Genomic DNA, 57,671 nt, shown 5'->3' on the forward strand with positions numbered 1-57,671 from the left:
TCAGTGATCCGGATGTCCTGGTCCTGGATGAGGCGACGTCTTCGGTGGATCCTGCGACCGAGGAGCGTATCCGACGTGCCATGACGCGACTGGTCGATGGACGCACCGCCCTTCACATCGCCCACCGGCTGTCGAGCGCGGAGGACGCCGACCACGTCCTCGTCTTTCACTCAGGGCGCATCGTCGAGCAAGGGCCGCATCACTCGCTGATCCAGCAGGGCGGTATCTACCGGGGACTGCACGACTCGTGGGTCAAGAACACCGCGTAGTAGCGCCTTTGATCGAGAAGTACCTCAACCCACTCGCCCATACGAAGGTCTTCAGCATGCCCATTTCTACCGAGCGGCCAAGTGTTGCCGTGATCATCCCCGTGCGCAACGGAGCGGCATTCATCGATGCGGCACTCGCGTCCCTGGCCGCGCAGACCGCACCGCCGACCGAGGTCATCGTCGTGGACGACGCCTCCGAAGACGACACCAATGCCCGGGTTCGCCAGTGGCAACAGGTGCTGCCGCTTCGCCTGATCACGTTCGCGGAACGGTCCGGGACGTGGCGGGCGCGGGACACCGCCATCTCCGAGGCGACATCGGAGTTGATCGTCCAGCTCGATGCGGACGACATCCTGTTGCCGCAGCATGTAGCTGTCATGACCGAGGCGTACGGACGGGCCCCGGGCCTGATCGCCCCCAACCGAATGCTCCTCTCGAGTTCCTCCGGCGGCGTCCCGGAACCCATCACCGAACGGCTTCCCGGCCCCGACGAGCAGCTTGCCCAGATGCTGATCCTGAGTTTTCTCGGTGTGGGAACGCTCTTCAGCAAGGAGCTGTACGAGGCTGTGGGCGGCTACCGTCCCTGCAGCTGCGCCGAGGATTGGGATCTGTGGATCAGGATGTCCGCAGCGGGCGCCCTCATCTCCAGGCCGGAACAGGCCACCTATATCTACCGGATGCACCCGTCGAACATCTCGAGCAATGTGCGTCGCAGGGAGACGGATCCCGAGATAATCCAGCGTTTCCTGGACACCTGTGACGACCCGGCCTACCGACAGGTTGCCCAGCTCTCCCTGCTGGTGCGCGGCGGCACGAAGCACCTGACAGGCTTCGCAAGGAAAGCAGCCCCGGCCGGCGACTCCTTCTGGGACCCCGACCTGGGCACTGTGCTTGTCAGCGAGGAACGCGGGAGCACGCCGCGGCTCCTGCGGATCACTTCCTCTGAGGGGCAGGCGCCCTTCTTCACCGCGGAGCTGGACAGTCACGGGTACCTGACGCATTGCCAGATCAGTGATGCCTCACAGCTGCTGACCACCTGGCCCGATTTCGGTGAGCACTTCCAACGAGGCCGTTCGCAGGGCGCCCGGTGAAGCTGTGGCACGTCAACACGACGGCTCGTGGCGGCGGCGTGGCCGAGATCCTCGACGCGCTGTGCGGGTATACACAGCCGGTGTCGCCGCTGGCGCACTGCCGCTTCGTGACCAGCCAGAGCGCCGAGGTGTTCGCTGCGACGAAGCGGATCCATCACCGCCTGCACGGAGTGGACCGAGGGGATCTGCCCGACGAGCGTGAGCATGCTGTCTTCCTCGCGTTCGCCGAGGAGAATGCGTCCCGGCTGCTGCAGCGCCTCACAGCGCGGGACGTCGTACTGCTGCACGATCCGCAGACGCTCCCTCTGGCGCCGATCCTTGCGGAGGCAGGGGTGCCTGTGGCATGGCGCTGCCATATCGGCACGTCCGCCATCAACGCCGTCGCCGACGAAACCTGGCAGTACCTCAGCCAGTTCTGGCCCCGGGGCATCACGCTGATCTTCAGTCACCAGTCGCTCGTGCCTGCCCAGGCAGCAGGGCATCGCGTCGAGATCGTCCCACCTTCCATAGACCCGACAGCAGCGAAGAACAGGCCGATGAGCACCGCCGAGATCAGCGATGTTCTGGCATCGGCGGGGCTGATCGGGCCCCGATCAGCCCCGGAGCAGCACCGCCACGAGCTCATTTCCGAGGGTCGGTTGGACTCTGACCCGGTGATTCTTCAGGTGTCGCGCTGGGATCCGCTGAAGGACATGGAAGGGGTGCTACGGGCCTTCGCCGACTCCGCGTTGCACCGCTCCGCCCAACTGGTCCTGTGCGGGCCGTCCCCGCAGAGTGTCGCCGACGATCCCGAGGCCAAGTCGGTGCTTGAGGGTGTCATCGGGCGGTGGAGAAGCCTCCCCACCGCGATCAGACGCCGGGCCCATCTGATGTGCACCGCGCTGGACGACTCCGAGGGCAACGCGCGCATCGTCAACGCCCTGCAGCGCTGGGCGACCGTGGTCACCCAGCGCTCCGTACAGGAAGGCTTCGGACTCACCGTGACGGAGGCGATGCTCAAGGCCCGTCCCGTCGTGGCGACGCGTGTCGGCGGCATCCCGAGCCAGATCACACACAACGAGACGGGTCTCCTGCTCAACGGGTCAGCGGGAGACGGCCAGTTCTCCAAGGCGGTGGCCTGCCTGCTCACCGACAAGGTCAGGGCGTCCACGCTCGGCAGAGCGGCTGCTGCCCATGCGACCCAGCACTTCACCACCACGCGCGAAGCATCCGACCACTGGCGGATCTTCGCCCCTTCCGTCCACGGAAACGAGGAGCGCATTGACTGACGCCGGCACCACCCGCCCAGCCCCCAGCGGGCCCGTCCTGGTTCTCGGAGCAAGCTCCGGATTCGGATTCGCGCTCGCCGAGCGCCTGCACAGGAGCGATACGCCGGTCATCGGCGCTGCTCGTTCGCCGGTCCCGACCGGCACCACCTTTGACTACCGGCAGGTTGACGTCACCGACGACGACCAGATGACGCAGCTCGTGGACAGCGTCGTCCAGGACTACGGCATCCCGTACGGAATGGTGTACTGCCCTTCGAGCACCGCCGCCGTCGGCCGTTCCTGGGAACTCGAAACGGAAGCCCTGTCCGCGCTGTTCGACGTCACCTTCCTCGGGTTCGTCCGTGCCGTGAACCGCTGTCTCCCGCTCATGGCCCAGAACGGCGACGGCAGCATCGTGCTGGTCGGCTCCCGAGCCGCACGGGTGCCCGTGGAGACCCTCGCCGGCTACGCCTCGGCCAAGGCCGCTGCGGAACAGTACGCGCGTTGTCTGGCCCACGAGGCCGAACCTCTGGGCGTACGTGCCAACGTCATCGGCATCTCGGCGGACACCCCGCTCGCTCGCAGGCATCTCGACCTGCGAGCGGCCACGCTCGGCCGCACCGAGGCGTTCCCCGGTCTCCCGGCGGTGGAGGACAACCTCGCACTCGCTGAATTCCTGCTCACCCCACAGGCCCGGTTCGTGACGGGACAGACGATCGAAGCCCGCCAGCCGCTGTGGACCTGACCGCCCTGCAAGGAGCTTTCCATGACGCCTTCCCCCTCCCTTCTCAGCCCCCTGCGCCCGCTCGAGGAACCGACGCTGACGGGCTCCCCCACCGGATCCAGCTGGCGCGTCTCCGCGGCTCTGCCCGTCTCGTACAGCGTCCGCACGTGCCAAGACCTGCTCGATCCCGACAATGACGACCTTGAGCGCGAGGCATTCGGCGGGCCTTCACGCCGACGCTTGATCATCGTGGAACAGAAGGTCTTCGACCTGTACGGAACACGGCTCCTGGCCTATCTGAACCACCGGGGCCTTCCCGGGCACGTGGTGTCCCTGGCAGCTGATGAGTCGGTCAAGAACCAACATCTGGCCAACCGGGTCGTCGACGCCATCGATGGCTTCGGAATCGACCGCAAGCGCGAGCCGATCGTGGTGATCGGCGGCGGTGTCCTGCTCGACGTCGTGGGCTGGGTGGCCAGCTCCTACCGACGCGGTACCCCCTACATCCGCATTCCGACCACCCTGATCGGACTGGTGGACGCGGGTGTAGGCATCAAGACCGCCGTCAACCACAACGGGCACAAGAACATCATCGGCTCGTACCACCCGCCTGTCAGCGCACTGCTCGACTCGCGCTTCCTCGTCACCCTGCCCTCTCGGCACGTCAGCAACGGCATGGCGGAGATAGCGAAGATGGGGTTGATGTGCGATGTGGCCTTGTGGAAGCTCATCGCCGCACAGCCCGACGAACTCATCCGCACGGGTCTCGGGTCCACGGATCTCTCGATGAGGCCCGGCGGTCAGGAGATCCTCAGCCGCGCCATTCACAGCATGCTGGCCGAACTTCAGCCGAACCTCTGGGAGAAGGACCTGCACCGTCTGGTGGACTTCGGTCACACCTTCTCTCCCGTCCTAGAGATGGCGGTGCTGCCGGAACTCCTGCATGGTGAGGCCGTCGCTCTCGACATGGTGATCTGCAGCGCGCTGTCCAACCGGCGTGGCCTGCTCGCCGACGGCCCCCTCGAAGAAATCATGGCCACTCTGTCCAGGCTGGGCCTGCCCGTGGACCATCCGGCAACCACCCCGGAACTCCTCGACCGCGGTCTGGCCCAGGCCACGGCGCACCGTGGTGGGATGCAGCGCATTCCGGTACCGGTGGAGCCCGGTTCCGCGGAGTTCCTCGAAGGCGTGACGAGCGACGAACTCGTCGACGCGCTGGACCGGGTCCGGCGGATCGCGAGGGACCTCTGATGTACATCGTCGACGGCATCAACGGCACCTGGGCCACGGTGACAGGGGTCCATGGCGCGGCCGGCAAGAGTGGTTGGCGCCAGCTCGTACCAGGACGTCCCCTGCGAGGCCCGTGGGAGGGAGTGGAGCTCGCTCGCCTGGCGCCCGGTGGAGTCAGCGGACTGCACCGGCACACGAGAACGAACGAGATCTATCTGGTGATCGGCGGCGAGGGTGAGCTGTCGCTCGACGGCCGCACCTACCCCATGCCCGTTGGCCACATGGCACTGACGACCTTGTCGAGCACCCACGGCATCCGCAATACCGGCTCGGGCGACTTCCACTGGCTCGTGATCGAGGTGCCGGCGGCGGCCGCTCTCCACCTGGTGACCAATCCGAAGGAAACAGCAGACGTGACTTCTCCAGCCGCTCGTATGCACCCCGTCGACCTCGCGGCCCTCCGCCACATCGACCTGAGCCCCTTCGGCGCGGCTCCGCTCCTCGACGCTCACTACGAGCAGCTGGACGAGGATGCCGTGGTGGACCTGCAGGCAGAGGACTGCGAGATATTCGGCTACCTCGTCAGCGGAGCGGCCACCATCTCCGACGCCGACGGCAGCCACGCGCTCACGGCTGGCGTCGGCGTCACCCTGACGCTGGGTGAGAAGGCCGAGCTCCGGGCGTCCGGCGAAGCCACTTTCTTCTGGGCCCGCTCCAAGGTCGAGGGTGCGGACCAGTGATCATCACTCCGGTACCCCATTCGTTCCCCGAGCCGGCCGGAACGCACTGGGCCTCCCTGGCACGCCGAGGGATGCTCTGGTCGGAGGTCCAGGTCATGGACGTCACGACGGCCGCCCCGGGAGAACCAGGTCCCTTCCTCGACCCGGACTGCCTGGAACTCGTCTACTGCAGCCAGGGAACCGCAACGTTTCGCGCCGGAGGCGCCTGCGAAGTCACCCTGCTCGCAGGGCAGCTGATGCTTGTCGCTCCTGGAGAAGAGCCCGCCCGCGCAACAGCCGGTGAAATCGGCACTGAACTGGTCCGCATTCGGCTTCTGCCGGACGCCGTCCGCGCGCGGATTCCCGCACGATGGCCAGGACTTGACCGGCCGTCATCTGCGGCTTCCCCCGGGCCCGACGAGGTCGTCGCGTGAACATCGACGAGATCAACTCCCTCAAGGGCGACGGAATCCCGTCGGCGCGCAACGTCGACCATGTCGCCTTCACGGTGCCGGACCTGGAGAGTGCCTGCAGGTTCTTCGTCTCTCATCTGGGCGCCTGCCTGCTGTATGTCGAGGGACCGATCCGCCGGGGAAAGTGGATGCGGGAGCACTTGAACGTGCATGCCGCCGCAAGCTGCCGGGTGGCTCTGCTCAGGATGGGGCCCACCTTCAATCTCGAACTCTTCGAGTACCAAAGCCCCGACCAGAACACCGGCATGCCCCGCAACAGCGACATCGGCGGGCACCATCTGGCGCTGCACGTCGAGGACATCGACGCGGCTTTCGCCCACCTCCGGACGGTGGACGGGGTCACCTGCCAAGGCGCCCCGGATCTCATCGAGGAGGGACCGATCGCGGGAAGCCGGTGGCTGTACTTCACCACCCCTTGGGGGCTGCAGATGGAGCTGTGCAGCCCCGCGTCCCGCATGCCGTACGAGGACGACGTCGCGGCGCGCCGCTACGGCCCCCATCGCGGATCCTGGTCCGACGGCGACCTGGACACGCCTTGCCGGGAGACGGCCGGATGAGCCGCCCGGATGCCGGCGGTCAGCTCGAACTCGGCGTCGCCCTGCCCACCAACCGGAAACGACTCACCGGCCGGGAACTGCGGGACATCGTAGGGAAGTTGGAGGACGCCGGCTGTACCGCGCTGTGGGTGAACGACCACCTGGCAGCGTTCCCCGTAGGGGCGGAGACCTACCCCTACTCCCCGACTGGCGAGATCACCTGGGATCCGAAGCTGCCGCAGTACGAAGCGCTCACCACCTGTGGCTACCTCGCCTGTGTCAACGACCGCATGAAGATCGGCACATCAGTACTCGTGCTGCCTCAGCGACACCCTGTTGAAGTGTCCAAGGCAGCCGCCTCACTCGCCGACCTCAGCGAGGGAAGGTTTCGCCTCGGCGTGGGTGCGGGCTGGTCCCGCAAGGAGATGGCATTGCTCGGCTGGGACCCGGCCACGCGCGGCCGGCGTATGGACGAAGAGCTGGACATCATCCGTGCGAGCTGGGGTCAAGGACGCCGGGCGGCCCGGTGGGAGCACTACGACATTCCTGACGACGTCATTCACGAGCCCCAGCCCTTGCCCGGGACCGCGCCTCCCATCCTGGTGGGCGGGATGTCCGAAGCGGCAACCCGGCGAGTCCTGAACCACGGCGACGGCTGGCTGGCGGTCGCCCCCGGCAACGACCCCACCGCCGTCGCGCGGGCAGGAGCGAAGCTTGCCAGGCTTCGCAGCAGTTGCCCGCGCCCCTTGCGAGGCGTACTCAAGATCGCGCTCAGCCGCCCCGGCGGCCAGAACGTGGCGCACATCGTCGAGCAGGCGGCCGACGACGGCTGGGACGAGATCTCCTTCGAATTCGACGAGTGGGAGCTCGACGAAACCTGCTCCCTTCTGTCCACGTGCCGCTCCCGAGGAAGGACCGCGCCATGACCTACCCCGAGCCGTCATCGGAACACACCCCCGGATGCCTGGTCATCGGGGCAACGGGAGCTATCGGAGGAGCCGTTGCCCAACACCTTCGCAACGCAGGCACTCGCGTGACGGCGACCGGCCGTACGGTGCCGAACGTCGCTGCTGACGATCCCGCCGCATACCGCGGTGTCGAACTCGACGTACGCGACCCGGAGGCCATCGCACGCACGGTGGACGAGGCAGCCGCCTGGATGGGCGGGTTGGACGCGTTGGTGTACTGCCCGGGCGTCGCTCACGTCGGCCCCCTCGAAGATCTCGCACCCGGCCAGTGGGACGAGATCTTCGAAGTCAACGTACGCGGCTTCGGCCTGGCCGTCGCCGCGGCACTCCCACACTGGCGGGCCGGCAAGGGCGGCGTCGCAGTGGCGATCTCCAGTCAGGCCGGGCAGCGAGGACAGTCCCTGATCAGTGCATACTCGGCCTCCAAGGCGGCACTCGACGGCATGGTCCGGGCCCTGGCAGTCGAACTGGCGCCGACGGTACGGGTGAACGCGGTGGCACCGGGGATCGTCGCCAGCGACATGATCGCGGACGACTTCCGCCGGCAGGCGGACCGCGAGTCCTGCTCCGAGGACGAGATCGAGGCACGCACGCTCCGGCGCATTCCGGTGGGCCGGTTCCAGACGCGCGAATCAATCGCTGCTGTGGTCGCCATGCTGGTGACCGGAGAGGCGGCCGCAGACATCACCGGACAGACCCTGGTCGTCGACGGGGGCATGACCGCGTGATCGAGACACTGAGCAGCACCACCGCGTACACCAACCCCTGGATGACGGTGCTGGAAGACCGCGTCGTGCACGCATCAGGGCACGAAGGCATCTACGGCTACGTCGACAAGCCGGACTTCGCCCTGATCATCCCGCGTACCGACACCGGCTTCTGGCTGATCGAGGAGTTCCGGTACCCCGTGCGGGCACGCCGATGGGCCTTCCCTCAAGGATCCTGGCCCTCCGGAACCTCCGGTGACAAAGCTGACCTCGCACGGGCCGAACTGGTCGAGGAAACCGGCCTGCACGCCGAACACCTCTGCTGGCTGGGGCGCTTGGACACAGCCCACGGGATGACCAGTCAAGGCATGCACGTGTTCGTCGCCGAGGGGTTGCGCAGTGGAACACCGCGGCGTGAGGTCACCGAGACGGACATGATCCACGAGCACGTCACCGATGAGCAGCTCGCCGAGATGATCAACCAGGGACGTTTCGTCGACAGCGGCAGTCTGGCCGCGTACCTCCTGTACCTGCACTGGCGGGGGAACCGCCACACCACCTCGGAAGGACCCCGACATGACTGACGCCCAAGAATGGCCCACTCGCGATCTGCATCGAGCCGCGGTCACCGGTGGAGCCGGCTTCGTCGGCCAGAACCTGATCCGTACGCTCCTCGCCGACGGGCTGAGTGTGCGCAGTGTCGACAACCGTCCCGCACCGCCGATACCCGGTGTCGAGGCGATCACGGCCGACCTGCAGGATCCGGCCGCGGCCCGTGACGCCCTGGCGGATGTGGACGTCGTCTTCCACCTGGCGGGCAATCCCAGCGGAACCGTCTCCGTGCAGGACCCCCTGTTCGACTTCGCGTCCAACGCCACCGTGGGCATCAACGTCCTGGAAGCCGTCCGCCACCACGTCGGCACACGGCTGCTCTACCTGTCGTCGGCCATGGTCTATGGCCGGCCCGAGACCTCGCCCTGCGAGGAGAGCGACCGCTGCCGGCCCTTCTATCCGTACGGCGCCAGCAAGCTGTCCGTCGAGCACTGGCTCAACTCGTACGTGGCCACGTACAACATCGATGCCAGCTCGGCCCGCGCCTTCGTCGTCTACGGACCGGGTGAGGACCCGCGCCGCGCCGGAGCGGAGGTCGGCCAGTTCCTGAGGTGGCAGCTCAACGGCATGCGGATTCAGGTCGTCGGTGATCCGGAGACCAAGGTCCGCGACTTCGTTCACGTCGATGACCTCTCCCGCGGCCTGCTGGTCGCCGCCCGCGCGGGGCGACCGGGGCTCGTCTACAACGTCGGCTCGGGTACCCGGCACTCGTTGCGCGAACTGATAGCGCTGATCGAGGCAGCCACCGGGACCACCGCAGACGTCACCGTGGACCGCACCGACCTGACGGACAGCTACGCACTCGTCGCCGACATCACCCGGCTGCGGGAGCTGGGCTATGAAGCGCAAGTGCCCCTGGCGGACGGGATCAAGCAGCTGGCCGACGAACTCGGCCCGGCACCTGCTCCGCCGCAGCTGGCCACGGTCCTGACCGCCGAGGGGCGCTGACGTGGACGCCGCGGCTGCCGCCGACTGGTGGCGAAACGCCGTGATCTATCAGGTGTATCTCCGCAGTTTCCACGACTCCGACGGCGACGGCGTCGGAGACCTGCGGGGCGTGCGAAGCCGGCTGGACTACCTGGTCGACCTCGGCATCGACGCGCTGTGGATCACGCCGTTCTACACATCGCCGATGGCCGATGCGGGATACGACGTCGCCGACTACCGCGACGTGGACCCTTCGTACGGGACCCTGGCGGACTTCCGGGATTTGCTCGCCGATGCCCATCGACGAGGGCTCCGTGTGATCGTCGACGTGGTACCCAACCACACCTCCTCCCAGCATCCCTGGTTCGTCGAAGCACTGGCCGACAAGCCCGGCGGCGGGGCCCGCGGCCGATTTCACTTCTGTGAGGGCAAGGGCGAGCACGGGGAACTGCCCCCGAACAATTGGCCCTCGATCTTCGGTGGGCCGGCCTGGACCCGGGTCACCGAGGAGGACGGGCGGCCCGGCCAGTGGTACCTCCACCTGTTCACACCGCAGCAGCCCGACTTGAACTGGGAGAATCCCCAGGTACGTACAGAGTTCGAGGACATCCTGCGGTTCTGGCTCGACCTGGGTGTGGACGGCTTCCGTATCGATGTCGCGAACGGATTGGCCAAGGCTCCCGGGTACCCGGACCGCATCGAGGGACGCCTTCCCGAGGACCGGTCCCTCTACCTGGACCGTGACGACGTCCATGACATCCACCGCGCGTGGCGGCACGTACTCGACACCTACGGCGACGACCGCATCGCCGTCGCCGAGGCCTGGGTCCCCATAAACCGTCTCGCCCTGTACCTACGGCCGGACGAACTGCACCAAGCATTCAACTTTCCTTATATCAAGGCGGGTTGGTCGGAACGCGACGTACGCCGGGTCATCGAGGAGTCACTCGGAGGACTCGGCGCCTCGGCGAGCTGGGTGCTGTCCAACCATGACGAGGTGCGCCCCGTGACCCGGTTCGGCGGGGGCGCTCACGGCCTGCGCCGCGCGCGGGCCGCGGCCCTGCTCATGCTCGCGCTGCCGGGCTCCGCCTACATCTACCAGGGCGACGAACTCGGGCTTCCGGAGGTCGTGGACCTTCCGGAGGAGGCGCTACGGGATCCGAAGTGGGAGCGCTCGGGGCACACCGACCGAGGGCGCGATGGCTGCCGAGTCCCCCTGCCCTGGTCAGGGACCACCGCTCCGTACGGATTCGGACCCGATGATTCTGCTGCCACCTGGCTCCCGCAACCGGACGAGTGGGCGTCGCTGGGGGCACAGCTCCAGGCCGCAGATCACGCATCGCCCCTGAACCTGTATCGCAGGGCACTGGAGCTGCGGCGCGTCCTGAACCGTCACGGAGACGGGTTCGAATGGCGGGACAGCAGGGACACACCACCAGGGCTGCTGAGCTTCCGCCGTGGCGGAGGGTTTGTGTGCACCGTCAACTTCGGCCCCCATGACATCACGACGGAGCGTCCGGGCGAGCTGCTCCTGGCCAGCGCGCCGCTCCAACTCGAAGGCGGCCTCTGCGTCATGCCGGCAGACACGGCGGCGTGGTGGCGGACGGACAGCGAGAGTTGGGGGACGGAACAGTGATCAGGAAAGCGGTCATCCCGGTAGCCGGCATCGGCAGCAGAATGCTGCCGCCTACCCGCGCCCTGCCCAACGATGCTCAGCTGCTTCGAAGCCCGGCCGACCTGCATGGCTCACCACCCGACCTACGGAAAAGTCCGCGACCTGGCCCTGCGCCTGTGCACGTCGGAGAACTGAGAAAGGCATCATGACCAGCATCACTGTGATCGGCACCGGATATCTCGGAGCCACACACGCCGCCTGCATGGCCGAACTTGGATACGATGTCCTTGGAATCGATCGGGATGCGCAGAAAATCAGTGAACTCTCCCAGGGCTGCGCCCCGTTCTACGAACCGGGCTTGAACGAACTGATTGCCAAGCACACGGCGAGTGGGCGACTGCGCTTCAGTACCTCCTTCGCAGAAGCAGCCGATTTCGCCGACGTCCACTTTCTCTGCGTCGGCACACCCCAACTTCCGGGAAGCGACGCCGCGGACCTGCGTCATGTCGACAGCGTCATCGACGAACTGGTTCCACTGATCGACGGACAGGCGCTGCTGATCGGAAAATCGACCGTGCCGGTCGGGACGTGTGCGCGACTGGGGGCCCGGATAGCTCAGCTGACTGCCGCCTCGGACGCTCGAGTCGAACTCGCCTGGAACCCGGAGTTCCTCCGGGAGGGCAGTGCGGTCAAGGACACCCTGACTCCCGACCGCCTCGTCGTCGGGGTGGGCAGCATCGCTGCCGAGGACACGCTCCGGGACCTGTACCGCCCCCTGATCAATTCCGGGATCCCTTTCCTGTCCATGGACTTCGCGACGGCAGAGCTGGTCAAAGTAGCGGCGAACTCCTTCCTGGCGACCAAGATCTCGTTCATCAACGCCATGGCCGAAGTCTGTGAAGCGGCGGGAGCCGATGTCACCCAGCTGTCCCAGGCACTCTCGCACGACCCGCGGATCGGGGGCCGATTCCTGTCTCCGGGCCTCGGATTCGGCGGGGGGTGCCTGCCCAAGGACATCCGCGGATTCGTCGCACGTGCAACCGAGTTGGGCGTAGGTCACTCGGTCACCTTCCTCAAGGAGGTGGATGCGATCAACCTGCGCCGTCGGACCCGCACGGTTGAACTCGCCCGAGAACTGTGCGGCGGGACATTCGAGGGCAAGCGCATCGCGGTCTGGGGGGCCGCCTTCAAGCCGGACTCGGACGACATCCGGGACTCACCGGCACTGGCCGTGGCCGACGCGATATCCGACCTGGGAGGTCACATAACGGTGTGCGACCCTCAGGCCACCGACAACGCCCGTCGGCGGCACCCCAGCTTTTCGTTCACCGAAGACCCCCTCGTGGCGGCCAAAGACGCACACGTCATCCTTCACCTCACCGAATGGGCGATGTTCCAGGACGTCGATCCAGATCTGGCAGCTCAATATGCCCGTCGTCTGTGTATTCTCGACGCCCGCAACACTCTCGATGCCGCACGCTGGCGACTGGCCGGCTGGCAATGTGCGTCCCTGGGGCGGCAGGCCCCGAAGCCCGCACCGGCATTGACCTGAGCTGTCCAACAGCTTGGGCGCGGGTTTCGCACCGGATCACTCGCAGCATCCATGGACCTTCTTGCGACGGAGCCGGCGGACAGGGCGACAACTGGTCCGGTGCCGGCGAGGGCGCGGAGTCGACCGGGTGGAGAACCCGCCGTCGAGCGCAGCGGACAACCACCACCACGGCGAGTCGGAGGCGGGGATCCATGTGGTCGGCGGCCACCCCGTGGGCCGCGAGACGAGTAGGTTCGGGGTCACGCCGTATTGCAGGGCTCAGGCGGCTGTCGGCGGCCTGAGAACGAGGGTAGGGGGAAGCGTGGCCAGGATCGCAGCACTGTCGTATTACCCCATCAAGGGGTGCGCCGGCACCTCGGCCGACGTCGCCATGCTGACGCCCGCGGGACTTGCCTACGACCGGAGTTTCATGGTCACCGGTGCGGATGGCGTCTTCCGCAGTCAACGCCGCCATCCGCAACTCGCGCTGATCCGCCCGGAGGTCGGCGCCGGCGGTGCGCGTCTCACCTTGCGCGCACCCGGCCTGGGCCGGCTGGCCATCGACGTCGACACCTCCGGCGCGCGCCGGGACGTGGAACTGTTCGGGGCCCCGTACAAGGGCATCGATCAGGGCGACGAGGCCGCCGGATGGCTGTCGGAATTCCTCGGCTCGCCGGCCCGGCTGATGCGTGTGCCGCCGGAGCACAACCGGGTAACCGACGGCCGGACGCCCGGCACCTCCGGATACGCCGACAGTTGCGCCGTACACATCCTTTCCCGGTCCACTCTGGAGCTGCTCAACGAACGGATGGCCGAACGAGGAGGCGCGCCGCTGTCCATGGACCGATTTCGCCCGAACATCGTCATCGAAGGCTGGGACGAGCCGCACGTCGAGGATCGGGCACGCCACATCATCATGGGCGAGGCGGAGTTGGGCTACGCCAAACTGGCCATCCGCTGCGCCGTCACCATGGTCGATCAGAGCGTTGGCGCCAAGGCGGGCCCCGAGCCGCTCCGCACTCTCGCCGGCTACCGGAGGGCGGCCGAGGGCGGAGTCGCCTTCGGTACGAAGTTCGCCGTGCTCCGGCCGGGAAAACTGTCCGTGGGCGACCAGGTGATCGTCGGTTCCTGGGGCGAGCCGGAGCTGTAGGCCCTACGCCGGGCCGGAGCGTGTCGCAGGCCGGGAACGGCGGTCCTCCCGCCGGGTGCTCCTCGCCGATGGTTCCAGCACGGCCCGGCGGACGGCGACAGGCTCCGGGGCGAACTCGCGGGCGCCGTCGGCCTCCCCGCGCATCAGGGACCGGCTGCCGCCCCGGCGTCGACGAACTGACCTCACGTCATCGCGGAAAGGAACGCTGCCCGTCGGCCTCGGGATGCCGCGCGACAGCCGCGCCGGAGGGCGGCATGGTGTGCAGCAGTTCCAGTCGGCGCTGAACAGCCTCGACCGCCCCGAAGCGCCGGCCAGGAACGTGGCGGCGCAACGAAACCAGGGGCGGGCCCAGTTCCCGGGCCCGAACCTGGTCGCGAAGTTCCAGCCACTGGTGGTGGGCCCGGTCCACGGCACTCTCCACGGCAGGGTCGTCCGGGGTCTGCTGCCGGGCAAGGCGGGCGTCCGCGGAAGCCATCCACAACTCGCAGCTGCGCGCCGGATCACCGGCGAGACGAGCGAGGTCCGCCCGTACCTCCAGCCAGTGGATCGCCTGCGCGGAGCCCGCGCCGTAGGTACGCAGAGTCCACCCCTCCCACATGGCTGCGAGTGACACGGCCTCGCTGTGCCGCCCCGCGTGGGCGGCGGCAAAAATCGCAGGCAGCGGATCCTCCTCGGACACCCCGGTGTTCTCCGCGTTCGGGGCAGGTGCCGTCGGAACCGATGCAGGCTCCTCGTGTGGCCGGCTCGGTGCGGGCACAGTCGGCGCCGCGGGGACGGGGAGGGCTGTGTGGTCGAAGGCCAGGAGCAGCGCGTCGGCGGGGCCGGTCTGGATGACGGCCTGCTCGTGGAGCTGGGCGAGCGGCGGGTTGGCGCCACTGCGCCAGGTGGCGGCAAAGGCCCTCAAGTAGGCCGGTTCCACGATCCGGTGGCGGGGCGGAGGCGGGGTGATCCGGCCGTATACGCGGATCCCGTGGCCGAGGACGAGGCCCTCGGCACGGAGCTGCTGCCAGGCGTCAGGGGCGGCGACCAGGTCGGTGACGACCGTGGTGGTGTCCGGGCGGCGCAGTCTGAGTTCGCCGGCCAGCCAGTGCCAGGGCAATGCGGTGTAGCGCAGGGTGGCCGGCGTGGTCCGGGCGAGCGCGAGGTGGATCAGGCGCTGCTTGTGGTCGAGATGGAGCTGTCCGGTGAGGTAGAGGGTGAGTGGGCCGGATGTGGCGGCCGCGGCGCGGAGGTGGGTGAGGACGGTCTGCGGGTCCGTCGGATCGGCGAGTTCGACGATGGTGGCCGCCGTCGTCCGGGTCAGGATGCTGGGCGGCACCGCCGCGAGCGTGGGCAGGACACTGGTCGCGTCGATGAGGCGGCTCTTGCCGGCCGGCGCTGCCGCGAGCAGCAGCGCGGTCCCGGATGCCGTGTCCTCCCCGTTGATCATCACAACAGCACCGTATCCGCTCCCGGTGGTGAATGGAGCCGTCTGCCGACTCAGGACGGGCCGCCTGCAGTGCGCACGGCGCGGAGGACCGGCGCGGCTCTCCGGGCGGTCGAGCCGTTCGTGGAGTGCGCGGCGCGACTTCATCGCCGCAGGCGGCCGCGCCGACCGCCAGGGGCATCCGCTCTGGCCGAGGTCAGCCGGTCGGGACTTTGCGGGTGCTCTGAACCGTGCCTGGCCGGTTCTGGCGTTCGCCCTGTTCCCGGCAGACGGCTTTGGGCGTTGACTCTCCCCGGAATGCGTGTTCGGATCGCGGGAGAGGGACATCGGATGACCCCTGCACAGCCGAAGGGCCAGGCACTGCCCGCAGTAGGCAACTCCCCGGGTGGGGACGGATCCGCTGCCGGGGGCATGACGCCGTTCGACGAAACGTACGACCAGCCGGACCCACGCGCGTACTTCCGTGCGCTCGGCCCTTGGGAATACCAGACGCCTCACCATGCGCAGAGCGTCTTCCGGCACCTGCTCAGTACATGCGGTCCCTCGAAGGACGCGGCGGGCCCGGCCGCGGTGCTGGACATCTGCTGCTCGTACGGCTTCAACGCCGCGCTGCTCAACCACCATCTCACCTGGAACGACCTGTACGCCCACTACACGTCTGCGCACGCCACCGGTCTCAGCACCACCGAGCTGATCGAGTGGGACAGGGAGTTCTACGCGGCTCACCGGCGCCCGGACGCGGTCCGCGTCGTCGGGCTCGACGCCGCCCCCCGTGCCGTCGCCTACGCGCGCGCCGTGGGCCTGCTGGACGAGGCGTTCGCCGAGAACCTGGAGACCGCACCGGCCGGCCCCGCCCTGCGCGACGCAGTACGCGGTACCCGTCTGATCACCCTCACCGGTGGAGCCAGCTTTCTGTCGCCCCGCACCTTCCAACCCCTCCTCGACAGTGTTCGCGGCCCTGTACAGGTCGCCGCGTTCGTGCTGCGCACCGGCTCCTACCAGGCCATCGCCGACTGCCTGGCAACGTACGGCCTCACCACCGAGAAGTCCGTCGAGCGCACCTACCCGCAGCGCCGCTTCACCGGTGCGCGGGAGCAGCAGTACGCCGTCACCGCGGTCCTGGCCGCCGGTGAGGACCCGCGCGGCAAGGAGAGCGACGGCTACTTCCACACCGCGCTGTACCTGTCACGCCCCGCAGCAGACGCGGTGCGGACTCCGTAGGGGCACGCGCCTGCGGGGCAGCGCAGGGGAGAGCGCCGGCAGGTCGGGGCCGGCAGGTCGGGGCCGGCCGGTCGACGCACCGAGACGCGGCGCCCCGGCCCACGGACACCCCTGCGCGCGCCAGCCCCCTCGGTGATCGTGGCGTACGCCACCACCGGCCACGACGGCCGGTTCCAACTGCCCGGCCTGCCCCACGGCCTCTCCGCGGCAACCAGGCCCGAAGCCCCGCAGGCAGTGCCGGACACCCCCGGTGGGCCAGGCGGCTCCTTGCACCTCAGTCTGGACAGCGCATGGTCATGAACGAGCCGCGGCGAGCTGTGCCCGGAGCCTCGGCCCCGCCCTCGGGCCGCGACGAGACCGCGGCCCGGCTGCGGACGGCGGTCTTACGTCTGGCCCATGGGCTGCGCGCACCGGCGGAGCGGCACGACCTGACGCCAAGTCGCCTGACCGCGCTGGGCGTTCTGTCCGCGCACAGCCCCCTGCGGGTCGGTGACCTGGCGCGTTCCCGCCTCGGGTGACCTTCCCCGGGGCCGGCGGCCCCAGCCGTTCCCTGCGGCACCGGGGCACCACCGCCTCCGCGAGCCGGTCGCGGGACAGCTCCACCCCGCGCGCTCCGCCGAGTGCCACGCGGCGAACTGGGCCGGTCCACCTCTCCGTGCACTCGCGGAACCCGAACCCGCCCCGCCACAACGGCCGTGCGGCCGTGCGAGACGCCGCCTCGCGGGGCGCCGCCGTACGTCTGCGGTCGGCGTTGTCAGTGGTCGCAAGTATGTTCAGTCGTGTCCCGCCGCTGTGGCGCGGAAGCCCCCTTGGTGCATTGGAGATGGTGCGTTGTCTGACTGGGAGAGGTCGAGCACAGTGCAGGTGATTGCACCCGCACGGCCGCGCAAGCTCGCCAAGGTGCCGTTCGTCGAGCTTGCCGACGGACGCCTCCAGGGCGTGGTGTCCAGCGGCTCGGACATCGAGCGGGTCTATGTCTCGTCGGTCGCCGCGGGCACCTACGCGTTTGCCTGCAGCACCAACAACAACCGGCCCTGCGGCGGCGCTCGGGGCTCGTTCTGCAATCACATCCGTGCTCTGATCAACGAAGCGGTGCTGCAGTACGGCGCCGAGCGCGTCGCCCGCTACCTGAGGGTCGAGCGCGTGGACGAGGCGCCGAGCGCGCAGTCCCTCGCCGCCGGCATGAGCAGCGCACGGCCGCAACAGGGGGACGCCAAGGCTGCCGCGCCTGTCTTCAGCCGGTTCCTGCGCCACCTGGCCTACCTGGAACTCGCCCCGACCACGGCGCCGTTGCCGGAGATGCAGTGGTTCCCGCCGACCCGGGCGGTGGCGTGATGCGCGCCGATCTGCTGGCCGAGACCGTCGACGGACTCGATGAGGCCCTGGCGGCCGTCGACGCCTTCGACCGGGCTCTCGTCACCGGTCTGCTCCGCCCCCAGCCCGCCCAGACCGCCGGCCTGACGGCGCTCGCGCACGCAGTCGCGGGTACGCCGCTGGCCACCAGGGTCGCCGAGGCGGCCGGGAAGGCGGCGGCCGGAGCCGCGAGCGAGGACCACTTGGCCGTCCTCGCCGCCGCCCGCACCGCACTGCTCGGATCCGTCCACGACGCGCTGACGACCCGCATCGAGGCGGCGATCGGGCGGCCCCGCAGCGAGGAGGCCCTCCCGGCGCCCGGCGGGCCGCAAGCGGGGAACCTGCTCGTCGCCGCCCGCTCCTGGCTGTCCGATCTGGCGCGCTCCGGGTGGCAGGGCATCGATCACGACGTGGTCTCGGGGGCGGCGCACGTCGTCTCCGCGATGCTTCCGGACCCGGCCCTCCGCCGCCTCGCGACGCTCCTCGACGGCTTCGCCGCCGAACTCGCCGCGTCCTGCCCGGGTACAGCCCTGGAGCGTGTCCCGGCACGCCGCTGGGCCGATCTGTGGTCGCGCGCGATGCTGCTGACGTTGCCCGGTGCGGCCGACGTGCCCGTGACCGGTACCGCCACCGGCCGGCTCCTGCCTCTCGGTGTCGACGTGCAGGAACACGCGACCGCCGTACAGGCCCAGGTGCACGCGGTGTTCGAGCCCGCGGACGGCGCCGCGCCCCGCCTGGTGCGTGCCAGTGTGTCGGGGCCGAAGCCCGACACGGTCGTCGGAGTCGGCCTCTGGCAGCTGCTCCGCCCGCACATGTCGCTCCTGGCAGCCGCCGGCGAAGGCCGGTCGATGGACCTCGCGGGCATGCCCGTCACCGCCGAGGGCGACCTGGTCTGGAGCAATGAGCACGCTCGCCCGAGCGGGCCCGCCGACGCCTTCGCCACCGCCCGCGTCGCCCTGCCCACCGCCACCGACGCGTCGACCGCGCCCTTGGACCGGCACCCTGCACGCATCGCCGTACCGGTGTTCCTGGAGGGCTACACCGCCCATGAGGACGGCGGCGCACTCACGTTCACCGTCGCCGGGCACCCCTTGGTCGTCGACACCGACCGCATTCCGACCGCCGGTCCGCTCACTCCCGAGGCCGTCGCCGCGTCGAGCGCGTGCATCGGGCTGCTCCGCTGGGACGCCGGGACGTACCGCGTCCAGCCTCTGGCCGTCGAGACGACCGTGCGGAAGAAGGCTGTCGCGATCCACGCCGGAGGATGGATCGGGGGCACGACCGACAAGGCCGGGCTCAAGGCCGAGAAGACCGCCACCGACGCCGTGGCCGTGCTGCGGGAGCGCGCCGGAAGGTTGCTGCGGAAATGACGGAGCACACGACGGGACAACCGGCCGAGTACGCGGGCCGGTCGGACTTCGGGGTGGACCCCCACGACAACCGCCGTCAGGTCCTGTACTGGCGGCTCCTCGCCCGGCTCTTCGACCACGAGGAGCAGGCCGCACTGGAATCGGCGAGCCTCGCCGTCGTCGAGGACATCGGTCTGCCGTCCGCGCTGCTGGACCCGCAGGCATCCGTCGACTCGGTCGTGCAACGCCACCCGGACCTGGCCGCCGAGTTCGACGGTCTGATGGCACCCGATGCCGACCCCGCCGACGGGGCACGTGACCGGGCAGCCGAGGTGCGGCGCGCGGCGCTGGTGTCGAAGGTGCTGCTCAACGTCTTCGCCACCGGATCCGGCGCGGTCGACGCCGGACAGCTGGCGCGCTGGCAGTCCGACGCGGGCTGGCTGGAGCGCGCGCTCGGCTGCGCACCGGGTGAACTGCGCGGCACGACGCCCGCCCCCGGCCGGCTGATTCCGCCGATCGGCCCGGAACTCGGCGCCATCGAGGCGGACCTCGTCCAACGGATGCACTTGCGCGAAGTGCTCGCCGACCCCGCGCTCGCCGCGCAGCTGATCCCGAGCATGTCGCTGATCGAGCAGCTGCTGCGGGACAAGAACAACCTCTCCGGCGTGGCCCTGGCCAACGCCAAGGCCCTGATCCGCCGTTTCGTCGACGAGGTCGCCGAAGTGCTGCGCACCCAGGTGGCGAAAGCCACGGCGGGCGCCCTGGACCGCTCCGTCCCGCCCAAGCGGGTGTTCCGCAACCTCGACCTCGACCGCACCATCTGGAAGAACCTCACCAACTGGAGCCCGGAGGAGGAACGGCTGTATGTCGACCGCCTCTACTACCGGCACACCGCCCGCAGGACGACGCCCCAGCGGTTGATCGTCGTCGTGGACCAGTCGGGCTCGATGGTCGACTCGATGGTGAACTGCACCATCCTGGCGTCGATCTTCGCGGGGCTGCCGAAGGTGGACGTGCACCTCATCGCGTACGACACGCGTGCCATCGACCTGACCCCCTGGGTGAACGACCCGTTCGAGGCCCTGCTGCGCACCAACCTCGGTGGCGGCAACGACGGTCCCGTCGCGATGGCCATGGCCCGCCCGAAGATCACCGACCCCAAAGACACCGTGATGGTGTGGATCTCCGACTTCTACGAATTCGACCGTTCCCAGCCGCTGTTCGAGGGCATCGAGGCCGTCCGGCGGTCCGGGGTGAAGTTCATCCCCGTCGGTTCGGTCACCAGCTCCGGGCGCCAGGAGGTCAACCCCTGGTTCCGTGAACGCTTCAAGGCCCTCGGCACGCCGGTGATCTCCGGCCACATCCGCAAACTCGTCCACGAACTCAAGACGTTCCTCACCTGAGACCTACCTGGAAAGGCCCTGTTGTGTCCGATCTGCTGCGAGCCCCTGCCGAGATCAAGTACGCGGAGGAACTGGACTGGCTGGAGTCCATCGACGACAACCCCAAGCCCTTTTCCTGGCGCCTGTCCCCGAAGATGGTGCGCCTGTTCGTCCTGGGCTCCGAGCGCTCCGACGGCCTGGACCGCGAGATTTCCCAGAAGTGGTTCGGCGACCGCAGTTTCGTCGAGCGCTCCATCGTCACCCTGGCCTCCGACCGCGGCCTGCTGCTCATAGGCGACCCCGGCACCGGCAAGAGCTGGCTGGCCGAGCTGCTGTCCGCAGCGATCTCCCGCAACTCCACGCTGGTCGTCCAGGGCACGGCCGGCACCACCGAGGACCACATCAAGTACTCCTGGAACGTGTCCATGGTCATCGCCAAGGGCCAGTCGCGGGAGTCGATGATCCCCTCACCGATCATGACCGCGATGGAGACCGGCGCGATCGGCCGTTTCGAGGAGCTCACCCGCTCCACCAGCGATGTCCAGGACGCGCTGATCTCGATCCTGTCCGAAAAATACATCTCGGTTCCCGAACTGGACAGCGACAGCATCGTCTTCGCCAGGCCCGGCTTCTCGATCATCGCCACCGCCAACAGCCGCGACCGAGGAGTGAACGACCTGTCCTCGGCGCTCAAGCGCCGCTTCAACTTCGTCCGCATCCCGGTGATGACGAACAAGAAGAGCGAGACGGAGATCGTCCGCTTCCGTACGGAGGAGCTGCTGCGCCGCCACCAGCTGGAGCTGGACGTGCCGCCGACCCTGCTCGACGTGCTGCTGCAGAGCTTCGCCGACCTGCGCGCCTCGGCGGCGGCGGCCGGCAGCGACGACGAGAAGCTGGAGTCCGCGCTGTCCACCGCCGAGCAGATCGGCGTACTCGAGGACGCGATCCTGCACAGCAACTTCTTCGGCGAGCGCGCCCTGACCGCCCGCACGCTGGCCTCCTCCCTCGTCGGGTCCCTGGCCCGGCGCGACCCTGAGGACCTGGCCATCCTCAACAAGTATCTGCACGGCGTCGTCGAACCGCGCAGCAAGGAAGAGGGCGGATCCTGGCCGGAGTTCCTGGAGGGCGGCCGCGACGCGATCGCCACCCTGTCATGAGTGACACGCACGAGGAGACGTTCGATCCACTGCGCGGGCAGTTGCAGGAGGCCGCCGCGGCGTTCGCCGACGGACCCGACGCCCTGGAGGGCATCCTCCTCGGGATCGTCGACGACGTCGACCGCGCGGTGCGCGAGCCACTGGAGATCTTCCCCGTCTGCCACCACTCTCCCGCCTCGGCCATCGCGATGGCACGCCGCCTGCGCCAGAAGCAGCCGAAGGTCGTGTACCTGGAGCTGTGCGAGGACATGGCGCCGCTGCTGACCGAACTGCGCAACTGCAAGCTCCCGGTCGCCCTCCAGGCGTTCGCGACCGACGTCGACGGCTTCCCGGCCGAGTGGTCCCCGCTCTCGGTCGTGGCACCGATCACCGAGGCCTCCGCCGAGTACCAGGCGATCGCCTACGCACTGGACACCCCGGGCGTCGAACTGGTCCTCGTCGACCGCTCCTCGGACCACGTCTTCCAGTGGGACGCGCGCGGAACGCAGTCCGCCGACCCCGCCGATCCGGACACGCCGCCCGCCGAGGAGGAGGACGCGTTGCACGGCGACGCGGTCGGCGTGGAGATCGGCGACGTACGCCCCCGCTTCGCGGAACTGGAGGAACACCTGCTGCGCCACGGCCGGGTGCGGCACTGGTCGGAGTGGTGGCACCAGTACGTCGAACTCCCGCTCGGCGACAGCGACCACGACACCTACCGCCAGGTCATGTTCCTGATAGGAAGCCTCTTCCGGCGCCTGGCCCCCGGAGCCCCCCGCCGGGTGCGCGTGGACGAGGACCGCGAACGCCACATGTGGACCAGGATGCGCCGGCACCTGGCCGCGACCGGCACCGATCCCGCGGACTGCCTCTACGTGTGCGGCGCCTTCCACGCGGCCAGCCGCGTTGCGGAGTTCGGCGTCCACGGCACCGACACCTTCGAGATCGGCCCACGCACTGCCACCAAGTGGCTGCACGGCCTCATTCCGTCCAGCCACGCGGCGATCGAAGCGCAATTCGACCTGGCCGCCGGCTCGGTGTCGATCGCCGCGACGGTCTGGGCGAAGAACGTCAGGCGCACCCGCGTGGAGCCGTACCGTCTGGCGGGACAGGCGGGCGCGAAGAAGTCGAGGGCCAAGAAGACCGCGGCGGCCCTGCCCGCGCCGGCGGTCCCGCCCTCGGACAAGCTGACCGGCTTCCTGCGGCAACCGCCCGTCCTGGACCGGCTGGACGAGGCCGAGCTGCTCGGCTGGTCGGTGGAGATCGTGCGCGCCGCGCGCCGCAGCGGCTACCTCGCGTCCACCGCCGACGCCATCGCGGTCTTCGAGACGTCGATCCTGCTGGCCGGGATGCGCGACCGGGCCAGGCCCACGCCGTACGACTTCCAGGACGCGGCCGTCACCTGCATCGAGAAGGACAGCGTGCCCGGTCGGCGCGACGTGCGCCGCCTCGTCGAGACCCTGATGGGCGGCGACCGGGTCGGACAGGTCGGTTACGACGCGCTGCCGCCCCTGGCCCGCGACGTGCACGACCGGCTCGCGCCGCTGAATCTGAAGCTCCAGCAGCGTGGCGTGCAACGGGCCCTGCTCGACATCGCCTCCCAGCCGGAACTGGAGCGGTGCTCCGACGTGCTGTGGATGCTGCGCCACCTGATGCCGCGGGGCGCCGCACGGCCGATCATGGGCGAGCGGCGACTGGGTGAGCGGCCGATCCAGGAGTCGTGGGACCTGGCGCTGGGCACACACGAGCGCGCGCTCATCGAACTCGGCTACGAGGGTGTCAGCGTCGAGCAGGTCCTGGAGCAGCGTCTGCGCCGCACGGCGTACGGTCCGCACGCCACCACGGCGACCGTCCTGGAAGCCGTCGAGGACGCGACGTCGTACCTGCGCAGCCGCCGCCTCGCCGACGAACTGGGCAGCCGCGCCCTGGAGGTGCTGTCGGCCGAACGCAGCGTCGACGGCGCACCGGAGGTGCTGCGCCGGGTGCGGCGGCTGCTGGCGTACTACCGCACCAGCGAGCCGGTGCTGCCGCCGTGGATCGAGTCCTTCGTCAAGACCGGTTACGCCCACTACTGCACCCTGCTGCCGACGGCGTTCACCGACAGCGACGCCACGGTCCGCCAGGTGGCGGCGATGCTGGGCTTCCTCTTCAGTATGGAGAGCCTGGCGCTGTCGCTGGGCTGCGACCGTACCCAACTGGAGCTGGCCCTCGCCCAGTCGCATCCCGAGGACCCGTCGAAGACGGCGCTGCTGTGGGCGGCTCAGGTGCAGCTCGGGGACCTCTCCCGGGCGGACCTGCGGGCGAAGTGCGACGAACTGCTGGGCAACCCGTTGGTGCTGCCCGCCTATCCGCGCTACCTCAGCGGCTTCGTACACGCCCTGGAACCCGTCCCGGGCCTCACCGACTTCGTCGTGGAGGCGGTGTCGAACGCCTTCGGACGGCTGCCGGACCCGGTTCTCCTTCCGTGGCTGCCGACCCTGATCACCACCCTGCGATCGGGCGGGGCGGAGCTGGCGCCGCTGCTGATCCGTGAGTCCGGGCGGATCTTCCCCGGCCGGCTCCCGGCGCTGGACGGGTGGGTGCCGCCGTGGCGGGCTCAGCCGGAACCGGAAACCGCGCATCCGGCGCGGCGCACGGACGGCAGTCGCGGTTGCACGCTGCTCGCCGCCCACCCCGTGGCGTGCGACGCGGTGGCGGGCCTGCTGGGTTGTGACGACACGTGGGAGGCGGCGGATCCTGTGTCGCCGGGCGCGGCACTGGCGGGCCGGTTCCCGGATACGGCGGTGGCTCTGGGGGTGCTGCTGGCCGGCGCGTGACTTCGGCGGGGCGCAAGCCCACGCGGCGGATCCGCCGTCACGTCGACCCGGTCGGCCTGAACTCAGGAGTTCGGGCCGCGCCGGGTAGCTCCGGACACACCGGGCAGCGGTGTCACGGCACATGGCGGCGGTGCCGAACGGCGTCCGCCACGTGGCGGCCGACCTGGCCAAGCCAGTCAGCCTCAAGCCCGCGCTGGCCGGGGCGAAGGCGTTGTTCCCGCTGCTGTCCGGCGACCTGCACGCCGCTGGAGCCGGCCCTGCCGGCATCATCGGCGAAGCTGCGGTCAGCGGGGTCCGCCGGGTCGTCCTGCTCTCCACGCCGGACGTGGTGACCAGGCCCTTCGGCCCCACGCGGATCGCGATGCGCGCGCTGGAGGACATGCTGCGGGAGTCCGGCCCGGTGTGGGCCATCCTGCGGCCGGGCGGCTTCGCCTCCCACGCTCTGTGGCGGGCCGAGTCCGTCCGCGCGCAACAGGTCGTCGCCGCACCCTTCGGCGACGTCGGGGTGCCGATCACCGACCCGGCGGACATGGCCGCGGTCGCGGCGGCCTGCCTGCCTGCCTGCCTGCCTGCCTGCCTGCTGGACGACCGGCACACCGGCGGCGTCTACGAGCTGACCGGCCCGGAGGTGATCACTCCGTGCCGGCCGGCGGAGGCCTTGGGGCCCCCGCCGGCATCGGCGTTCGCCGGCCCCGTCGTTCACGCTGCGCATAATCCGCCCGCAGCGCAAAGCGGCCGGCCGCTTCTCGGCCGACCGTTAGCGTCGCACCATGGAACTCATTCGGATCACCGCCGACATCTGGCAGCTGCCCTTCCCGCTCGGGCACGTCCACCTCGTGCGTCTGCCGGACGGTTTCGCCCTGATCGACACCGGCATGCCGGGGTCCGCTCCGGCGATTCTGGACGCCCTGGATCAGCTCGGCGGCCGCCCGCAAGACGTGCGGCAGATCGTTCTGACCCACTCGCACGTCGACCATGCGGGCTCGGCTGCAGATCTCGTCGCGGCCACCGGCGCCCAGGTCCTGGCCGGTGCGCTGGACGCTCCGTTCATCCGCGGCACCGCACCCGAGCCCGAGCCCCGGCACACCGCCTCGGAGCGCGCCCTTCATGAGCAGATCGCGGCTGGATTCGGGGACGCCGGCATGCCTCCGGTGAAGCGTGTGCCGGTGGACACGGAGCTGCGCGACGGCGACACCCTCGACGGCTGGGCCGAGCCCGTCCGCGTCCTGCATGTTCCGGGCCACACCCCGGGAAGCATCGCCCTCCATCTCCCCTCCAGCGGCGTGTTGTTCCCGGGTGACCTGGTCGCCACCGCGGAGGGCCGGGCGATCCTCGGTCCGTTCAACGTGGACAGGGAGCAGGCCATCGCCTCCTTCCGTCGGTTGGCCGCGCTGGAGGTGGAGACCGTGTGCGTGCCCCACGGCGAGCCATTGACGGAGAATGCGGGCGCGGTGCTCCGGGCAGCCACTCCGGAGAGCGACTGGCCGTGAGGCGAGGATCAATGTGCTGATGCCGGATCAGCCCCTTCCGAACCAGTCCCTTCCGCTGCCGAAGCCGGGGCGATGAGTCACGGTCCACGCCGTACGACGCCCCGTTCGGCAGCATTCGTCTCGGCCGTGGCAGCCACGCGCTTCCCGAGATGAGTGAGCGCCGCGGCAAGAGCGGCAGCCCCATGGCGCAGCCGCGCTCGACGCGCTCGACGCGCTCAAACAGAGGCCATGCCAGATCCTTCTCCAGTCGGTTGATCCGGATCACCGACGCGGGCTGACCGGTCCGCACCCGCACAGCGCCTCTGGCCCGCCCTGCACCAGCGCAACAGCCGCCACGGTGCTGCCGCCACCGCCTGCTCATCGGCCGACACCACTCCCCCACCCTCGGATCCCCTGGGCTCGGATCCCCCTGCCCTTGGGGGGCATGCCTCGACGGCCTCGGCCAACCGCTCCCGTTCGACCGCCTCAACCCCTTCGCGATATTTGTATACCAAGAGATGCGAGGGGAATGTAAAATCGAAACATCTACCCCCATACAGCCCGTGTCGATACGGGGGCCTTGCCTCGGCTTCTCATTTTGGTATACAAACTGGAACCGGTTGTGCTTCAAACGGCGAGGAGCCCCTCATGCGTGTCGAATCCGCCCCGCCGCAGCCCTGTCGGCGGAACCGTCCGCAGCGGCGGCACACGGAAGGGCTCCGGCTCCAGCGGGCGGTGGGCCGCCTCGTGCGCGGCTTCGCGGGAGACCTGATCACGTGGACGGCGCCCCGCTCACCGATGTGTCCGTACTGAAGCCGCCGCTGTACAGAATGCGCGCGGGCCTGACGCACCAGCCGTACTCCTGCCTCTGCCCCCCGCTTCTGCCCGCGCGTCGCTTCCGAGGCCGAAGACCTTGCACCCCTGCGGTAACGGGCCGCCGCCTACGGCTCGTTACCGCATCTGCCCCTGCTGCCTCTCCCCAGCCGAAGGAGTCCCCATGACGTCCCCTTCCTCTCCGGTGCCCCACCGTGTCGTCCTCGCCGACGCCGCCTTCGCGGCGGGCACCGGCTCCGCCGTGTCCGCCGGAACGCCGTCGGCCCTGGCCGATGCCCAGAACGGGCCGCGCGACGTGGTCGTCTTCCGTGATGTGCGGCCCCTGGGCGCGGCGGACCCGGTGGAGCTCACCGTCGTCGACGGCCGCATCACACGCGACCCGGCTCCCGCGGACGCGAAGGTGATCGACGGCGGCGGCCGCATCGCCCTCCCCGCACCGGTCGACGCGCACATCCACCCCGACAAGACGACGTGGGGCGGCTCATGGGTCTCCCGCGAACCGGCGAACGGCATCGCCGGCCTCGCCGCCCAGGACGTCGAGCTGTTCCGTGGTCAGCGTCGGCCGGTGGCCGAGCGGGCGTACGGACTCATGGCGCACGCCGTGACCCGCGGGACGCGGGCGATGCGCGCCCACGCCGACGTCGCCCCGGCCTACGGCTTGGCCTGCGTGGAGGGGATCGGAGAGGCGAGCGAACGGCTCGAGCACGCGCTCGACGTGCAGATCGTGGCCTTTCCACAGCACGGCGTCGTTCGCGCCCCGGGGACGGCGGAGCTGCTTGAGGAGGCGGCCCGCAGCGGGATCGTGGACATGATCGGCGGGATCGACCCGATCAGCTTCGACCACGCCTTGGACGAGCAGCTGGACCTGGTCTTCGACCTTGCGGACCGATACGGCGTCGGCCTGGACATCCATCTGCACGACAGGGGCGAGTCCGGTCTGACGGTGCTGCGCGCCCTCATCGACCGCACTCGGGCACTGTCCCTGCAGGGCAAGGTGACCGTCAGCCACGTCTTCTGCCTGCCCGGTCTCTCCGACACCGAACTGGCCGAGGTGGCCGAGGACCTGAGCGACCTGGACATCGCACTGACCACCGTGGCGCCCAGCAGGTCGCTCGTCCTGCCGATCGCGAAACTGCGGGAGCACGGGGTGCGGGTCGGGCTCGGCTCGGACGGGGTGCGCGATTCCTGGAGCCCCTTCGGCAACGCGGACATGCTCCACCGGGCCCACCTGCTCGGCTGGATCACCGGCGCGCGCCTCGACGAGGAGCTGGCAGCCTGCTACGAAACCGGCGCGCACGGTGGCGCCGACGTCATGCGGCTGCCCCGCGCCGACCTCTCCCCCGGCTCCCCGGCCGACTTCGTCCTGCTGCGCGCCGAGTGCCTGCCGCAGGTCGTGGTGGACATGCCCGCGCGCGACATGGTGGTGCATGGCGGCCGAGTGGTGGCGCGCGACGGCGAGCTGATCTGACAGCCCCTCCGGCCCTCGCACCCCGGCGGCGCCCCGTCACCTCACCCCACGCATAGGGTGACGGGATGCCCGGTGGCCCACGAGACCCCGATGACTCGCGAGTTCCGGGACAGGTCAGCAAGGGCCCAGGAAGGACGGCACACGTGACGGCAAGCACCGGCTGGAAGGGAGACGGAGGGCAGCCGTCGGCTCCGGCACCGCGCACACCACTGAGCGAGCTCGCGCGCCGGGCCATCAGAGAACGCATCGTCGACGGCAGCTACGCCCAGGGCACCCGCGTGGTGGAACGCGAGATCGCCCAGGACCTCCGGATGTCGCGGGTACCGGTGCGAGAGGCCCTGCGGGCGCTGGTGGAGGAGGGCCTGCTGGACCTGCTGCCGCACAGCGGCGTGCGGGTACGCCGACTGGAGCGCGCCGATGTGGAGCATCTGTACGACGTGTGGGAACCACTGGCCATCCAGGCGTCACGCCTCGCGGCCCGCCGTGTGGCCCTCGCGGCCCCGGAGGAGGCCACCGCCGTTCTCGGGGACCTGCGGGACGTACTGGACCGGGCCGAGGCCGCAGCCGCCGCGGGGGAACGGACGGCGGAGAACGACGCCGGCACCGCCTTCCACGACCAGATCGTGGCCCTGGCGGACAACCCGTTGCTGGCCCAGCTCATGCAGCGGCTGAACGGACAACTGCGGCTGCTGTTCGGCCTGAACACGGAACCCGCCCCCATGCGCGCACAACACAGCGAAATGTACGAACGCATCGCGGCGGGAGACGCCGACGCCGCCGGGGCGATCACCCTCCTGCACGTTCGCAAGAGCCGGGAACTCGCGCTGCGGGCAGTGACCGCGCCAACCACCCGCTGAACGGCCCGCACGCGCGACCTCGTGGACCTCGTGTAGCGACAGACCGGACAGGAACTGCCATGCGCACGACACTCCCCCCAGAAGGCTGAGATCGCGTAGACGCCCGGCGACCGACGACCGGCGGCCGCAAGCACGTCGAACGCGACCTCCCTCTACGGTGGGCGTTCCCCGGGGCCGACTCGTGCGTCGCCCGGGGACGGTGCACTGTGGAAGACGTGGGCCTCAGTGAGCGGTTTACGGGTCTGCGGGAGCCATTGCGGCCGAGCCATGCCCTGCTGGTGATTCCCCTTGCGCTCATCGTCGTGATCACAACGGTGGACATCCTGGCACCGGAAGACATCCGCCTGGGGCCTCTTCTGGTCATCGCGCCCGCGATCACCGCCTCATTCGCCGGCCCTCTGTCGACCGGAGTCATCGGGCTTCTGGCCGTGGCGACCCAGGCGTACATCGGCCTGTACTTCGGTGTGCTGTCCTCCCGCAACACACTGGTACAGATCGTCGCCATCGGTGTGCTCTCGGTCCTGACCGCGTTCTTCGCCCTGATACGCGAGCGGCGCGGACGGCAGCTCGCCCGGGTGCGGTCGGTGGCCGAAGCGGCGCAACACGTCCTGCTGTGGCCGCTGCCGGACCGTATCGGCCCACTGCGCGTGGCCTCCTTGTACCTGGCCGCCGAGGACGAGGCCCTGATCGGGGGCGACCTCTACGCGGCCACCCGTGTCGAAGGCGGAACCCGGGTGCTGATCGGTGACGTGAGAGGCAAGGGCCTCGCCGCCATCGGAGAGGCCGCCCTTCTGCTCGGCGCCTTCCGCGAGGCCGCCCACCAGCACACCGGCCTGCCCGCACTCGCCGCGGCCCTCCAGAAGAGCGTCCGCCGCTACGAGGACGACTTCGAGTCGGAGGACGCGACCGGGGAGTGCTTCGTCACCGCGCTGCTCCTGGAGATCCCGGACGAGGACCAGGTCATCCGCATGACCAGCTGCGGGCACCCCCCTCCCCTGCTGCTCACCCCAGGGCGTTCCGTGAGCGTGCCGAATCTGCACCCCGCGCCACCGCTGGGGATCAGCGGCACCGGGCCCGCGTCCCACAGCCTGGACGTGTCCGTCTTCGAGGACGGCGACACCCTGCTCCTCTATACCGACGGCGTCATCGAGGCGCGCGACCGCAAGGGAGACTTCTACCCGTTCGCGGAGCGGGCCGAGCGGTGGACCGAGAGTTCTCCCGAGGCACTCCTGCACCACCTGCGACGGGACCTCCTCGCCCACGCCGGCGGACGGCTCGGCGACGACGCCGCGGTCATAGCGATCCAGCGCGACCCCACCGCGCGTCCGGGACACCATCGCGGGAAGACCAACCGGGCGCCCGGGAACTCGTCCGGAGACCGCCTTTGACCTCGGCCGTGGTTCGGTTCTCACCGTGGCGGCCGAGCGGCACCGGTGGCGGCCTGCCCTCGACGGGCTGGAACGCCGCGACCTGAGAAAGGCTTCGACCACCTCTGCCGGGGAACAACACCTCTACGAGAGGTCGGCAGAACCTCGTGACCGCGCGGGCCGACGTGCTCGGGCCGTGTCCGTCGCGCGCCGCGTCCCGCGGGATCCTGCGACGCCATGCTGGGCACGCCGTACGACGGCAGGAGGTTCCGCCCTCCGCAGAGCCGCTCCTCGGAGGAGTTCTCCGATGACCACCACATTCAAGGTGACGTCGCTGACGCCCACCCACCGCGACCATCTCCTGAGTCTTGCCGACAACGTATGGTTCCCCGCCGCGCACCGGCTCTTCGAGGAACACACGGCTGCCGACCGTTTCTGGATCATGAAGACGGGCACGGTGACCCTCGACTCGCAGCTTCCGCGCCGGCGTCGCGCGGAGATCGAGTCGCTGGGGCCGGGCGAGCTGGTCGGACTGTCCTGGCTCTTCCCGCCGTTCGAGTGGGAGCTCGGAGCCGAGACCGTGAGCCCCGTCCGTGCCTTCCAGTTCGACGCGCCGCAGGTCCGCGCGCTCTGCCGGTCGGACCCCGCGTTCGGATTCGCGATCAGCCAATGGGTCGGCCTGGTGCTCACCCAGCGGCTGCACGCGACGCGGGGCCGGCTGCTCGATCTCTACGAATCCGCCGCCCGCATCTGACGTCTCGACGTGCTGCCCGTGGACGGCACGTCTCGATGTGCTGCCTGTGGGCAGCGGGGCGCCGAAGGTGCGTGCGATGTCGCACCACCGTCGAAATCCGGACCGGCCGACCGCCGTCAAGACCCGGCCGGGAGTCGTGTGCCCCGCCCTGTCAGGCGTCGGACACGGTGAAGAGGCTGCCGTCGGGGTCACGGATGATGAAAGCGCCCTTCGCCTCATCGGCGAGTGAGGGGACCGCCGAGGATTCGCCTCCGGCGGCGACGGCGGCCGCCGCGGCCTTTTCGCTGTCCCTGACGTGGAAGTCGACGATCCAGCGCGGACGGATCTTCGGATCCGGGGCGGTCTCGATGCCACCGCCGCGCAGGGTGGCGACAGTGTGCCCGGCGAGCTGGATGACGACGTGGTCCTGTGCGTAGTCGACCATGCAGCCGCCGGGAGGCTGGGCCCAGTCGAAGACCTCGGCATAGAAGATGGCGGCCTCGAACGCGTGGCGGGTCTGCAGGTCCAGCCGGGCGGGAGCGCTGCCCCGTCCCACCGACCAGGCCAGGGCCGGCCCCTCCCAGAAACCGAACATCGCCCCGTCGCGGTCGGCGGCGATCCCGGCGCGCCCCGCACCGAGCTTCAACGGGCCGATCGCGAGCGTGGCGCCGCGCTCCCTGACCCGGGCGGCCGTCTCGTCGGCGTCACGGACAGCGAAGTACGGGGTCCAGACGGCAGGAGGGCCGCCGGGTGAGCAGGATCCGATTCCGGCGACCGGTTCGCCGTACGCCATGGCCACCGAGAAGTTGCTCCCGAGGCTGCTGTCCCGGAATTCCCAGTCCATGACCGCGGTGTAGAAGGACTGCGCCGCGTGCAGATCGTGTGCGATCAGGTTCACCCAGCAGGGCGCCCCGGCCACCGGCATGATCCGTTCGAAGGACGGCATTCGATGCTCCTTCCGGTGGACCGGTCGTCGACATGAGGGGCGGGGGCCCGACCGGGTTTCAGGCTTTGGTGGTGCGGCCGCTCAGCAGGCCGCGTACCCGGTCCGCCAGCCCGGCGTTCTCCTCGTGGCCCCTCGCCGGGTGCCGCCCGCGCCGTCGCGAAGGTGTCGGCGCACCACCGGGTGCACGCGCGTCCCCTCGCCCACCGAGTGACGCACGGCACGCACCCTGCACCCGCGGCCGCCGGTTCTCCGCTCCTTCCCGTAAACGGAGCCGGCCCTTCGGCGCTCGTTGGGTGAGCACATGCGCAGGACGACCGGCGGGTCGGCCTCATGCCGTCAGCGTGTACCCGGCGGGATTCCACCGCACGCCAGAGCCGCTCCGTCCACGCCCGATCCCGCAATTGCCGGGAACGTCGTCCCTCACGCGGCGGGCCCGCACGCGGGCTCCGCCGGCTGCGGCGAACGCGGACAGTGGTCCCAGGAGCCCCCGTGCACCGGTGACGCACCGGGTCGCCTCGAAGCCGGCGGCCGCGGCCACGGGAACCCGTACCTCCCAGCGCCCGTGAACCGCTCGGCATCTTCGGTGCCGAGACCTCGCCGTCGTCGGCGCACGAAGCACCGACGACACCGCCTTCCTCGCCGTACGGCTGCCCGCACACCGCCGTCACCGGCCGGACACCCGGGCGACGCCGAACGACTGACGGACGCTGTCTGCCGCTCCCGCCACGAACGCCGCCACCGCCTCGATCCGGCCATGCGCTCCTCCCCGATCCGGTTGTAAAATGTCGTCCAAAAGATGACAAATGCCATGTCATGCGGACGATGACACGCAAAGGAGGCAGCGATGGCGCGGGCAGTGGGCATTGACCTGGGAACGACGAACTCGGTGGTGGCCGTGCTCGAGGCCGGCGAGCCGACGGTCGTCGCGAACACCGAGGGTGCGCGGACCACTCCGTCGGTCGTCGCCTTCGCGAAGAACGGCGAGGTGCTGGTCGGCGAGGTCGCCAAGCGGCAGGCGGTGACGAACGTCGAGCGGACCGCGCGGTCGGTCAAACGGCACATGGGAGACGCTCAATGGCATTTCCCCGAGTCCGGTGACATCGACGGCAAGCGGTACACGGCGCAGGAGATCTCCGCGCGGGTGCTGCAGAAGCTGAAGCGGGACGCCGAGGCACATCTCGGGGAGGACGTCACGGACGCGGTGATCACCGTCCCGGCGTACTTCAACGACGCCCAGCGCACCGCGACCAAGGAGGCCGGCCGGATCGCGGGCCTGAACGTGCTGCGGATCATCAACGAGCCGACGTCCGCGGCGCTCGCCTACGGCCTGGACAAGGAGAACGAACAGACGATCCTCGTGTTCGACCTCGGTGGCGGCACCTTCGACGTATCGCTGCTGGAGATCGGTGAGGGCCTGGTGGAGGTGAAGGCGACCAACGGCGACACGCAGCTCGGTGGCGACGACTGGGACCAGCGGATCGTCGACCACTTGGTGAAGCAGTTCAAGAACGGCTACGGCGTGGACCTGTCCAAGGACAAGATGGCTCTTCAGCGGCTGCGTGAGGCCGCGGAGAAGGCGAAGATCGAACTGTCGTCCGCGACCGAGACCACCATCAACCTGCCCTATGTCTCGGCGTCGGCCGAAGGCCCGCTGCATCTGGACGAGAAGCTGACGCGTGCGCAGTTCGAGCAGCTGACGGCACCTCTGCTGGAGCGCTGCAAAGGGCCTTTCCACAACGCGGTCAAGGACGCCGGGATCAAGGTGTCGGACATCGACCATGTGATTCTGGTGGGCGGTTCGACGCGGATGCCCGCGGTGACCGAGCTCGTGAGGGAGCTGACCGGCAAGGATCCGCACAAGGGTGTGAACCCGGACGAGGTCGTCGCCATCGGTGCCTCGCTCCAGGCCGGTGTCCTCAAGGGCGAGGTCAAGGACGTCCTGCTGCTCGACGTCACCCCGCTGTCCCTCGGTATCGAGACCAAGGGCGGCATCATGACGAAGCTCATCGAGCGCAACACCACGATCCCGACCAAGCGCTCCGAGATCTTCACGACGGCCGAGGACAACCAGCCGTCCGTGCAGATCCAGGTCTTCCAGGGTGAGCGCGAGATCGCGGCGTACAACAAGAAGCTCGGCATGTTCGAGCTGACCGGCCTGCCGCCGGCCCCGCGTGGCGTCCCGCAGATCGAGGTCGCCTTCGACATCGACGCGAACGGCATCATGCACGTCGCCGCCAAGGACCTCGGTACCGGCAAGGAGCAGAAGATGACCGTCACCGGCGGCTCCTCGCTGCCGAAGGACGACATCGACCGCATGGTGCGCGAGGCCGAGCAGCACGCGGAGGAGGACCGGCGGCGCAAGGAGTCCGCCGAGACCCGCAACCAGGCGGAGAGCCTGGTCTACCAGACCGAGACCCTGCTGCGGGACAACGCCGACAAGATCCCCGCGGATGTGCGTTCCGAGACCGAGGCCGCCCTGGCGGAGGTCAAGGAGAAGCTCAAGGGCGAGGACACCGCCGAAATCCGTACCGCCACCGAGAAGGCGGCAGCCGCCGCGCAGCGGATCGGCACCGCTCTGTACGCGCAGGCTCAGGGCGGCGAAACCGCCGGGGGCGGTACGACCGGTACCGGCACGCCCGGAGGCACGAGCACCGGTGACGACGAAGTCGTCGACGCCGAGATCGTCGACGACGACCAGAAGGGGGGTACCGGATGAGCAAGGATCCGCACCTCCCGCGCCAGGGCGAGCGGCCGCTTGTGCTGGTGCGCGACCGGAGCGCGGCCATCCCGGCCGCTCTTCCGCCCCGGCAGCACCGGGACGCGGGAACCGACCGGGCGGAGACAGAAGGCGAAGGGCCGCACGAGACACGACTGCGCGAGCAGATCGCGGAGTTGACCGCGGACCTGCAGCGGTTGAAGGCCGAGTACGACAACTACCGCAAGCGGGTGCGTCGCGACCGCCTGGCGGTGCAGGAGATCGCGGTGGTCAACGTCCTCACCGGTCTGCTTCCGGTCCTGGACGTCATGGAAGGGATCCATCGGCAGAACGACGACCACGGCGCGGCCGAGGTCCTCTCCGCCACGTTCCAGGACCAGTTGGCGGGGCTGGGACTGCGGACCGTCGGTGCCGCGGGTGAACCCTTCGATCCCCACACGCATGAGGCGATCGCCTACGACGCCTCCGGCATCGCCCGCGAGGCCGTGTGCACCGAGGTGCTGCGGCGGGGCTACCGGGTCGGCGACCGTCTCCTGAGGCCGGCCCAGGTGACGGTGACAGGACCCGCTCCCGCCGCATAGTCCTGCGGGGGCGGCTCCCCGGACGTCGGGCCGGGCGGTACCGGAAGGGCCGGTACGGACACCACCGGCCGGACACCACCGGCCGGAGACGACCGGTCGGACACCACCGGCCGGATCGGACGCGGGGGAGTTGACCGCGCGGGCGAAAGGACACGCAAGCGACACCGAAAGACATTCATGATCGCTTCATCGGAAAGTCGATCGGACCGCCCCGCCACCTGACTCACGACACCTAACGTCTTTGGTTCAGACCGGTTATTCACCCGTTATGACGCCGGACCAGGAAACCCGGATCAGAATTCCGGACCAGAGAACAGGTGCCCCCGTGAGACTCACCCCTCTCCTCGTCGCCGCGACGTCCGTCGCGCTCGTCTCCCCGACCGTCGCACACGCCCACTCCCCCGGCCGCCCCACCCCGGCCTCCCCCGGCGTCAGCGTTCCGGGTGGGCGCTACGACCACGCGGTCGAACTGAAGTTCCGGGCCGAGCGCGGAGCCACCGTCCGCTACACGCTGGACGGCACGACCCCGACCCGCGACAGTCGCGTCTACTCCCCCGGCCGCCCGCTGCGGATCAAGAAGGACACCAATGTCACGGCGGTCGCCTTCCGCGGCAAGCAGAGCAGCGTCCCGGTGTCGTACGGCTACCTGATCAAGTCCCGGGAGAAGCCGCTCGCCCGCCTCGTCGTCATGTCCGACGTGCACGTCGGCAGCCATGCGAGCGCCGACAAGAAGTACGAGAGCTTCTTCGACACCATCGGGTCGATCTTCCCCGAGCCCGACGCGATCCTGTCCAACGGCGACATGATCAACGACAACGGCGACGGCAAGGGGCCCGATCACAAGATCGTCTCCGAGATCTTCCAGGCCAACCTCGCCCGCAAGGGCATGACCGGCACCCAGTTGCTGATCTCCAACGGCAATCACGACGCGAGCCTCGACGCGATACGGGCCGGATACCCCAGGGCGTGGTTCCCCGACTCGGGTGGTGGCTACTACGAGTCCGAGGTGAAGGGCCTGCACGTCCTCACGGTCAACACCGAGACGTACGACTCCGACACCGCCCAGCGCGCGTGGCTGAAGGGGCGGATGGCCGCGATCACCGCCGACCCGGCGTACGCGGGCAAGCCCGTCCTGGTCCAGGGGCACCGGCCCACCACGGGCACGACCATGGACGGTCAGCAGGCGTCCAACCCGCGGCTGGCGGAGGATCTGAGCGCCTTCCCGCAGGCCGTCCTCTTCTCCGGCCACTCCCACCTGAACGTCAACGACGACCGCTCGATCCACCAGCGGGACTTCACCTCGGTCAACGACGGTTCGATGTCGTACGTCGAGATCGACCACGGCTACCAGATGGTCACCGAGGACGGTCTCGCCGACCGCTTCGAGTCGCCGACCGCACAGGCCCTCTTCGTGGAGGTCTACAAGGACCGCACGGAGATCGCGCGGGTGAACATGGCCGCGGACCAGCACGACATCTACACCGGTGGCCAGTGGTCGGCGAGCTGGCAGCCGCCGTACGCCAGCGCGGGCACGCTGAGCGGTGCCACCTGGACCGTACGCCTGAAGGGTTCGACGAGCCGGCAGATCAAGAAGAACTTCCGCTACACCGACGCCGAACGCAACACCTCGGCACCGCGGTTCACCACCCGTGAGCCGCTGTCCCGGGTGCACGACGCGAAGGGCGGCACGGCGCTGCGGATCGCGCAGGCCGAGGACGACCAGATGGTGCACCACTACAACGTGGACATCACGGACGCGTCGACGGGAGCCCCGGTGGTCTCGTCCAAGGTCCTCTCGGACTTCTACTTCATGCCCCGCCCCAACACCCTCGACATCCCGGTGCCGGGTGCGGTCGCGGGCAAGCGGTACGTGGCACGGGTGGTCGCCGTCGACGCGTACGGGAACGCCTCCCCGGCCGCGTCGCTGACGTTCCGCAAGTAGCCGGGCAGTGCGGCCGGGACCGGGCGGCTCCCTCCCTGGGGTGCCGTCCGGTCCCTGTCCTGCCGGCTGGTCAGGTCGTGTCGGGGTCGACCACGGCCCGGCCCTTGGCGCGCCTGCCGACGACCGCGGCCGCCGCGGCCGCGCTGCCCGCGAAGGCGAGGGCGACCATCCACGGCTGGTTGAAGGCGTGCCGGGTGACGTGGTCGACGGAGTACCGGCCGGGTCCGATCAGGCCGATCGCCGCGGCGGTGAAGCCGAGGAAGGCGGGGTACTCGTAGCCGCCGCCCTGTGCGAAGAATCCGGCGGGCGCGTGGACGGCCACGGCCCCCGCCATCGCCCCGGCCGCTGCCGCACCGGCCGCCGGGGTGGCGAGTCCGAGGGCCAGCAGGGCGCCGCCACCCGCCTCGCCGAGCCCGGCGGCGACCGCGCTGTGCTTCGGCGGGTGGAAGCCCATGGCCTCCATCGCGGCGGTGGTTCCTTCGATGCCTCCGCCGCCGAACCAGCCGGCCAGTTTCTGGGTGCCGTGCGCGGCCAGTACCGCGCCGGTGCCGACGCGCAGGACGAGCAGGCCGAGGTCACGCCGGTCGAGGCAGGCCATGGGGGTTCTCCGCTGGGGTTCGGGGCCGGGTGGGGGCGGCGGGCGGGGCCGGGGCCGGTGGGGCCGGGCCCGCCGGCCCGATCCGCGTGGCGGGCGGGTGCCGTGGTTCCACTCTCCGTGGCGCGGGGCTCCGACGTGTCCCGGTGTTACGCCGTCCGGGGGACGGCCGCACGCGCGGCCCTGCGACGCACATCATTGTGCAACTTGTTGCACAATGATGTCGTGTTCGTCTACAACTGGCGCAACGACACTGTGTGAGGAGCCGCCGCATGAGCCCGTACCCGAATCTGCTGAGCCCGCTCGACCTCGGGTTCACGACCCTCCCCAACCGGGTGCTGATGGGATCCATGCACATCGGCCTGGAGGAGGTCGAGGGCGGCTTCGAGCGGATGGCCGCCTTCTACGCGGAACGCGCCCGGGGCGGCGTCGGCCTGATGGTCACCGGCGGCATCGCCCCGAACGCCCGGGCCTGCTCCTTGCCCGGCGGCGCAAAGATGACCACCGAGGCGGAGGCCGAGCAGCATGCGCGGGTGACCGCCGCCGTGCATGAGGCGGGCGGCCGGATCGCCATGCAGATCCTGCACTTCGGCCGGTACGCGCACCATCCCGACCTGGTCGCGCCGAGCGCGATCCAGGCGCCGATCAGCGCCTTCACCCCGCACGCCCTCACGGACGACGAGGTCGAGGAGACCGTCGAGGACTTCGCCAGGGCCGCCGGACTCGCGCGGCGCGCGGGGTACGACGGTGTCGAGATCATGGGCTCCGAGGGCTATCTGATCAATGAGTTCACCGCCGCCGCGACCAATCACCGCACCGACCGCTGGGGCGGCTCGTACGAGAACCGCATCCGGTTCCCCGTCGAGATCGTGCGCCGAGTCCGGGAGCGGGTCGGCAGCGACTTCATCCTGATCTACCGGCTCTCCATGCTGGATCTGGTCCCCGGCGGCTCCTCGCTGGAGGAGGTGGTGCGCCTCGCCCGCGAGATCGAGTCCGCCGGCGCGACGATCATCAATACGGGGATCGGCTGGCACGAGGCCCGGGTCCCCACCATCGCCACCTCCGTGCCGCGCGGTGCCTACACCTGGGTCACCGAGCGGGTGCGCGGTGCCGTCTCCGTACCGCTGGTGACGAGCAACCGCATCAACACGCCCGAGGTCGCCGAGGCGGTCCTCGCGTCGGGCCGGGCGGACATGGTGTCGATGGCCCGGCCGTTCCTCGCCGACCCGGACTTCGTCGTCAAGGCGGCAGAGGGCCGCCCCGACGCGATCAACACCTGCATCGGCTGCAACCAGGCCTGCCTGGACCATGTCTTCAGCGGCCGCGTCACCTCGTGCCTGGTCAATCCGCGCGCCTGCCACGAGACCGAACTCACCCTGGCGCCGACCCGCACCGTCAAGCGGGTGGCGGTCGTGGGCGCCGGGCCCGCCGGTCTCGCGTGCGCCGTCTCGGCGTCCGCGCGCGGACACCGGGTGACCCTCTTCGACGCGGCCGAGGAGGTCGGCGGGCAGCTGAACGTGGCGCGCCGGGTTCCCGGCAAGGAGGAGTTCAACGAGACGCTGCGCTACTTCCGCACCCGCCTCGCGGAGGAGAAGGTCGAGCTGCGACTCGGTACGCGGGCCACGGCGGATGTGCTCGCGGGCTTCGACAAGGTCGTCCTCGCCACCGGTGTCACCCCCCGCTCGCCCGCGATACCGGGCCTGGACCATCCCAGCGTGGTCGGCTACCTCGACGTCCTGCGCGACGGGGTCCGGGTCGGTGACCGGGTCGCGATCATCGGGGCGGGCGGGATCGGCTTCGACGTCGCCGAGTTCCTGACCGACCCGGGCGATGCCGCGAGCCTCGACCCCGAGGTGTTCTTCCGGCGGTGGGGCGTCGACACCGGCTACCGCGATCGGGGCGGTCTCCGCGCACCGGAACGTCCGAAGACGGCGCGCACCGTCCACCTGATCCAGCGCAGCACCGGCAAGGTCGGTGCGGGGCTGGGCAGGACGACCGGCTGGATCCACCGCACCGAGCTGCGCCACCGCGGCGTGACGATGATCGCGGGCGCCGCCTACGACCGGATCGACGACGACGGACTGCACCTGACGGTCGACGGCGAACAGCGCCTTCTGCCGGTCGACACGGTAGTGCTCTGCGCGGGCCAGGAACCGCGCCGCGAGCTGTACGAGGAGCTGCTCGCCGCGGGCCGCCCCGCACACCTGATCGGCGGCGCCGACATCGCCGCCGAACTGGATGCCAAGCGCGCCATCCAGCAGGGCACGGAGCTCGCGGCTTCGCTGTGACGGACCCCGGAAGCCCCCGCCCGGGGGCTTCCGGCCGGCCCGGTCCCTCCGTCATGGGGCCACTGCCCGCCCGTCCTTAGGATGCACTCCATGTCACTGCCGCATGCGATCCTCACCGCCCTGCTCGAAAAGCCGTCGTCGGGGCTGGAGCTGACCCGCAGGTTCGACCGGTCGATCGGCTACTTCTGGTCCGCCTCGCATCAGCAGATCTACCGCGAGCTGGGAAAGCTGGAGCGGGCCGGGCAGATCCGGGCGCTGCCGTCGGAGCAGCCCGCCCGTGGGCAGAAGAAGGAGTACGAGGTGCTGCCCGCGGGCCGAGAGGCGCTGTCCGCATGGGTGGACCGCTCCGAGGACCCCAAGCAGGTCCGGGATCCGCTGCTGCTGAGGATGCGGGCGGCGGCGGTCGTCGGAGCGTCCGGGCTGGACGCCGAACTGCGGCGTCATCTGGGGCTGCACCACCGGCAGCTGGCGGAGTATCTGGAGATCGAGGAGCGGGACTTCCCTCCCGAGCGGAACTCCGAGGAGGACCGGCTGCGGCACCTGGTGCTGCGCGGCGGCATCGATCTGGAGAACTTCTGGATCGGCTGGCTGACCCGGGCACTGGCGCACGACGAGGAGCCGGCTCCGTCGGGCGGCTGAGCGCGGCGCGGCGGTCGTGCGACGCGCTCCCGACGGAGCGCACGGTGCCGCGGGCGTCGCGTCACGGGCCGCCCGCCGGGGCCCGGACCGGTTCCGGTCGCAGCGTCGGCCGGTCCGACGGCCCCCGGCTCCCGATCACGACCCGGGACGGTGATCCGGCCCCGTGCCCGGGTTCGGCGGGGGCCGCGGCCCGTTCGGCAACGGCCTGGGCCCCGGCCTGCGCGCGGCTGAGCAGGATCACGCCCCGTACCGCCGCGGCCGTGCCCAGCAGTGCCAGGACCAGGCTGACCGCGCCGCCCTGGAACCGTTCGCCGAGCAGGGCCAGACCAATGGCCGCCGCGGCCACCGGATTGGCGAGGGTGACGACGGCCAGCGGCGCGCCCAGGCCGCCCCGGTAGGCGGTCTGGGAGAGCAGGAGCCCGCTCATCGCGAACGCGGAGACCAGGAGCGCGACGACCACCACGCGCCAGCTGAGCAACGGGCCGGTGTGGTCGGTGACGGAGACGGTCAGGGTCTGGGTGAGCGCGGAGGCGACTCCGGAGGTGATGCCGGACGCCGCCGCGTGCCGCAGGCCGGGGCGTGCCCCCGGGCGGCTGAGTCCGGCGACGACGGCCATGGTCCCGGCCCCGACGGCCAGCGCCTCGGGGAGGCTGAGCGTCTCGTGCGGAGCGGTGCCGCCCGCGGTCGTCAGCAGGGCGCCGAGGCCCAGCAGGGTGAGGATCGTGCCGCGCCATTCGACCGGGGCGACCCGGCGTCCGGCGGCCCTGGCTCCCAGCGGGACAGCGGCGACCAGGGTGAGGGCGCCGAGCGGTTGGACGAGCGTGAGCGGACCGTACTTGAGGGCCGCGACGTGCAGCAGCGCACCGCACGCGTTCAGACCGACCGACCACCACCAGGCGCCGCGCCCGAGGAGCTTCAGGACCCCCGCGCCGGGCTCGGTGCGCCCGGCGAGCCGGGACTGGGCCACCGCGGCCGAGGCGTATGCGGCGGCGGAGACGAGCGACAGCGCCACGGCGATCGCCGTGGCGTTCATCGCCGGGCCCCGGACGAGGCGTACGAGGGCGCGGGGTGGGTCTGCGGTGCGGCGCCGGCGGTCGAGGCGGCGGGTTCGGCGGGCCGCGGCACGGCCGCCGGCGCGGGCGCACTCGCCGGAGGGTGCCACGGAAGGTGTGCTCGCACGCGCTGCGTGCGCCGGAGCGGCAGGGCCGCGAACGCCAGGGCGAAGAGCGCGGAGACCACGATCGAGTCGAGCCAGTAGTGGTTGGCCGTGCCGACTATCACCAGCAGCGTGACCAGCGGATGGAGCAGCCACAGCCAGCGCCACCGGGTGCGGGTGGCGACGATCAGCCCCACGGCGACCATCACCGCCCAGCCGAAGTGCAGCGAGGGCATCGCGGCGAACTGGTTCGCCATCGAGTCGGTCGCCGGCGTCGCTCCGTACACCGTCGGCCCGTACACCTGGCCGGTGTCGACGAGTCCGGCGGCGGCCAGCAGCCGCGGCGGGGCGAGCGGGAACAGCAGATGGAGGGCGAGCGCGGCGCCGGTGAGCGCGGCGAGGATGCGGCGCGACCAGACGTAGTGGCGCGGGCGGCGCCAGTAGAGCCACCCGAGGAAGAGCAGCGTGGCCGGGAAGTGCACGGTCGCGTAGTAGGTGTTCGCGAGGTGGATCAGTGTCTCGTCGTGCAGCAGCAGACGCTGCACCGCGCCCTCGCCCGGCAGGTGCGCGGACCGTTCGAAGTCCCAGACGTTCCCGGCGTTGCGGTACGCCTCCTCCACGTGACCGTTCGCGGCCTGCCGGCCGAGCTTGTAGATCACGAAGAGTCCCACGACGAGAAGCAGCTCGCGGACGAGGGGCGGTCGGGCAGAACTGTCCGGCTCCCGATCTGCGGGCTCGCTACCGGCGTACCTCATCCGGCGCCCCTTTGCTGACTAAACAGTGTTGCGGCGGCATGGTCCGGCCCACGCCATATCGATACGCCAGTGTACCGATACGTGAACGTATCGGTACACGCGCGTTTCGGTACACTGGCGTATCGATGGACCTCGTCGCAAAATCGCTGAGAGGGAGAGCACATGCCGTCGCAGGAAGCCGCGCAGGAACCGGCCCCCACGCCACGCCGCTCGAAGATCACGCCGGAGCGGGCGCAGGAGCTCTACGCGGCCGTGCTCGACATCCTGAGAGAGTCCGGCTACGAGGCCCTCACCATGGAGGGCGTCGCCTCGCGGACGCGTTGCGGCAAGTCCACGCTCTACCGGCAATGGGGCTCCAAGCCCGAATTGGTCGTGGCGGCACTGCGCGGCACCCGGCGGGTGCTGCTGCCGCACATCGACACCGGCACACTGGCGGGGGACCTGTGCGAGGTCGCGCGGGCCATCGGCACGGCCTCGGGACGTGACACCCCGCTGATGCACGCGCTCAGCCATGCGGCGCTACAGAGCCCCGAACTGCTGTGCGCGCTGCGCGAGGCGCTGATCGTGCCGGAGATCGCGGCGATCGAAGCGATGGTCCGGCGCGGCGCGGAGCGCGGCGAGATCCCGGCGGACTCCCCCGCGGCGGAATTCGTCTCCGTACAGCTGCTGGGCGTGATGCGCGCCCGGCCCCTGCTGGAGGGGAAGCTCGCGGACGAGTCATATCTCTCCCGCTTCGTGGAGAACGCCGTGCTCCCCGCACTCGGACTGGACGCACCCGCGCCGTAGTCCCCGAAGACGCGGGTCGCCGTCCGAGCGGATGACGACGACCCGCCCGCGCCGCACCGTGGGGACGGGGGCGGCGTACCACCCGGGCGGCCGGTGACTCCTTCGGGAGCCACCGGCCGTCCGCGTCCGTCCTGGCGGCCAATCCTCCGTGGCGACCGATCGGTGACGGCCGAACAGCGGCCGTCAACCGGTGGCGACCGGTCGTCGGCGGTCAATCGGCGGCCGTCAATCACCAAACAAACGGTTGGTAGTTTCGCTAGACTGACCGAACTGATCGGCTTGCCCCTACGGCTGCGGCAGAGGCGGACCATGGACATCGGCAATCCCCTCGACTTCACGGGGCGGGCGGTGATCGTCACCGGTGGCACCAAGGGCATCGGCGCCGCGATCGCCGGGGCCTTCCTCGCCGCCGGTGCGGAGGTACTGGTGTGCGGCCGCAACGAACCGCCCGAACTCCCGGCGAGCGGCGCCCGGCAGGCGCACTTCCGGGCGGCCGATGTACGCGACCCCGCAGCCGCCGCCGCGCTGGTCGACGCGGCGGTGGAACGGTTCGGGCGGCTCGATGTACTCGTCAACAACGCGGGCGGCTCCCCCGACGCCGACGCGGCCACCGTGTCGCCGCGGTTCGTCGAGAAGATCGTCGCGCTCAATCTGCTGGCCCCGTTCTACGCGGCGCAGGCCGCCAACCGGGTCATGCGGGTCCAGAGCGAGGGCGGCTCGGTCGTCAACATCGGCAGTGTCTCCGCGCACACCCCGCAGCCCGGCACGGCCGCCTACACGGCGGCGAAGGCCGGACTGCTGGGACTGACCCGCGCGCTGGCCCTGGAATGGGCGCCGAAGGTGCGCGTCAACCACATCACGACCGGCCTGATCCGCACCGAGAGCGCGGCACCGGTGTACGGGCAGGACGGCGGCGCCGCGGTGGCCGGGGTCATTCCGATGCGGCGGATGGCCGTACCGGACGACGTGGCGCGCGCCTGCCTGTATCTGGCGGGCGGCCTGGCCGGGTACATCAACGGCGCCGATCTGGCCGTGCACGGCGGGGGCGAGGTGCCGGCCAGATTCCTCGCCGCACAGGGCGAGTAGGCAAGCAGGACCGGCAGCGACCGGCGGCCGCGGTCGGGCGTGACGCGGCGGCAGCGACGGGCCACCGCGCCCCGCCCCACACGGGCGGCGGGATGCCGACGCCGCACGGCCCTCGCGCGGCACGCGAGCGAGTGGCACCCGTCCGGCGGGCGCGCCGGAGTCCGACGGGCACACGGGCGATCATTCTCGTCCCCTTGACGATATCGACCGAATCCCCTTATCGTCCTCGTGACGAGAATAAGGGGGCCCCGACATGGCCGACATCACCAGGCGCTTCGGCTGGCGCCATCTGCGCTCCGCGCCGACCGCCCACATCCGCCACCACAAGCGCGGCCGACTCGCCCACGACGGACCGGGGCTCAGCTTCTGGTACCGGTCACTGACTGCCGCGCTCTCCGAAGTGCCGGTCAACGACCGCGAGTTGGCGATGGCCTTCCATGCCCGTACGTCCGATTTCCAGGACGTCACCGTGCAGGCCACCGTGACGTACCGGATCAGTGACCCGGCCGAGGCCGCCGCCCGCCTGGACTTCTCCGTGGACCCGGACACCGGGGTCTGGCGGGGCGCGCCGCTGGAGCAGATCGCCACCCTGCTCACCGAGACCGCCCAGCAGCACTCGCTGGACGCACTCGCCCGGACGACGCTGGCCGAGGCCCTGGTCGACGGTGTCGCGTCGGTGCGCGACCGGGTCGCGACGGGGCTCGCCGCCGAACCCCGGCTGCCCGCCACCGGCATCGACGTGGTCGCGGTGCGGGTCGTCGCCATCCGCCCCGAGGCCGAGGTGGAGCGCGCCCTGCGCACCCCCGCCCGCGAGCAGATCCAGCAGGAGGCCGACCGGGCCACCTACGAGCGCCGCGCCGTGGCCGTGGAGCGGGAACGCGCCATCGCCGAGAACGAGCTCGCCAGCCAGATCGAACTGGCCCGCCGGGAAGAGCAGTTGGTCGAACAGCGCGGCACCAACACCCGCCGCGAAGCCGAGGAGAACGCGGCAGCCGACGGGGTGCGCGCCGAGGCCGAGGCGGCCCGCACGGTGCGGCTGGCCCGCGCCGAGGCCGAAGCCGCACGTGAGGTCGGCGCCGCACGCGCGGAGTCCCAGGCGGCCTGGCTGCGGGTGCACGGCGAGGTGGACGCCGCGACCCTGCACGCCCTGGCAGCGACCGCACTGGCCGAGAACGTGCCGCACATCGACAGCCTCACCGTCTCCCCCGACGTCCTCACCGGCCTGCTCAGCAAGCTCGGCAGGGCCGCCCCGGAGTCCCCGGCATGAGCCTCGCCCCACGTGCGGTCCTGGTCCACCGCACCACGGAGTACGAGGAGTTGCTGGCCCGGCACGGCACGCACGGCCAGGCCGCGTTCTTCCTCTCCAGCCGCGGCCGGTCCATCGACGAGGTGGCCCGGCGGCACCGGCACACCGAGCAGGCGCTCGCCGATGTGGCGGCGGCCGTACCGCTCCAGTGGCGCCGGTCGCGAGTAGAGCGCGCCGATCTCGACCGATTCCTGTTCGCGCCCGAGGACGTGGTGGTCGTCGTCGGACAGGACGGGCTGGTCGCCAACGCCGCCAAGTATCTGTCGGGCCAGCCCGTCGTCGGCATCGACACCGACCCCGGACGCAATCCGGGCGTGCTCGTACGCCACCGGCCCTCCGACGCGGCCGCCCTGCTCCGGGCGGCCGCGTCCCCCGGCGGCGCGGCCGATGAACTCACCATGGTCGAGGCCGTCGCCGACGACACCCAGCGCCTCCTCGCCCTCAACGAGATCTATCTCGGCCCGTCCGGCCACCAGACCGCCCGCTACCGGCTCGGCCCCGACGCACCCGATGGCGCTCCCGCCGAACCGCAGGCCTCCTCCGGCGTCCTGGTCGGCACGGGCACCGGCGCCACGGGCTGGCTCCGCTCCGTGTGGCAGGAACGCCGCAGCACCCTGCGGCTCCCGGCCCCCACCGACGCCCGGCTGCTCTGGTTCGTCCGCGAGGCCTGGCCGTCACCCGCGACCGGCACCTCGCTGGTCGCGGGCGAGCTGGGGCGCGAGCAGGGACTGAGGCTCACCGTCGAGTCCGACCGGCTGGTGGCCTTCGGCGACGGAATGGAGGCGGACGCACTGGGACTGACATGGGGTCAGACGGTACGTCTCGGCATCTCGCCGACCTCGCTGCGCCTGACCGTCTGACGGCCCGGCCCCCGAAGGCCGGGCATGCCGGCGAACAGGACGGCCGCGGCCGGGCCGCCCGCCGGCGCGATGCGCCGTGGTGGGGGCGGTGGGCGAGGGGGCCGTGACGTCCGCCGCGGGCGGTGCGCACGGCGGCCGCGGCGACGACGACGGCCGGCCACCGGTGAGGAATCGGCCGTACATAGGCTTGCCTCCACGCACACCGGACTGCCGAGGCCCCGCGCCCGTAGCACCCACGCCCATCCGCGAGGAGCACCATGGACACCACCCCCACCGACACCCTGTCCCGCAACACCCGTCCGCCACTGGCGCAGGCGGCGCTCGGAGTGGGCGTCGTCGTGCAGGACACCCAGGGGCGCGTACTGCTGGGCAGGCACCACAGCGGAACCTGGGAGCTTCCCGGCGGCAAGGTCGACCCGACCCACGAGTCGATCGCCGCGGCTGCCGTCCGTGAACTCCGCGAGGAGACGGGCCTGGAGGTCGACGTGGCCGATGTGACGGTTTTCGCCATGCTTCATGACGTGATCGCGGGCATCAACCGGGTGTCGATGGGTGCGGTGGTGACCCTGGGATCGGGGAGCCCGCGGGTGACCGAGCCCCATCTGATCAGCAGCTGGCAGTGGGCCTCGCCCGACGCGCTGCCGGGGCCGCTGTTCGGCCCCTCGGCACAGGTGCTCGCGGCCTGGCGCCCGGACCTCTCGATCGAGCACCCTCCGGCGCACCTGCTGACCGTCTCGGCCGGCAGGGACCACGCGTGACCCGTGGCTGAGCAAGCCGACGACCCCTGGCCGGACGGACGCCCCTAGCCGGGCGGACGGCCGCCTCGGCGGGCGACGGCGAGGATCGCCATGTCGTCCTGGTGGCCGTCGCAGGTCCAGCGGGCGACATCCGCGGTCACCGCCCGGACCAGATCGCCGGGGTCCATGAAGCGGCCGGTGAGCGTGGTGGACGCGCAGGGGTCGTAGAACGTACCCGTTCGATCGCGTGCCTCAGTGACGCCGTCGGTGATCATGAGAAGCAGCGCGCCGGACGGCAGCCGGAAGACATCGGTGAGCGCGTCGCCGTCCGGTGCCGCGACCGTCCCGAGCCCCATGCCCAGGGGCAGCTGCGGGCGGGTGGCGTCGAGCCGTTCGATCACGCCGTCGTGGATCAGGTACGGGCCCGGGTGACCGCGGTTGACCAGGCGCAGCAGCTTGCCGTCGCCGGGTACTTCGGCCAGCACGGCCGTGGTGAAGTCCTCGTCGGACGCCTCGTTCCCGCTGCGGCTCGCCTCCCGGGTCAGCGCGTCGTCCAGGCGCCGAGCCAGTTCGGCCAGTGTGGGGGCGTTCTCGGCCTCCTGGCGGAACGCGCCGATCGCCACCGAGACGGACGCGACCGCCTGGACCCCCTTGCCCTTCACATCCCCGATGATCATGCGCACGCCGTAGGGGGTCTCCTGCACCGCGAAGAGGTCGCCGCCGATTCTGGCCTCGACCTGCGCGGCGGTGTATCCGGCGGCGACGGCCAGCGGCCCGGCCCGTGGCGGCGGGTCCGGGAGGACCGCCAGTTGCACCGCCTCCGCGATGTCTCGCGCGCGGGCCAGATCCCTCCCTTGACGGCGCAGCAGCAGATTGACCCCGAGGGCCAGGATCCCGATGAGGCCGATGACGGCAAGGTCGACGACGGTCGCCGACGCGGAACGCCCCCGGATGAAGTCCAGCACCAACGAGACCGCGCAGGCGGCGCTCGCGACGAGGACGCAGGCCCGGTACGGCAGCATCGCCCCGGCGATCAGCGGCGCCGCGGCCAGCAGGGGCAGGCCCGTGTACGGCTGGGGTGCGAGAAGGTTCAGCAGTACGCCCGACGCCAGGACCGGCACGACGAGCAGCCAGCCCGCCCATGCCGCTGTGCGCCGATTCTCCTTCACCCGCACTCCCTGTCGCTCCCCCGCCGGGCTCCCCCGACTTGAACGTATCACCCAAAATATCCGCATATGCATGGCTATCGGTTCGTCCGCCCCTCGATCACCGCTCCGGTGGCGAGTCCGGCAGCCGGGATCGAATCCCCCGGTCGTCCGCCCGGTCCCGGTCGTCCGGCCGGCCGCAGGGCGTCGTTCCCGGCCCCTGTCCGGGCTACGCGCCGGGCGAACAGTTCCACCCCTCGGCCGCTTTCGCCCCACAGTCGTGACCATGCTGAATCGAGTAGCCGTACTGTCCGACATCCACGGAGTCCTTCCGGCCCTGGACGCCGTGCTCGCCGAACCGGACGTGAGCACCGCGGATCGCATCGTGCTCACCGGAGACATCACCGCCGGCCCGCAACCGAATCAGGTTCTCGACCGGCTGACCGGCCTCGGCGACCGCGTCGCATGGATCAGCGGCAACGCCGATCGTGAACTCCTCGAACACCGCCGTGGCCTGCGCGACTCGATCCCCGATCCGATCGCCCCCTGGGCCGCCGGGCAACTGCGCGAGGATCACCTCGACCTCCTCGCCTCGTTGCCGCGCTCGCTCACCCTGTCCGTGCGCGGACTGGGAAAGGTGCTGTTCTGCCATGCCACGCCCCGGGACGACGAAGAGGTCGTCCTGGTCGACTCCCGCCTCGACCGCTGGAAGGAGGTCTTCGGCGGGCTCGGCTCCGACGTCCGCACCGTGGTCTGCGGCCACACCCACATGCCGTTCGTCCGCCTCGCCCACGGCCGGCTGGTGGTCAACCCCGGCAGCGTCGGCATGCCCTACGGGCGGCCAGGAGCCCACTGGGCCGTCCTCGGCCCCGGTGTCGAACTGCGCACCACGGACTTCGACACCGCGGCGGCCGCGAAGCTGATCGGCCGCGACTCCGCCTACCCCGGCATCACCGAGTGGGCCGACTACTTCCTCCACGCCCGCGCGACGGACGAGGACGTCCTCGATGCCTTCGCTCCCCGGGACGGCCGCGACAGCGCGCCGTGACGCGCACACCTCTTCCGGAAGCGGCCCGGCCCCGCAACGTCCGTGCCACCGCCCGGACGCCGGCATCCGTCCTGCCGGCACCCCGCCGTCAGGTGTCAGGGGCGCCGAACCGCCGTGCGGCCTCGTGGAGTTCCGGTCTGTATCGTTGCTTCTTTGAAAGTCCAGCACCATGGGGGGAGTTGCGATGAGCCCTGGCTCCTTGCTCGGACAGGCGGTCGCCGCGGACATGAGGCACATCCCTGCCGGGGAGATCGTCCTGCGGGACGAGGGCACGCGGACCAACTGGAAAGTCGAGGTCGGGGCCTTCCGGCTGGCGCCGTATCCCGTGACCCGTGAGCTGTACCGCGCCGTACGGGGCGAGGCGCCCGTGTCACCGGCGGGGCCGCGGACACCGGTGACGGAGGTCTCCTGGGAGGACGCCGTTCGATTCTGCAATCTGCTCTCGGGGGCGGCGGGACTCGAACCCTGCTACTCGACCGGCGGCGGTCCCGACGGGCTGGACGTGGTCTGCGACTGGACGGCCGACGGCTACCGCCTCCCGTCCGAGGCGGAGTGGGAGTACGCCTGCCGGGCCGGGACCTCCGGCGACCGCTACGGAGAGCTGGACGAGATCGCCTGGCACCGCGGGAACTCCGGCGGCGCGGTGCACGATGTCGCGACCAGGGCGCCGAACGCGTGGGGCCTCTTCGACACGATCGGCAACGTGTGGGAGTGGTGCTGGGACGTCTACGACCCCCGGGTCTACGGCCCGTACCGCGTGTTCCGTGGTGGAGGTGGATACGACCGTCCCCGAGGCTGCCGGGCCTCGTGCCGCCGAAAGAGTCATCCGACGTTCCGCATCGACGATCTCGGCTTCCGGCTCGCCCGGTCGCGGTGAGCGGGGCGGCACGGCGCCGCCGGTGCGTACGCCGTGCGCTATCGGTCCGAGGCGCCCGCGGTGAACGTCACCGGCAGGTGTTCGGGGCCACGCAACCCGCCCGGCCGCCACCGCAGTTCCTCGGGCGGCACGGCCAGCGCGAGGCGGCGCAGGCGGCGCAGGACGGTGGCGATGGCGATCCGGCCCTCCAGCCGGGCCAGCGGCGCACCCAGGCAGTAGTGGATGCCGTGCCCGAACGCGAGGTGGGCGTTGTCCCGCCGGGTGATGTCGAGACGGTCGGGATCGGGGAAGTACTCCGGATCGCGGTCGGCGATGGCGGAGGCCACCAGCACGGTCGCCCCGCGCGGGATGTCCACCCCGGCGATGGTGACGTCCTCGCGCGCGAACCGGGCGATGCCGGGGTTGACCGGTCCGTCGTAACGCAGGAACTCCTCGATCGCGCCCGGCAGCAGCGCCGGATCGTCGCGCAGTTTCCGCAGCTGGCCGGGGTGGGCGAGGAGGGCGGCGATGCCGCTGCCGATCAGGTTGACCGTGGTGATGTATCCGGCGACGAGCAGCAGGAAGGCCATGGAGATCAGTTCGTCCTCGTCCAGCCGCCGCTCCTCGTCCCGGGCGACGATCAGCGCGCTGAGCAGGTCGTCCCCCGGGTGCGCCCGCTTGGTCTCCAGGAGTCCGGCCAGGTATGCGCTCATCTGCTGCCACGCCCTGTCCAGCCGGGCCCGGTCCGGCAGCTCGGCCCCCTGGAGGATGAGGTCGTCGGCCCACCGCTGGAAGTCGTGCCGGTCGGTCACGGCCACCCCGAGCAGTTCGCTGATCACGGTGACCGGGAGCGGCAGAGCGAAGCTCTCCACCAGGTCGGCGCGGCCGGCCGGCACGATCTCGTCGAGCAGCCGGTCGGCGATCTCCTGGATCCGCGGCTCCAGCCCCGCCACGTGGTGTGCGGTGAACGCCTGGGAGACCAGGCGGCGCAGGCGGGTGTGGTCCGGCGGGTTCGTGCGCAGCATGGTGTGCAGCATGGACCCGCGGTCGGTGGCGGGCAGCCGCTCAAGGAGCCGGGGGTCCGACGCGTCGCGGGCGTCGCTGCTCAGCTGCGGGTGGGACAGTGCCGAGAGGCCGTCCTCGTACCGCGTGACCACCCAGGCTTCGATACCTCCGGCGAGGATGGCACGCCGTACCGGGCCGTCCTCGCGCAGTTGCCGGTAGAGCGGAAAGGGATCCGCCACGAAGGCCGGGTCGGCGTAGGGCAGGAGGACCGGCTGCTGGCTCATCATGGCCTCCCGTGGGGCATCGCGCCTCGTTGCGCATACATGACCGATTTCGACTGATATGTCCAGCGTAAGGGGCCCGGGGCTCAGTCGGAGGGAAGGACGGCCCGAGCCCCGCGCGGGGCGACCTGTACGGCGGGTCGCAGGTCGGGGCCGCCCACCGGGAGGCACCCCCGAGTCGGGGCGGCGACGAGCGGGCGGACCGGCCGGGGCGGGGGCCCGGCCCCGCGCGCCCCGTACCCGACCGGCGGACCCCGTTGGCAGATCCGCTCCGGCGGAGCTGTCCGGCGGGGCGGAGCACTCAGCCCCGTGCGGCCGTACCGGGCCGGCGCGTGCGGCCCTCCCGCTGACCGGCCTTGAAGCCCGGCCCCGTGTGGCCGTGTACCGGGGCCGGACGCGGCCCCTCCGTCCGCCGCGTCGGGCAGCGGTACCGGGGCGGTGCGCGGAGGCTCTCGTCTCCGTCCGGAGCCGACAGGGCTTCCAGCTCGACCGGTTCGGATCCTTCCGGACGATGCCGGGAACATGGCTGCCCGGCGTTCGGCGAACGGCAGCTCCCGGCGCCCGTCCCGATCGACGGCCTGACGCTCCGCCAAGTCTGCGACGGACGCCCGGAGAAGAGCCTGGCGGGTGCCGAAGTACTGGTGGATCCGGCCGCGGTCGGCCCCGGCCCCGGTGGCGACCTCCCGCGGAATGCCCCCTGCGAGTACCCCGCCGCGACACCGGTCATCCGGCGATCGGCGTCCCGGCGGGGCTGGGCCCGGACGGACTCCTCTGTGCGGTACAGCTCGTCGCCCCGCATCACCGGGACGACCTCGTGCTCGGCTCCGCGCTCGCGGAACGGCACCACGGCCGCACACCCGCCGGCGTCGTCACCGTGTCATGCAGCGCATCCTCACACTGACCACCGTCATCCGGCACAACGACCAGAGCGGACAACCCGTCCTGCGCCCACTGACCGCCTACGACCACTGACCCTTGGGACCCATCATGTGGTTGGACGGTGCCAGGCTGCGCAGGACATCGAACTCGTTGCCTCCCGGTCGGCCATGACCACCCAGCTCCGGCCGGGTCCCCGGCCCACGTCCACCTTGGCGGCGCCGAGGCCGAGCGGCCTGGCCACCTCGTCGTCGGTACTGCCGTCGATCGGGCTGACGTCCAAATGGAGCCGGTTCTTCACGGTCTTGCCCTCGGGTACCCGGATGAACATCAGGGTGGGCGGCATCAGGCGGGCCCGGACCTCCTCGACGGTCGGCTCCCAGGAGCCGGTCTCGACCTTGCCCTCGCTCCGGTCCATCACCTTGAAGTCCAGGACCGCGCACCAGAAGCCCGCGAGCCTCTCCGGATCGTGGCAGTCGACAACCAACTCGGTGAACCTACTGGTCATTACTCGCCCAGACAGTGCGGACGCGGGCTCAGTTCATGAGGCCGCGCCGCCCGCCCGGCAAGTCCGGGAGTATGCCCGGCCGGGGACGTCACGACACCAGGCCAGCCCCCTCCAGCTCAGTCAGCCGTACGGTGCACAGACCCCCACGCTCGGCCTTCACCTCCGTCACCTTCAGCTGCGTCCCCGGCGCGAGGATGTACTCCTCCTCACCCGTGAACGCGGAGAACCGCCGGATCCCCACCGCCCGCGCGGGTGTCACCTCGAACAGCGTCCGCCGGCCACGCCCGCCGAGGAACGCGCGGGCCACACCCAGCTCGGACGTGCACGACGACACGCCCCACCACGTCACCGTCCGCCCCAGCGGGTACTGGGACCGCAGATCCAACGCCACACCACGCCACAGCGGCCGCGTCTGCGCCGGCAACGCCTCCATCGCCGAGAAGAGCAACCGCAGGTACGGCAGGTACGGCACCACGCGCTCGCGGTCCGACGAGCGCAGCACGGCGTTGATCTCGCGGTAGAAGCCCGACTCGCACGTGTACAGGTGGAGGGCCGAGATCGCGTCGGCCGACAAGGCGCCCACGGCCTCCCCGGACAGCGCGCCCGCGGACGCCGCCTGCGCGGCCTTCGTCTCCCCGAAACGGCTCGACAGATCGATATGCCGATCCAGGTGCGCGAGCACCCGCGAGACCGGCTCGACGGCCTTCCGGAAGTCCATCAGCGGCGTGTCGAACACCCCGGTGACGGGCGGCAGGACGAGGCCCTCGTCCTTGACGCTGGTGAGCCGCTCCAGATACAGCTGGTGCAACTCCATCGTGGACGCGATGAACGCCCCCATCCGCTGCGCGACACCACCGTCCTCCGGCCCGCCGGCCCCGTCGGTCCCCTGGTCCCAGCCCTTCTGCGGCAGCCAGTCGACCGGCTCGGCCCCCACCGCCGCCAGGGCGTCGTTCACCTGGGCGAAGTGGTTGCCCTCGCAGAACAGATCCCCCTGCGCGGCCGGATTGGCGTGGTCCAGGTGACGGACCTGCACCCCCGGGTACTTCTTCTCCAGCCGCTGGACGACCCTCTTCAGACTCCGGGCGTGCGCGCCCCACCAGGCGAACACCACCCCCCGGTCGTCCTCCTCCACCGCTTCCTGCTTCGCCCGGAGGATCTCCTCGACGATCTGCTCGGCCACGGGGCGCCAGAACGACGTGTGCCGATCGGTCGCCATCGCACCGTCCGCGCTCGCCGTGAGGGACGCGTTCAGCAGCAGCACACCCTGGGTGAGCATCGCCTGGAACCACTCGGGCGGCTGAACCGTGCCCTCCTTCTTCAGCAGGGCGCGGACATCGGCGATCGGGGTCTTCTTGACGATGCCGTACTTCCACATCGCGGCCGACTTGATGAGGCAGCGGATGCTGACCACCCGGCCGAACTGGCTGTCCTTCCAGTCGGTGAAGGTGTTGTCGAACATCGCGATGCCGGTCGCGCTCTCCGCCCGCGGATAGGGGTTCTGTCCGAAGACGACCACCTTCCACTTCTCCGGCGGATGCGGCTTCAACGCCTGGAACGTCAGCTCACGCACCGGAACGACCTCCGGGCTGCGCTTCGGGCCGATGAAGTCGGCGGCTTCCGGCTGCGCCTCGATCACCGGTCCGAGCAGCGGCAGCCACGGCTCGCCGCCACCGGTGAACAGGCCGGCCAGTCCCAGCGGATCCCCGGCCGGGGAACCGGCATCGCCCGCGGCCGTCACGTCGACATCACTCACGAGGGTGGAACTCCCGATACTCGAACCGGACGCCTCCAACGGCGCCCCGGCATGCTGAACAGATGCGGCAGGGTCGTCGCCGGTGTCCGCGCCCTGGGCGGCACCGGCCTGCGAGGTCTTCGGGTCAGTGACGAAAGGAAGGCCGCTGCGGCACGTTGATCCGGACCCGCCGTGCGGACCCCGCTCCCTCGATGTCGTCGAGCTGCCCCAGTACGGCGGCCCGCAACTCGTCGTAGTCCGCGAAACCGTGGTCGTGGAAGAGGGTGTAGCCCGTCCACATCAGGTTGGCGCACACCTTTGCGGGCACCTGCCCGGTCTGCGCGCCCATCCCGACAAGGGCCACCGACCGGATGCTGCCCGGCTTCGCCCGGTTCTGTAGATGCACCGCCTGGAAGGCGGCTGCGCAGGCCAGGGCCACGTTCATCGTGTCGCTGACGTTCTGCGACGACTGGCGCATGGTGGGCGTCGAGATCAGGTACCGGGGTACGTCCGCCCCGGACGGGACGCACACCGCGCTGCCCACCGGCAGCCGTCCACCGAACCGGTCGCGGATCGCCCGCTGCACCCGCACCTGGATGCCCGCACCGAGGTACCGCTTGACGACGGCGTCGACCCCACCGTCCATCCGGCCACGCTCGTTGGTAGGGGAGACCCAGGCGTCGGCGTCCACATCGAGAAGGGAACCCCGCCTGATCCCGACCTCCGGCGTGTCCGCGAACGCGGACCGCCAGGCCGTCACCACCTCGTCGTTGACGTCGACCAGGACGACGCTCAACGCATGCCTGACACCCACGAATTCACCCCTCTCACCCTGTGATCTCGAACAGTCCCGAAGCTACCGCGCACCACTGACAGTGCCGTTCGACAAGGTTGTTCGAGCACGGGAACAGGGAGAGGGAAGACAGGCACACCAGTACAAGTGAAGGTGGCGGGGCGGTGGTGCCGGCCACCGCCCTTTCCCTGCTCGGACGACTCGATCCGGTGTCGTCTTGTCGGGTCAGCAGTCCAGGTGTGTGCTGGTGTCCCGCAGAGCGGATCGCCGCTCGGCGATCCGGACGTGCGGTCCGTAATCGCCGTGACCTGCGATGACGTACTGGAGTCGGCCGACCGATCCCCGGGCGCAGCAGGTAATTTGACCCCGTCAACACGTTGACCTGCGCATTTCTCCGACGTCAGGATCCGTGAACTCGCTGTTGGGCCCGACGAGGGGGTGCTGGGCCTTCTTCTGCCCACAGCGCCACCCGTGCGTAGGCCAGGCGATCCGGCCCCTGTGCGGTCAACGGACACCGGCGAGAACGGGCCTTGCCCGACCGACGAATTCCGCTACCCCGTGGGAGCGGCGGTAGGGCCCGAGGCCGGAGACGAGGCGGGCGAGGTGGCCGACGCAGCGCGGGGAGTCGACCTCGCCCGTCAGTGAGTCGATGGCGCGGTTGCCGTGGACAAGGGCCTGTGTCGTCCAGGCGGCGCAGGCCGGCGGTGATCTCGTCGAGGTGGTCGACGGCCTCGGCGGTGATGACGGTTCCTGGAGATCGTGTGACGACCTCGGCGGGGTGGGCGCGGAGCCATTCGTGAGCAGGCGTGGCGATCGAGGTCCCCAGCAGCTGGAAGAAGTGGCGACGGTACACATGCCCAGCCTCGGTGGGCGCGTGCAGGGCGCGCAAGGCCCCGTCGGTATCCCAGGCGTTCCGGTGGATGATGGCCGACAGCCGGTCGCCGCGTCGCCGTTGGCCCCCGCACCGAGGCAAGCCGAGGTCAAAGATGCCGGCCACGGGGTCAGGTAGCGGGTGGACCGGCTCCGTTGCCGGCGCGGAGGTCTCCCTGGGCGCTGTCTCCCGTACCCGTCGATACCGGGATCGGGACACCGAAGACGCCTCCCGAACTCGTCGAGAAGCGCCTTCAGCGCTGTCGATAAGGCCAAGCGGCTATACGGACAGTCGCCGGAGCCATTCCATCAGGAGTTGCTGTTCGGCGTCGCTGAGGGCGTTCTGGCCGGGCAGTGCTGCGCGCAGGGCGCGGGCAGCGCCGGCCGGCCCCGGTTCCTGCACAGCCGGTTCCCGGGTGGTGATGGTGGTGATCATCGATTCGCGCAAGGCGACGAGGAGTGCGGGGTCCCGCTCGGGCTCGCGTACGGACAGCCAGGTCAGGATGGCGCCGCCGGCGGTGGCGTGGACGATCTGGGCCGCGAGGCCCTCTTCCACACGCAAGAGGCCCGCGGCAGCGATGCGGCGGATTCGGTCCATGAGGAGTTCGAGGCCGATCTGGAAGACGGCGGTGGACCGGGTGGGTTCGCCGTACATCAGCGTGTACAGCGCGGGGTTGGCCAGCCCGAACTCGACCACGGTGTCCCAGCCGTCACGCAGTTCCTTGACCGGGTCCTGCGGGGCGGGATCGATCTGCTGCTTGGCTGCCAGGAACCGGGTGAAGCCGTACTCGGCCACCGCGTCCAGCAGCCCCTCCTTGTCACCGAACAGCCGGTACAGGGCCGGCGGCTGCAGGCCGGCGGCGTCGGCGACCGCCCGGGTAGTGACCGCATCGCGGCCCCCACGCTCCAGCAGGTCTGTCGCGGCGTCGATGACCCGACGGCGCGTCTGCTCGC

At 70.5% G+C, this 57,671-nt stretch carries 48 protein-coding genes and 2 pseudogenes (2 of these 50 cut by a window edge); 39 read left to right on the forward strand and 11 right to left on the reverse strand.

Annotated features, from left to right (window positions below):
* The 14 genes from ACFVT1_RS09615 to ACFVT1_RS09680 form a co-directional block, all read left to right on the forward strand.
* Positions 1-269, forward strand: the 3' portion of a protein-coding gene (locus tag ACFVT1_RS09615) for an ABC transporter ATP-binding protein (RefSeq protein ID WP_389793828.1). 1,513 nt of this gene lie to the left of the window's left edge; the window shows 269 of its 1,782 coding nt (coding positions 1,514-1,782); its start codon lies beyond the left edge, outside the window; the stop codon is at positions 267-269.
* An 8-nt stretch (positions 270-277) separates the two neighbouring features.
* A complete protein-coding gene (locus ACFVT1_RS09620; RefSeq protein ID WP_389793830.1) occupies positions 278-1,360 on the forward strand; it encodes a glycosyltransferase in 1,083 nt (360 codons plus the stop codon).
* On the forward strand, positions 1,357-2,628 hold the full coding sequence (locus ACFVT1_RS09625) for a glycosyltransferase (protein WP_389793832.1): 1,272 nt from the start codon (positions 1,357-1,359) through the stop codon (positions 2,626-2,628). Before ACFVT1_RS09620 ends, ACFVT1_RS09625 begins: the two co-directional genes overlap by 4 nt.
* Positions 2,621-3,352 (forward strand): SDR family NAD(P)-dependent oxidoreductase, encoded by a 732-nt coding sequence (locus tag ACFVT1_RS09630; protein WP_389793834.1) that lies wholly within the window; start codon positions 2,621-2,623, stop codon positions 3,350-3,352. The genes ACFVT1_RS09625 and ACFVT1_RS09630 overlap by 8 nt, the downstream gene beginning before the upstream one ends.
* A gap of 21 nt (positions 3,353-3,373) precedes the next feature.
* Entirely contained in the window at positions 3,374-4,582 is a 1,209-nt protein-coding gene (locus tag ACFVT1_RS09635) for a sedoheptulose 7-phosphate cyclase (RefSeq protein WP_389793835.1), read from the forward strand.
* Entirely contained in the window at positions 4,582-5,301 is a 720-nt protein-coding gene (locus ACFVT1_RS09640) for a cupin domain-containing protein (RefSeq protein WP_389793837.1), read from the forward strand. The genes ACFVT1_RS09635 and ACFVT1_RS09640 overlap by 1 nt, the downstream gene beginning before the upstream one ends.
* A gap of 409 nt (positions 5,302-5,710) precedes the next feature.
* Positions 5,711-6,310: a VOC family protein gene (locus tag ACFVT1_RS09645; protein ID WP_389793839.1), complete on the forward strand. Its 600-nt coding sequence runs from the start codon at positions 5,711-5,713 to the stop codon at positions 6,308-6,310.
* Positions 6,307-7,215, forward strand: coding sequence for a TIGR03619 family F420-dependent LLM class oxidoreductase (locus ACFVT1_RS09650; protein WP_389793841.1), 909 nt, complete (start codon positions 6,307-6,309; stop codon positions 7,213-7,215). The genes ACFVT1_RS09645 and ACFVT1_RS09650 overlap by 4 nt, the downstream gene beginning before the upstream one ends.
* Positions 7,212-7,985 (forward strand): SDR family NAD(P)-dependent oxidoreductase, encoded by a 774-nt coding sequence (locus ACFVT1_RS09655; RefSeq protein ID WP_389793843.1) that lies wholly within the window; start codon positions 7,212-7,214, stop codon positions 7,983-7,985. The genes ACFVT1_RS09650 and ACFVT1_RS09655 overlap by 4 nt, the downstream gene beginning before the upstream one ends.
* A complete protein-coding gene (locus tag ACFVT1_RS09660) occupies positions 7,982-8,548 on the forward strand; it encodes an NUDIX hydrolase (RefSeq protein WP_389793845.1) in 567 nt (188 codons plus the stop codon). The genes ACFVT1_RS09655 and ACFVT1_RS09660 overlap by 4 nt, the downstream gene beginning before the upstream one ends.
* The gene (locus ACFVT1_RS09665) at positions 8,541-9,524 is read left to right on the forward strand and encodes an NAD-dependent epimerase/dehydratase family protein (RefSeq protein ID WP_389793847.1); all 984 of its coding nucleotides are present in this window, start codon (positions 8,541-8,543) and stop codon (positions 9,522-9,524) included. The genes ACFVT1_RS09660 and ACFVT1_RS09665 overlap by 8 nt, the downstream gene beginning before the upstream one ends.
* Before the next feature lies 1 nt (position 9,525).
* Positions 9,526-11,139 carry an alpha-amylase family glycosyl hydrolase gene (locus ACFVT1_RS09670; protein WP_389793849.1) on the forward strand — a complete coding sequence of 538 codons (1,614 nt, stop codon included), beginning with the start codon at positions 9,526-9,528 and terminating at the stop codon, positions 11,137-11,139.
* Between the two features lie 184 nt (positions 11,140-11,323).
* Positions 11,324-12,670 carry a UDP-glucose dehydrogenase family protein gene (locus tag ACFVT1_RS09675; protein ID WP_389793851.1) on the forward strand — a complete coding sequence of 449 codons (1,347 nt, stop codon included), beginning with the start codon at positions 11,324-11,326 and terminating at the stop codon, positions 12,668-12,670.
* A gap of 301 nt (positions 12,671-12,971) precedes the next feature.
* On the forward strand, positions 12,972-13,799 hold the full coding sequence (locus ACFVT1_RS09680) for an MOSC domain-containing protein (RefSeq protein WP_389793853.1): 828 nt from the start codon (positions 12,972-12,974) through the stop codon (positions 13,797-13,799).
* 187 nt (positions 13,800-13,986) lie between these two features.
* Here ACFVT1_RS09680 and ACFVT1_RS09685 read toward each other — a convergent pair whose 3' ends face one another.
* A complete protein-coding gene (locus ACFVT1_RS09685; RefSeq protein ID WP_389794078.1) occupies positions 13,987-15,228 on the reverse strand; it encodes a hypothetical protein in 1,242 nt (413 codons plus the stop codon).
* A gap of 327 nt (positions 15,229-15,555) precedes the next feature.
* Here ACFVT1_RS09685 and ACFVT1_RS09690 point away from each other — a divergent pair, with 327 nt between their 5' ends.
* The 13 genes and pseudogenes from ACFVT1_RS09690 to ACFVT1_RS09750 all read left to right on the forward strand — a co-directional run bounded on the left by ACFVT1_RS09690 (position 15,556) and on the right by ACFVT1_RS09750 (position 31,231).
* Positions 15,556-16,446, forward strand: coding sequence for a hypothetical protein (locus ACFVT1_RS09690; protein ID WP_389793855.1), 891 nt, complete (start codon positions 15,556-15,558; stop codon positions 16,444-16,446).
* A 290-nt stretch (positions 16,447-16,736) separates the two neighbouring features.
* Positions 16,737-16,964, forward strand: coding sequence for a hypothetical protein (locus tag ACFVT1_RS09695; RefSeq protein WP_389793857.1), 228 nt, complete (start codon positions 16,737-16,739; stop codon positions 16,962-16,964).
* A gap of 346 nt (positions 16,965-17,310) precedes the next feature.
* Positions 17,311-17,781, forward strand: a complete 471-nt coding sequence (locus tag ACFVT1_RS09700) for a hypothetical protein (protein ID WP_389793859.1) — start codon at positions 17,311-17,313, stop codon at positions 17,779-17,781.
* Complete coding sequence (locus tag ACFVT1_RS09705; RefSeq protein WP_389793861.1) at positions 17,751-19,169, forward strand: hypothetical protein; 1,419 nt, start codon at positions 17,751-17,753, stop codon at positions 19,167-19,169. The genes ACFVT1_RS09700 and ACFVT1_RS09705 overlap by 31 nt, the downstream gene beginning before the upstream one ends.
* Entirely contained in the window at positions 19,166-20,551 is a 1,386-nt protein-coding gene (locus ACFVT1_RS09710; protein ID WP_389793863.1) for a VWA domain-containing protein, read from the forward strand. The genes ACFVT1_RS09705 and ACFVT1_RS09710 overlap by 4 nt, the downstream gene beginning before the upstream one ends.
* Positions 20,552-20,574: 23 nt before the next feature.
* Positions 20,575-21,687 (forward strand): AAA family ATPase, encoded by a 1,113-nt coding sequence (locus tag ACFVT1_RS09715; RefSeq protein ID WP_389793865.1) that lies wholly within the window; start codon positions 20,575-20,577, stop codon positions 21,685-21,687.
* On the forward strand, positions 21,684-24,482 hold the full coding sequence (locus ACFVT1_RS09720) for a hypothetical protein (RefSeq protein WP_389793867.1): 2,799 nt from the start codon (positions 21,684-21,686) through the stop codon (positions 24,480-24,482). The genes ACFVT1_RS09715 and ACFVT1_RS09720 overlap by 4 nt, the downstream gene beginning before the upstream one ends.
* A 121-nt stretch (positions 24,483-24,603) precedes the next feature.
* Positions 24,604-25,179, forward strand: a pseudogene (locus ACFVT1_RS09725) (SDR family oxidoreductase); the annotation flags it as partial.
* Between the two features lie 73 nt (positions 25,180-25,252).
* Positions 25,253-25,972 (forward strand): MBL fold metallo-hydrolase, encoded by a 720-nt coding sequence (locus ACFVT1_RS09730; protein WP_389793869.1) that lies wholly within the window; start codon positions 25,253-25,255, stop codon positions 25,970-25,972.
* A gap of 976 nt (positions 25,973-26,948) precedes the next feature.
* Positions 26,949-28,253: an amidohydrolase gene (locus ACFVT1_RS09735; RefSeq protein WP_389793871.1), complete on the forward strand. Its 1,305-nt coding sequence runs from the start codon at positions 26,949-26,951 to the stop codon at positions 28,251-28,253.
* Positions 28,254-28,396: 143 nt separating this feature from the next.
* Positions 28,397-29,110: a GntR family transcriptional regulator gene (locus ACFVT1_RS09740; protein ID WP_389793873.1), complete on the forward strand. Its 714-nt coding sequence runs from the start codon at positions 28,397-28,399 to the stop codon at positions 29,108-29,110.
* 242 nt (positions 29,111-29,352) lie between these two features.
* A complete protein-coding gene (locus tag ACFVT1_RS09745; protein ID WP_389794079.1) occupies positions 29,353-30,498 on the forward strand; it encodes a PP2C family protein-serine/threonine phosphatase in 1,146 nt (381 codons plus the stop codon).
* A 286-nt stretch (positions 30,499-30,784) separates the two neighbouring features.
* Positions 30,785-31,231 (forward strand): Crp/Fnr family transcriptional regulator, encoded by a 447-nt coding sequence (locus ACFVT1_RS09750; RefSeq protein WP_389793875.1) that lies wholly within the window; start codon positions 30,785-30,787, stop codon positions 31,229-31,231.
* A 151-nt stretch (positions 31,232-31,382) separates the two neighbouring features.
* Here the strand turns inward: ACFVT1_RS09750 and ACFVT1_RS09755 are convergent, their stop codons facing one another.
* On the reverse strand, positions 31,383-32,156 hold the full coding sequence (locus tag ACFVT1_RS09755) for a VOC family protein (RefSeq protein ID WP_389793877.1): 774 nt from the start codon (positions 32,154-32,156) through the stop codon (positions 31,383-31,385).
* An 844-nt stretch (positions 32,157-33,000) separates the two neighbouring features.
* Here ACFVT1_RS09755 and dnaK point away from each other — a divergent pair.
* From dnaK to ACFVT1_RS09770, 3 genes are all read left to right on the forward strand, one after another.
* Positions 33,001-34,872 carry a molecular chaperone DnaK gene (gene dnaK, locus ACFVT1_RS09760; RefSeq protein ID WP_389793879.1) on the forward strand — a complete coding sequence of 624 codons (1,872 nt, stop codon included), beginning with the start codon at positions 33,001-33,003 and terminating at the stop codon, positions 34,870-34,872.
* Entirely contained in the window at positions 34,869-35,453 is a 585-nt protein-coding gene (gene grpE / locus ACFVT1_RS09765) for a nucleotide exchange factor GrpE (protein ID WP_389793881.1), read from the forward strand. The genes dnaK and grpE overlap by 4 nt, the downstream gene beginning before the upstream one ends.
* Before the next feature lie 325 nt (positions 35,454-35,778).
* Entirely contained in the window at positions 35,779-37,395 is a 1,617-nt protein-coding gene (locus ACFVT1_RS09770; RefSeq protein ID WP_389793883.1) for a chitobiase/beta-hexosaminidase C-terminal domain-containing protein, read from the forward strand.
* A gap of 70 nt (positions 37,396-37,465) precedes the next feature.
* On the opposite strand, the gene ACFVT1_RS09775 is transcribed toward ACFVT1_RS09770, so the two are convergent.
* Positions 37,466-37,993, reverse strand: a complete 528-nt coding sequence (locus ACFVT1_RS09775) for a DoxX family protein (protein WP_389793885.1) — start codon at positions 37,991-37,993, stop codon at positions 37,466-37,468.
* A 269-nt stretch (positions 37,994-38,262) separates the two neighbouring features.
* Between ACFVT1_RS09775 and ACFVT1_RS09780 the strand changes: the two genes are divergently transcribed.
* Together ACFVT1_RS09780 and ACFVT1_RS09785 are read left to right on the forward strand one after the other, a co-directional pair.
* On the forward strand, positions 38,263-40,278 hold the full coding sequence (locus ACFVT1_RS09780) for an FAD-dependent oxidoreductase (RefSeq protein WP_389793887.1): 2,016 nt from the start codon (positions 38,263-38,265) through the stop codon (positions 40,276-40,278).
* Positions 40,279-40,368: 90 nt separating this feature from the next.
* Positions 40,369-40,917, forward strand: coding sequence for a PadR family transcriptional regulator (locus ACFVT1_RS09785; protein ID WP_389793889.1), 549 nt, complete (start codon positions 40,369-40,371; stop codon positions 40,915-40,917).
* A 61-nt stretch (positions 40,918-40,978) separates the two neighbouring features.
* Here ACFVT1_RS09785 and ACFVT1_RS09790 read toward each other — a convergent pair whose 3' ends face one another.
* Positions 40,979-41,950 carry a hypothetical protein gene (locus tag ACFVT1_RS09790; RefSeq protein ID WP_389793891.1) on the reverse strand — a complete coding sequence of 324 codons (972 nt, stop codon included), beginning with the start codon at positions 41,948-41,950 and terminating at the stop codon, positions 40,979-40,981.
* Positions 41,947-42,828 (reverse strand): phosphatase PAP2 family protein, encoded by an 882-nt coding sequence (locus ACFVT1_RS09795; RefSeq protein WP_389793893.1) that lies wholly within the window; start codon positions 42,826-42,828, stop codon positions 41,947-41,949. Before ACFVT1_RS09795 ends, ACFVT1_RS09790 begins: the two co-directional genes overlap by 4 nt.
* Positions 42,829-42,990: 162 nt before the next feature.
* Here ACFVT1_RS09795 and ACFVT1_RS09800 point away from each other — a divergent pair, with 162 nt between their 5' ends.
* The 5 genes from ACFVT1_RS09800 (at position 42,991) to ACFVT1_RS09820 (ending at position 47,624) form a co-directional block, all read left to right on the forward strand.
* Positions 42,991-43,614, forward strand: a complete 624-nt coding sequence (locus ACFVT1_RS09800) for a TetR/AcrR family transcriptional regulator (RefSeq protein WP_389793895.1) — start codon at positions 42,991-42,993, stop codon at positions 43,612-43,614.
* 309 nt (positions 43,615-43,923) lie between these two features.
* The gene (locus ACFVT1_RS09805; protein ID WP_389793897.1) at positions 43,924-44,700 is read left to right on the forward strand and encodes an SDR family oxidoreductase; all 777 of its coding nucleotides are present in this window, start codon (positions 43,924-43,926) and stop codon (positions 44,698-44,700) included.
* 253 nt (positions 44,701-44,953) lie between these two features.
* The gene (locus ACFVT1_RS09810) at positions 44,954-45,967 is read left to right on the forward strand and encodes an SPFH domain-containing protein (RefSeq protein ID WP_389793898.1); all 1,014 of its coding nucleotides are present in this window, start codon (positions 44,954-44,956) and stop codon (positions 45,965-45,967) included.
* Complete coding sequence (locus ACFVT1_RS09815; RefSeq protein WP_389793900.1) at positions 45,964-46,866, forward strand: hypothetical protein; 903 nt, start codon at positions 45,964-45,966, stop codon at positions 46,864-46,866. Before ACFVT1_RS09810 ends, ACFVT1_RS09815 begins: the two co-directional genes overlap by 4 nt.
* A gap of 257 nt (positions 46,867-47,123) precedes the next feature.
* Positions 47,124-47,624: an NUDIX hydrolase gene (locus tag ACFVT1_RS09820; protein WP_389793902.1), complete on the forward strand. Its 501-nt coding sequence runs from the start codon at positions 47,124-47,126 to the stop codon at positions 47,622-47,624.
* 44 nt (positions 47,625-47,668) lie between these two features.
* Here the strand turns inward: ACFVT1_RS09820 and ACFVT1_RS09825 are convergent, their stop codons facing one another.
* A complete protein-coding gene (locus tag ACFVT1_RS09825) occupies positions 47,669-48,772 on the reverse strand; it encodes a PP2C family protein-serine/threonine phosphatase (protein WP_389793903.1) in 1,104 nt (367 codons plus the stop codon).
* A gap of 262 nt (positions 48,773-49,034) precedes the next feature.
* Here ACFVT1_RS09825 and ACFVT1_RS09830 point away from each other — a divergent pair, with 262 nt between their 5' ends.
* Positions 49,035-49,796, forward strand: a complete 762-nt coding sequence (locus ACFVT1_RS09830; protein WP_389793905.1) for a metallophosphoesterase family protein — start codon at positions 49,035-49,037, stop codon at positions 49,794-49,796.
* A 184-nt stretch (positions 49,797-49,980) separates the two neighbouring features.
* Positions 49,981-50,673 (forward strand): formylglycine-generating enzyme family protein, encoded by a 693-nt coding sequence (locus tag ACFVT1_RS09835; protein WP_389793906.1) that lies wholly within the window; start codon positions 49,981-49,983, stop codon positions 50,671-50,673.
* A gap of 38 nt (positions 50,674-50,711) precedes the next feature.
* On the opposite strand, the gene ACFVT1_RS09840 is transcribed toward ACFVT1_RS09835, so the two are convergent.
* The 5 genes and pseudogenes from ACFVT1_RS09840 to ACFVT1_RS09860 all read right to left on the reverse strand — a co-directional run.
* The gene (locus ACFVT1_RS09840) at positions 50,712-51,941 is read right to left on the reverse strand and encodes a cytochrome P450 (protein WP_389793908.1); all 1,230 of its coding nucleotides are present in this window, start codon (positions 51,939-51,941) and stop codon (positions 50,712-50,714) included.
* A gap of 956 nt (positions 51,942-52,897) precedes the next feature.
* Positions 52,898-53,322 (reverse strand): annotated as a pseudogene (locus ACFVT1_RS09845) (VOC family protein).
* A gap of 88 nt (positions 53,323-53,410) precedes the next feature.
* Positions 53,411-55,075 (reverse strand): ADP-ribosyltransferase domain-containing protein, encoded by a 1,665-nt coding sequence (locus ACFVT1_RS09850; protein WP_389793910.1) that lies wholly within the window; start codon positions 55,073-55,075, stop codon positions 53,411-53,413.
* A gap of 124 nt (positions 55,076-55,199) precedes the next feature.
* Complete coding sequence (locus tag ACFVT1_RS09855; protein WP_259933035.1) at positions 55,200-55,868, reverse strand: macro domain-containing protein; 669 nt, start codon at positions 55,866-55,868, stop codon at positions 55,200-55,202.
* Between the two features lie 1,129 nt (positions 55,869-56,997).
* A protein-coding gene (locus ACFVT1_RS09860) for a TetR/AcrR family transcriptional regulator (RefSeq protein ID WP_389793912.1) crosses the window boundary here: on the reverse strand, positions 56,998-57,671 show its 3' portion. The gene runs 55 nt beyond the window's last position; the window shows 674 of its 729 coding nt (coding positions 56-729); its start codon lies off the right edge, out of view — the gene reads right to left on this strand; its stop codon occupies positions 56,998-57,000.

It is taken from the genome of Streptomyces sp. NPDC057963 (genome assembly GCF_042887155.1).
Taxonomy (GTDB): Bacteria; Actinomycetota; Actinomycetes; order Streptomycetales; family Streptomycetaceae; genus Streptomyces.

Excerpts from the sequence above, each read along its gene's own strand:
- ACFVT1_RS09790 (WP_389793891.1), bottom strand. The coding sequence starts at position 41,950 with ATGAACGCCACGGCGATCGCCGTGGCGCTGTCGCTCGTCTCCGCCGCC.
- dnaK (WP_389793879.1), top strand. The coding sequence starts at position 33,001 with ATGGCGCGGGCAGTGGGCATTGACCTGGGAACGACGAACTCGGTGGTG.
- grpE (WP_389793881.1), top strand. The coding sequence starts at position 34,869 with ATGAGCAAGGATCCGCACCTCCCGCGCCAGGGCGAGCGGCCGCTTGTG.
- ACFVT1_RS09775 (WP_389793885.1), bottom strand. The coding sequence starts at position 37,993 with ATGGCCTGCCTCGACCGGCGTGACCTCGGCCTGCTCGTCCTGCGCGTC.
- ACFVT1_RS09685 (WP_389794078.1), bottom strand. The coding sequence starts at position 15,228 with ATGATCAACGGGGAGGACACGGCATCCGGGACCGCGCTGCTGCTCGCG.
- ACFVT1_RS09835 (WP_389793906.1), top strand. The coding sequence starts at position 49,981 with ATGAGCCCTGGCTCCTTGCTCGGACAGGCGGTCGCCGCGGACATGAGG.
- ACFVT1_RS09820 (WP_389793902.1), top strand. The coding sequence starts at position 47,124 with ATGGACACCACCCCCACCGACACCCTGTCCCGCAACACCCGTCCGCCA.
- ACFVT1_RS09830 (WP_389793905.1), top strand. The coding sequence starts at position 49,035 with ATGCTGAATCGAGTAGCCGTACTGTCCGACATCCACGGAGTCCTTCCG.
- ACFVT1_RS09800 (WP_389793895.1), top strand. The coding sequence starts at position 42,991 with ATGCCGTCGCAGGAAGCCGCGCAGGAACCGGCCCCCACGCCACGCCGC.
- ACFVT1_RS09805 (WP_389793897.1), top strand. The coding sequence starts at position 43,924 with ATGGACATCGGCAATCCCCTCGACTTCACGGGGCGGGCGGTGATCGTC.
- ACFVT1_RS09695 (WP_389793857.1), top strand. The coding sequence starts at position 16,737 with ATGGTCATGAACGAGCCGCGGCGAGCTGTGCCCGGAGCCTCGGCCCCG.
- ACFVT1_RS09635 (WP_389793835.1), top strand. The coding sequence starts at position 3,374 with ATGACGCCTTCCCCCTCCCTTCTCAGCCCCCTGCGCCCGCTCGAGGAA.
- ACFVT1_RS09665 (WP_389793847.1), top strand. The coding sequence starts at position 8,541 with ATGACTGACGCCCAAGAATGGCCCACTCGCGATCTGCATCGAGCCGCG.
- ACFVT1_RS09690 (WP_389793855.1), top strand. The coding sequence starts at position 15,556 with ATGACCCCTGCACAGCCGAAGGGCCAGGCACTGCCCGCAGTAGGCAAC.
- ACFVT1_RS09840 (WP_389793908.1), bottom strand. The coding sequence starts at position 51,941 with ATGAGCCAGCAGCCGGTCCTCCTGCCCTACGCCGACCCGGCCTTCGTG.
- ACFVT1_RS09730 (WP_389793869.1), top strand. The coding sequence starts at position 25,253 with ATGGAACTCATTCGGATCACCGCCGACATCTGGCAGCTGCCCTTCCCG.
- ACFVT1_RS09785 (WP_389793889.1), top strand. The coding sequence starts at position 40,369 with ATGTCACTGCCGCATGCGATCCTCACCGCCCTGCTCGAAAAGCCGTCG.
- ACFVT1_RS09655 (WP_389793843.1), top strand. The coding sequence starts at position 7,212 with ATGACCTACCCCGAGCCGTCATCGGAACACACCCCCGGATGCCTGGTC.
- ACFVT1_RS09710 (WP_389793863.1), top strand. The coding sequence starts at position 19,166 with ATGACGGAGCACACGACGGGACAACCGGCCGAGTACGCGGGCCGGTCG.
- ACFVT1_RS09810 (WP_389793898.1), top strand. The coding sequence starts at position 44,954 with ATGGCCGACATCACCAGGCGCTTCGGCTGGCGCCATCTGCGCTCCGCG.
- ACFVT1_RS09675 (WP_389793851.1), top strand. The coding sequence starts at position 11,324 with ATGACCAGCATCACTGTGATCGGCACCGGATATCTCGGAGCCACACAC.
- ACFVT1_RS09640 (WP_389793837.1), top strand. The coding sequence starts at position 4,582 with ATGTACATCGTCGACGGCATCAACGGCACCTGGGCCACGGTGACAGGG.
- ACFVT1_RS09735 (WP_389793871.1), top strand. The coding sequence starts at position 26,949 with ATGACGTCCCCTTCCTCTCCGGTGCCCCACCGTGTCGTCCTCGCCGAC.
- ACFVT1_RS09780 (WP_389793887.1), top strand. The coding sequence starts at position 38,263 with ATGAGCCCGTACCCGAATCTGCTGAGCCCGCTCGACCTCGGGTTCACG.
- ACFVT1_RS09650 (WP_389793841.1), top strand. The coding sequence starts at position 6,307 with ATGAGCCGCCCGGATGCCGGCGGTCAGCTCGAACTCGGCGTCGCCCTG.
- ACFVT1_RS09815 (WP_389793900.1), top strand. The coding sequence starts at position 45,964 with ATGAGCCTCGCCCCACGTGCGGTCCTGGTCCACCGCACCACGGAGTAC.
- ACFVT1_RS09750 (WP_389793875.1), top strand. The coding sequence starts at position 30,785 with ATGACCACCACATTCAAGGTGACGTCGCTGACGCCCACCCACCGCGAC.
- ACFVT1_RS09755 (WP_389793877.1), bottom strand. The coding sequence starts at position 32,156 with ATGCCGTCCTTCGAACGGATCATGCCGGTGGCCGGGGCGCCCTGCTGG.
- ACFVT1_RS09720 (WP_389793867.1), top strand. The coding sequence starts at position 21,684 with ATGAGTGACACGCACGAGGAGACGTTCGATCCACTGCGCGGGCAGTTG.
- ACFVT1_RS09795 (WP_389793893.1), bottom strand. The coding sequence starts at position 42,828 with ATGAGGTACGCCGGTAGCGAGCCCGCAGATCGGGAGCCGGACAGTTCT.